This is a genomic window from Stappia sp. TSB10GB4, from assembly GCF_900185745.1.
In the GTDB taxonomy this organism is placed as follows: domain Bacteria; phylum Pseudomonadota; class Alphaproteobacteria; order Rhizobiales; family Stappiaceae; genus Stappia.
On sequence record NZ_FYAV01000075.1, the window covers coordinates 1 to 50,089 of the forward strand.

The window sequence follows — 50,089 nt, forward strand, 5'->3', positions numbered from 1 at the left end:
CCTCACCAAAAAAAATCAAACCAAACCAAAAAACCAATCCAAACCACCAAACCAACTTGGGGAAAACATACCCAACAAACACACAAACCAAAACAATATCAATTACATAACAATATGCACAGGAGAGAGGGCACGCCAACACCGGCCGCCTGGCGCCGCGCTCGAGCCCACCGCAAGGCGCCGATTTGCGGGAAATCGGCCTGGATCCGTCATCCCCCCGTCGCAGTCCGCGGCCAGTCTTGCAGGTCTTGCCCTCGCTGTTGCGGGCCTCTCCCGTCTCACCGCCCTTGTCGCCCGCCGATCTCCCCTCGTAAGGCGGGGACGCTGCGCGGCATCTGATCGCCGCCTCGCTGGCGCCTCGGGAGCCGCTCGCGGCCAGCGCCGCGCGGGTCGCTTGAATAGGGATTTCCTTGAACAGGGGGGCGTGCGTTCCCACATCAAACTCGTTCTCGAACACGAGAGGAGTGTAGATGAGCTACGGAACCGCAACCCATGCCAGTGGCCCGGCCAGTGGTCCGGCCGGCGGCCCCGCGGGGGCTACCTGCCGTCCGGCGATCCGTCCCGGCTGGTCGCCGGTGACGATCGGCCTGATGGTGCTCGGCTTCGTCGTCTTCTGGCCGCTCGGCCTGGCGATGCTGGCCTATATCCTGTGGGGCGACCGGCTTCCGGGTCTTGCGCGCGATGCGCGTGAGCAGTGGAACGCCAGCCCCCTCGCCCAGGGCCTGTCGTCCGGGCGCGGCTTTTCCGGCGTGCATCCGACCGGCAACGCCGCCTTCGACGACTACCGTGCCCGCGAATTGAAGCGGCTCGAGGAAGAGCGCGCCCGCATCGACGAGATGCGCGCCGAGTTCGACGCGTTCCTGCGGGAGCTGCGCCGAGCCCGCGACCAAGAAGAGTTCGACCGCTTCATGGCCGATCGCGGCCGCGGCCGCGGCCCGGCATCGCCGGAGGCCGGGACAGGGACACCGGAGGCGTAACGCCAGTCGGCCGACACCGCCGAACACGAAAAAAGCCCCGGAGCATCAAGCTCCGGGGCTTTTTCGTATCCCTGCCGCAAGAGGCGCGCTGGCGCGTCAGTTCGGCTTCTGCGCCGCCTGGGCCTGCGCCTGGGCGGCGTTCTGGCGATAGAGGGCGGCGAAATCGATCGGGTCGAGCATCAGGGGCGGGAAACCGCCATTGCGCGAGGCCTCCGCCAGGATGTTGCGGGCGAAGGGGAACAGCATGCGCGGGCACTCGATCAGCACGAAGGGGTGCAGGTGCTCCTCCGGCACGCCGACGATGCGGAACAGGCCGCCATAGACCAGCTCGATGGCGAAGACGGTCATCGCCGAGGTCCGGGCCGTGGCGGTCAGCGTCAGCACCACCTCGAACTGGTTCTCGCCCATCGGCTGGGCGCCGACATTGACGTTGATGTCGAGCTTGGGCTGCTCCTGCGGCTGCAGCGATCCCGGCGCGTTGGGGTTCTCGAAGGAGAGATCCTTGATGTACTGGGCGAGAATGCTCATGCCCGGTACAGCGCCGGCCTCGTTGCCCTGGCCAGCGGCCGCGTCGTTCGTGTCGCTCATGCGTCAGCTATCCTGTCTCGATGACATCCCATGCCGGCAAGGTCCGGCACATTCCGGCGCGGCCGTCCCCCGTCGCTGCAAAGGCCCGGCGCGCAAACTCGCAGCATCGGCTAGCATGGCAGGGCCGCGCTGCCAAGGGCTGATTGGCCGCCGCCGCGATCGGAGCGCCGCGGCCCGCACGCCAGCGGGAAGCAGCAGCGGGAGCGGGGTCTCCCGTATTTGACGCGGCACCGGCGGCGCGCCACAACAGGCATCCAGACCTTGCCCCGTCCCGGAGCGATCGCTCCAAGGATCACGCCAGAAGGATCATATGGACGATACCGACAGACCCGAACTCGGCTCCCCGCACCGGCGGCTGAAGCTGGATACGCTGGTGCGCCTGCGCTGGCTCGCCATCGGCGGGCAGACCGCCGCCCTCGTCGTCGTGCATTTCTATCTGGCCTATCCGCTGCCCCTGTCGCTGTGCGCGGCGCTGGTCGCCGCCTCGGCCTGGCTCAACATCTTCCTCAAGGTCCGCTCGCCGCAGTCGCAGCGCCTGTCGGAACGCTCCGCCGCCCTGCAACTGGCCTATGACCTGATGCAACTCGGCGGCCTGCTCTATCTCACCGGCGGCCTCGGCAATCCCTTCGCCTTCCTGCTGCTGGCCCCGGTGATGGTCTCGGCCGCCGGCCTGTCGGCCCGCAACACCATCTATCTCGGCCTGCTGGCCGCCGCCATCGCCACGCTGATCGCCGCCGTCCACCTGCCGCTGCCCTGGCCGGAAGGGCAGACGTTCCGCCTGCCGCCCGTCTATGCGATCGGCGTGTGGATCGCCCTGGTCTGTTCGCTGACTTTCATGAGCATCTATGCCTTCCGCGTCGCGGAGGAGGCCCGGCAATTGTCCGATGCGCTGATGGCCAGCGAGCTGGTGCTGGCGCGCGAGCAGCACCTGCATGCGCTCGACGGGCTGGCCGCTGCCGCCGCCCATGAACTCGGCACGCCGCTCGCCACGGTCTATCTGTCGGCCAAGGAACTGGCGCGCGATCTGGCCAATGAAAGGGATTTTCCCTCGCCCGAGATGCTCCGGGAGGAGATGGCGCTGATCCTGTCCCAGGCCGAGCGCTGCCGCGAGATCCTGTCGAAACTGTCCTCGCTGTCCGACGACCGCGACCAGCACTTCCGCGGAGAAAAGCTGTCGCATGTGCTCGACCAGGTGGCCGAGCCGGCCCGCGCGGCCGGCGCGCGGATCCGCATCGACGTGCAGGGCGAGGGCGGGGAGCCCGTCGCCCATCGCAATCCGGCGATCCATTACGGGCTCGGCAACCTGCTGGAAAACGCCGTCGACTTCGCCGACAGCACGGTGACGGTCACCGCCCGCTGGAGCGACAGCCAGGTCCTGCTGGAAATCGCCGACGACGGTCACGGCTTCACGCCCGATGTGATGTCGCGGCTCGGCGAGCCTTATGTGACCGCGCGCGGGGCGCGGGACGGCCGGCCGGGGCAGGGCCAGACCGGCGGCGGGCTCGGCCTCGGCTTCTTCATCGCCAAGACGCTGCTGGAGCGCACCGGCGCGGAGCTGCGCCTGCGCAACCGGCCGCCGCCGGAGCACGGGGCGGTGGTGCGCATCGCCTGGCCGCGCGACGGCCGCTCGCCCTGGCGGGCCGAGGCCGGGGCGGAGCCGGCGAGGCAGGCCGATTTGCCCTGAGCGGAAACGCACTTATAAAGGACAAAACAGGTCCGTCGGCGAGATTCGGGGCGGCAGAATGAACGGGACGATGGGATGAGTGAACAGTCAGGGGCGGACACTGTCGCACGGGGCAATCTGCTTATCGTCGACGACGACCGCCCGTTCCAGCAGCGGCTGGCGCGGGCGATGGAAAAGCGCGGCTTCACCACCGTGACCGCCGACAGCGTGCGCGAGGCGCTGGAAGCGCTGCAGAGCCTGGCGCCGGACTATGCGGTGGTCGACATGCGGCTGGAGGACGGCAGCGGCCTCGACGTGGTCGAGGCGATCCGCGCCCGCAAGCCGGAGGCGCGGGTGGTGATCCTCACCGGCTACGGCAATATCGCGACGGCGGTGACCGCGGTGAAGCTCGGCGCCGTCGATTATCTGGCGAAGCCCGCGGATGCGGACGACGTGCTCGCCGCCCTGCTGTCGGAGGGCGAGGAGAAGGCGCCGCCGCCGGAGAACCCGATGTCCGCCGACCGGGTGCGCTGGGAGCATATCCAGCGGGTCTACGAATTGTGCGACCGCAACGTGTCGGAAACCGCGCGCCGGCTCAACATGCATCGCCGCACGCTGCAGCGGATCCTCGCCAAGCGCGCGCCGCGCTGACCCCCGCGCCGGACTTCCCAAGCAGACCGGCAAAGCAGACCGGGCCTCAGATCAGGTCATAGCCGGTCGCGGCCCGGGCGTCGGGATCGTGCAGGTCGTGCAGCCGCAGGGCGGCGGACTGCGCGAAGCGCAGAAGCACCGCCTTGCGGGTCGCCGCCGGCAGACGGTGTTCGGGCGCCGGGCGCAGGATCTCGGCGGCAAAGCCGTCGGACAGGATGAGGCCGGCGTCTTGCGGAAAGACGTCCGCCGGCACCTCCGCATGGGTGGCGAAGAACAGCCGGTCACAATGCAGGCGGTAGTCCGGCCACTTGCTGTCGGCGCGCAGATCCGCCAGCGACGACTTCACCTCGACGATCCAGATCTCGCCCTTCGGGCCGACGGCGGCGATGTCGGCGCGCCGGCCCGATGCCAGCGTCAACTCGCCGATGCAGGCGAAGCGCAACTGCCGCAACAGGCGCGCCGCGCCGCGCCAGACCCGCAAGGCCGTTTCCGACTGCCGGCCGTCGACCAGCGGCTGGTCGAGCTGGATGCGCTGTCCGCTCATCTGCTCCAATCCCGTTCCTCTTTTGTTCGACCCGAACACTAGCCCCAGACAGCCGGGAAAGACAAGCCCGTTGCCGGCGCTCCGGCGACGGGGCGGTCGATGGACGCAAAAAGGGCCGCGGACAGTGCCCGCGGCCCCCGAGGATATATGGAGACGAGATCCAGCCGCTGCCGGCTCAGCGCCCTTCCAGGAAGCCCATGATGCGGCGGGCATCGCGCAGCACCGGGCCGGCGATCTCCGAGGCCCGGCCGGCGCCGTCGCGCAGCACCGCGTCGATATGGCCGGGATCGGCGAGCAGCCGGTTCATCTCGCCGGTCATCGGCGCCAGCTTGTCGACCGCCAGATCGGCCAGCGCCGGCTTGAACACCGAGAAGGGCTGGCCGGCGAAGTCCGACAGCACCGCGTCCTTGGACTTGGCCGAAAGCGCCGCATAGATGCCGACCAGGTTGGCCGCCTCGGGGCGCTCGGCAAGGCCGTCCATCTCGCTCGGCAGCGGCTCCGGATCGGTCTTGGCCTTGCGGATCTTCTTGGCGATCTCGTCGGCCGAATCGCGCAGGTTGATGCGCGACAGGTCGGACGGGTCCGACTTCGACATCTTCTTGGTGCCGTCGCGCAGGCTCATGATGCGGGTCGCGGGACCTGCGATCATCGGCTCGGTCAGCGGGAAGAACAGCTCGTCCGGCAGTTCCGGGCTCGGCGTCGGGTTGGCGATGCCGAGACCCAGTTCCTTGATCCGGTCGGCGAAGTCGTTGTTGAACTTCTGGGCGATGTCGCGGGTCAGCTCCAGATGCTGCTTCTGGTCGTCGCCCACCGGCACATGCGTCGCCCGATAGGCGAGGATGTCGGCGGCCATCAGCGTCGGATAGGCAAAGAGGCCGACCGAGGCGTTCTCCCGGTTCTTGCCGGCCTTCTCCTTGAACTGGGTCATGCGGCTCAGCCAGCCGATGCGCGCGATGCAGTTGAACAGCCAAGCAAGCTCCGCATGCTCGCGGACCTGGCTCTGGTTGAAGATGATTGCCTTCTTCGGGTCGATGCCTGCGGCGAGATAAGCGGCGGTCACCTCGCGCGTCGTTCCGGCGAGCAGCGCCGGATCGTGCTTGACGGTGATCGCGTGCAGGTCGACGACGCAATAGATCGCCGGCATCTCGTCCTGCAGCGGCACGAAACGGGCGATGGCGCCAAGATAATTGCCAAGATGCAGGTTGCCGGTCGGCTGGACGCCGGAAAACACGCGCGGCTGGAACTCACTCAACTGATTGTCCCCCAGTTTGGGCCTCGGAGTTTGGACCTCCGGTTGATCGGGATGCGGGCGCGGCCGGTGCCGGCGCGCGCCTGCGGGTTATGGCGAAGGCGGGGGCGCGGTGCAAGCGGCAAGGCGAGGGGCCGGCGCGCTTTCCCGGTGCCCTTTGGCGGACGCGCAACGCCGCGCCCCCGGCGCTGCCTGCGTCGAAACGCCCATTCGGCATATTCCCAATTCACGCAGGCGGATCGATCGGCTATAGACTGGAATAAGACTAATTTGCGAGCATTTGAAACCTCGTATGAATCGACGGATGCTGTCCGTCAGCACCAATACAAGGGTCCGGAGGCCGGAATGGATTACGAGAGCTTCTTTCGACACAAGATCGAAGGGCTGCACAAGGAAGGCCGTTACCGGGTTTTCGCGGATCTCGAGCGCCAGACCGGGAATTTTCCCCGGGCGACCCGCTACACGCGGGACGGCTCCCACGAGGTCGCCGTCTGGTGTTCCAACGACTATCTCGGCATGGGCCTGCATCCGGTCGTGACCGATGCGATGCACGAGGCGATCGAGCGCTGTGGCGCCGGTGCCGGCGGCACCCGCAACATCTCCGGCACCAACCACTATCACGTGCTGCTGGAGCGCGAGCTGGCCGACCTGCATGGCAAGGAGTCGGCCCTGCTGTTCACCTCCGGCTATGTGTCCAACTGGGCTGCGCTCGGCACGCTCGCCGCGCATCTGCCGGGCTGCGTGGTGCTGTCGGACGCGCTGAACCACGCCTCGATGATCGAGGGCATCCGCCATTCGCGCGCCGAAAAGCGGATCTGGAAGCACAATGACGTTGCCGACCTGGAGCGTCAGCTTGCCGAGATCGAGCCGGGCCGGCCGAAGCTCGTCGCCTTCGAATCCGTCTACTCGATGGATGGCGACATCGCGCCGATCAAGGAGATCTGCGACGTCGCCGAGAAATACGGCGCGATGACCTATCTCGACGAGGTGCATGCGGTCGGCCTGTATGGTCCGCGCGGCGGCGGCATCGCCGAGCGCGAGGGCCTGATGGACCGGCTGACGGTGATCGAGGGCACGCTCGGCAAGGCGTTCGGCGTGATGGGCGGCTATATCGCCGCCTCCGAGGCGCTGTGCGACTTCGTCCGCTCCTTCGCCTCCGGCTTCATCTTCACCACCGCGCTGCCGCCGGCGCTGGCGGCCGGCGCCCGCGCCTCGATCCAGTATCTCAAGTCGGCTGAGGGCGAGGTGCTGCGCACCCGCCACCGCAACCGGGTGGCGACGCTGCGGCGCAAGCTTGATGCCGCCGGCATCCCGCACATGCACAATCCCAGCCACATCGTTCCGGTGATGGTGAAGGACCCGGTCAAGTGCAAGATGATCTCGGACATCCTGCTCGACAATTACGGGATCTACATCCAGCCGATCAACTATCCGACGGTGCCGAAGGGGCTGGAGCGGCTGCGCATCACCCCCTCGCCGCTGCACAGCGACGGCGACATCGACCATCTGGTGCGCTCGATCGAGTCGCTGTGGTCGCAGTGTGCGCTGGCCCGGGCGGTCGCCTGACCCTACAGGCCATCCCATCCGGTCTTTCGCCCGATCTTCCGCAACAGCTTCGCAACGCGCCGGCCCCGCCGGCGCGTTTTGCGTTGATGCACGACGCCGGCGCGTCTCAGCGGGCCGAATAGCGGGGCATGTGGGCGCAGGCCGGCCAGGCCTCGGCAAAGGCGTCATAGACCAGCATCGGGCCGCTGGCGGCGAGCCTGTCGGGATGCCGCTGCGCATGCTCCACGAGGATGCGCCGCAAGCCGTTGGCATCGACCCCCGGCGGCACGCAGTTGGCGCGCCCGAGCAGGAAGGCATCGAGCGTGCCCTGCAGATAGCCAAGGCAGAAGGTCACGGCGACCGGGCTGGTTTCGGGGTCGGCCTTGCAGATGGTGGCGATCTGGCTCGCGCTCTGCCAGCCCTCCGCCGACCCCGGCGCGGCGGTGGCCAAGGCCCCCGCGAGGGCGCAAAGACAGGCGCCGGCAACGGCTGCCGCCCTGGCGCGCAGCGCCGACATGGCGGAACCGCCTCCCCCTGACGGGCGGATGCGGGCCGTCCCTGCCGCTGCGATCAGGCCGCCTTCCATTCTCGCTCGCGCTTTGCCGGTTGCCATTGGGCAATCATCCGGCGAGTCGGATCGAAGGACAAGAGGCGCGGCGAGGACCGCTGGTCACACCCAGCGGAACACCGCCACCGCATAGGCCACGGCGATCGCCAGCGGCACCCACAGGTCGGGGCCGACCAGTCCGAGCCAGGCCAGGAAGATGAAGGCGCTGCCGAGCAGCGAGATGAACAGCCGGTCGCCGCGCGTCGTGTCCAGTCCGAGAACGCCGTGCCGCGGCCCGCCGCCGGGCGAGACATATTCCCAGACGGACATGGCGACGAAGCACAGGCCGATGAAGATGAAGAAGGCGGCGGTCGGCCCGGTCCAGGCCATCCAGCTCAATCCCATGACGTGTCTCCCCTTGGCCTGCCGCTACACCCGGCCGAGCGCGAAGCCCTTGGCGATGTAGTTGCGGACGAAATAGATGACGAAGGCCCCCGGAATGATGGTCAGCGTTCCCGCCGCCGCCAGCAGGCCGAGTTCGTAGCCCGATGTGCTCGCCGTTCGGGTCATGGTCGCGGCGATCGGCTTGGCGGCGACCGAGGTCAGCGTCTTGGCCAGCAGCAGTTCCACCCAGGAGAACATGAAGCAGAAGAAGGCGGCGACGCCGATGCCGGCGGCGATGGTCGGCACGAAGATCTTCAGGAAGAACGACCAGAAGGAGTGGCCGTCGACATAGGCGGTCTCGTCCAGCTCCTTCGGCACGCCCGACATGAAGCCCTCCAGAATCCAGACCGCCAGCGGGATGTTGAACAGCGTATGCGCCAGCGCCACCGCGATCGGCGTGTCGAACAGGCCGATCGCCGAATAGAGCTGGAAGAACGGCAGCGCGAAGACCGCCGGCGGCGCCATGCGGTTGGTCAGCAGCCAGAAGAACAGGTGCTTGTCGCCGAGGAAGCGGTAGCGCGAGAAGGCATAGGCGGCCGGCAGGGCGACCGTCACCGAGATCGCCGTGTTGATCAGCACATAGATCAGCGAGTTGACATAGCCCATGTACCAGGTCGGATCGGTGAGGATCTTGACGTAGTTCTCGACGGTGAAATCATTGGGAAACAGCGTGAAGCTGCCCAGGATCTCGTTCGTCGTCTTGAACGACATGTTGACGAGCCAGTAGATCGGCAGCATCAGGAAGATGATGTAGAGGATCGGGACGAGAGCCTTGGTCTTGTTCATCGGTGAGCCTCCTCACTGCTGCTCGTTGCGCATCATCAGGGTGTAGAACACCCAGCTCAGCAACAGGATGATCAGGAAGTAGATCAGCGACATCGCCGCCGCCGGGCCGAGGTCGAACTGGCCGAGGGCGATCTTGACGAGGTCGATCGACAGCAGCGTCGTCGCGTTGCCGGGTCCCCCGCCGGTCAGCACCGACAGTTCCGTGTAGATCATGAAACTGTCCATGAAGCGCAGCAGCACGGCGATGGTCAGCACCCGCTTCATCTTCGGCAACTGGATGTAGCGGAAGATGGCAAACGAGCTCGCCCCGTCGATCCTTGCGGCCTGGTAATAGGCGTCGGGGATCGAGACGAGACCGGCATAGGCGAGCAGCACCACCAGCGACGTCCAGTGCCAGACATCCATCAGGATCAGCGTGAACCAGGCATCGCCCGGCTGGCGGGTGAAATTGTAGTTGAAGCCGAGCGCGTTGAGGCTGCGGCCGAGCAGGCCGATATCGGGCAGGGCGAAGATGTTCCACATGGCGCCGACCACATTCCACGGAATGAGCAGCGGCAGCGCCATCAGCACCAGGCAGACCGGCACCCACGGTCCCTTGCGCGGCATGGCGAGCGCGATGGCAACGCCGAGCGGGATCTCGATGGCGAGGATGGTGAAGGTGAAGATCAACTGCCGGCCGAGCGCGTTGTGAAACCGCTCCGACTGCAGCACCTGCTCGAACCAGGTGACGCCGGCCCAGAAGAACACGTTGTCGCCGAACGTTTCCTGGACGGAATAGTTGACGACGGTCATCAGCGGAATGATGGCGTTGAAGGCAACCAGCGCCACCACCGGAAGGACGAAGAACCACGCCCTGTTGTCATGCGTCTTGTTCATCTAGAGCCCTTTCGGCCAATTCGAAGTCAATTCTGCTTCTCGATTGGAGCGGCGATCCGGCGTCGAAACGGTCGCCGCGCGATGCCGTCGCATCGGGCAAGACCGGTTCGGCGTTGGGCGCCCGCCAATCGGAAGCCCTGCGGAACGGGCGATTTTGCGCCAACTCCGGCGCAAAGCCCCTTGTCCGTATCCAGATACGGCCTGCGTGTCTTTGCTTGACCTTGTCACAAAATCGCTCCGTCAGAATGGCTCCGAATTGGCCGAAAGGGCTCTGGAACCCTCCCGCCCCCTCAGTTCACGATCCAGCCGTCGCGATAGACCGCGGTGCGCTCCGGATCGAAGCGCAGCAGGGCGCTTTCGCCCGGGATCGCGACCCCTTCCGGCACCAGCAGCTTGACCCTGTGCCCCTGCGCCTGCGCCTCGACGATGCTGAAGCGGCCGGCATCGCTGACCTTGACGACGCGGGCCGGCAGTCCCTCGCCGCCGCCCTCCGGCGCGAAGCGGACGAATTCCGGCCGCACGCCCACCTCCAGCCGGCCGCTGCCGGTCGCGGCGGCCGGCGGGCAGTCGGCAACGGGCGTGCCGGCGACCACGGCCTTGCCGCCGGCGACCTCGCAGGGCAGCACGTTCATGCCCGGCGAGCCGATGAAGTGACCGACAAACGTGTGCTGCGGCCGCTCGAACAGCTCGACCGGCGTGCCGATCTGCACCACCTCGCCCTGGTTCATCACCACCACCTTGTCGGCGAAGGTCAGCGCCTCGGTCTGGTCGTGGGTGACGTAGATCATCGTCGTGCGCACCCGCTGGTGCAGTTCCTTGAGCTTGGAGCGGAGCTGCCATTTCAGATGCGGATCGATCACCGTCAGCGGCTCGTCGAACATGATCGCGTTGACATCCGAGCGCACCAGGCCGCGGCCGAGCGAGATCTTCTGCTTGCCGTCGGCGGTCAGCCCGGCGGCGCGCCGGCCGAGCATGTGGGTGAGGTCGATCATGCCGGCGATCTCGCGCACCCTGGCATCGACCTCGGGCTCGGCGACGCCGCGGTTGCGCAGCGGGAAGGCGAGATTGTCGTAGACGGTCATCGTGTCGTAGACGACCGGAAACTGGAACACCTGGGCGATGTGCCGGCGGTCCGGCGGCAGGGCGGTGACGTCCTCGCCGTCGAACAGCACCCGCCCTTCCGTCGGCCGCAGCAGGCCGGAAATGATCGACAGCAGCGTGGTCTTGCCGCAGCCCGACGGGCCGAGCAGCGCATAGGCGCCGCCATCCTCCCATTCCAGGTCGAGGCGCTTCAGCGCCCAGTCGCCGTCGGAGGCCGGTGCCGGACCGTAGGCATGTCGCAGGGCGTCGAGTACGATTCGTGCCATGTCGCTGTTCTCCTAGAGCCGGCGGCCGGCGCCGTCGAAGACCAGCGCCTTCGACATGTCGGCATAGAGCCGCTGCCGCGTGCCGACCTCGAAGGGATGGATGCCATGCGCCTGCGACACCCAGGTCCGCTCGTGGAAGGTGAAATGGATGATGCTCTCCGAGCCGGAGAGTTCGGTCACCAGCACGTCGCCCTCGATGGCCACCGGCTGGGCGCCCTCCGGGGCGGGGCTGACGTGATGCGGGCGCACGCCCAGCGTATAGGCCCCGTCGGCGAGGCCGGCATGGCCGGCCGGCACCGGAAAGCTGCCGCCGTCGGCCAGGCGGAAGTCGCCGCCCGCCTTGGTCACCGATGCCGTGTTGATCGGCGGGTCGGAGAAGACCTGGGCGCTGGTGAGGTCGAGCGGGCTGCGATAGACCTCGCCCGTCGGGCCGAACTGCACCACCCGGCCCTCGAACAGGCAGGCGGTATGCCCGCCGAACAGCAGCGCCTCGACCGGCTCGGTCGTCGCATAGACGACGATGCAGTCGCGATTGGCGAAGAGGCGGGGCAGTTCGTCGCGCAGCTCCTCGCGCAGCTTGAAGTCGAGATTGGCGAGCGGCTCGTCGAGCAGCACCAGATCGGCGTCCTTGACCAGCGCCCGCGCCATCGCCGTGCGCTGCTGCTGGCCGCCGGAAAGTTCGGACGGCCGCCGGCCGAGCATCGGCGTCAGCCGCAGCAGCTCGGCGAAGGTGCCGACCCGGCGCTTGATCTCGTCGTCCGGCAACCGCGCCACCTTGAGCGGCGAGGCGATGTTCTCGTAGACGGTCATGTTCGGATAGTTGATGAACTGCTGGTAGACCATCGAGACGTTGCGGTTGCGCACCGACACGCCGGTGACGTCGCGGCCGGCGAAATGAACCTCGCCGGAGGTCGGCCGCTCAAGGCCCGCCATCAGCTTCATCAAGGTGGTCTTGCCGGCCAGCGTCGTGCCGAGCAGGACGTTGAAACTGCCGGGCTCGCAGACGAGATCGGTCGGGTGAATATGTGTCTCGGCACCGACGCGCAGGCTCACGCGCCTCAATTCAAGGGACATCTCGGTCGCCTTCATGCAAGGGTCGATGGGCAGTCTCTCGGGGCCGGGCCGGATCCAGGCCGGGTCCAGGCCGGATCCAGGCCGGATCCAGGAATGCCGGCGTTCCGCCAGCCCGCAGCGTTCGGCCGCCGCACGGCCTGTCCCGACAGGACGTGGCCGCGGCCCGCGACCATGCCGGGAGGCCCGGCCTTCCCGCATCCGCGACCGGTGCCGGGCAGGCGGCCCGGGACCTGTCCCGGACCGCCGCTCGCGTGAGCCGAAAGGCTCAGTTCTCTGCCCAGCGCTTGACCAGTTCGTCGTAGTTGACGGTCTCGCCCTGCGGCTTCTCGTTGTCGAGCTTGGCCTTGGCGCCGCCCTTGCCGATCCACTCGGACGGGTCCTTCGGCTCGTTGATGCGCGGGCCGCAACCGCCATAGGTGTTGTTGGCCTCGTCGGCACGCTGCATGCGGATCATGATCGTGTCCATCTCGTCGGCGAGACGGTCCATGGCCTCCTGCGGCGTGAACGCACCCGAGTTCACGTCACCGATCTGCTGCCACCACAACTGGGCGAGCTTGGGATAGTCCGGCACGTTGATGCCGGTCGGCGTCCACTTGTCCCGCTCGGGCGAGCGATAGAACTCGACCACGCCGCCGAGCTTCGACGCACGCTCGGAGAAGGACTCATGCCGGATCGAGCTGTCGCGGATGAAGGTGAGACCGACATGGCTCTTCTTCAGGTCGACGGTCTTGGAGACGACGAACTGGGCATAGAGCCAGGCCGCCTTGGCGCGGTCGGTCGGCGTCGACTTGAGGATCGTCCAGGAACCGACGTCCTGATAGCCGACCTTCATGCCCTCTTCCCAATAGGGACCGTGCGGGCTCGGAGCGGCGCGCCACAGCGGCATGCCCTCGTCGTCGACCGTGTTGTTGCCCTCGGCCTTGGACTTGACCATCTCGGCCAGGAAGGCCGTGTACCAGAAGATCTGCTGGGCGACATTGCCCTGGCTGAGCGCCGGCAGCGACTGGTAGAAGTCGTAGTCGGCCGCGCCCGGAGGCGCGTATTTGCGCAGCCACTCGTCCCATTTGGCGATGGCGTAGACGGCGGCCGGGCCGTTGGTCGCGCCGCCGCGGGCGACCGACGCACCCGACGGGTTGCACGAGCCTTCCTCCATGCGGATGCCCCATTCGTCGATGGGACGGCCGTTGGGCAGGCCGGGCGAGCCGGCACCGGCCATCGACAGCCAGGCGTCGGTCATGCGCCAGCCGAGATCGGGGGCGCGCTTGCCGTAGTCCATGTGGCCGTAGATCCGGACGCCGTCGATCTCCTTGACGTCCTCGGAGAAGAACTCGGCGATGTCCTCATAGGCCGACCAGTTGATCGGCACGCCGAGATCGTAGCCGTATTTCTCCTTGAACCGGGCCTGCAGGTCCTCGCGGTCGAACCAGTCCTTGCGGAACCAGTAGAGATTGGCGAACTGCTGGTCCGGGAGCTGGTAGAGATCGCCGTCCGGGCCGGTGGTGAAGGCAAGACCCATGAAGTCGCCGAGATCGAGCGTCGGCAGGGTGACGTCCTTGGCCTCGCCGGCCATCCATTCGGTCAGGTTCACGGCCTGCTGCAGGCGCGAATGCGTGCCGATCAGGTCGGAATCGTTGACATAGGCATCGTAGAGATTGCGATTGGTCTGCATCTGGGTCTGCACCGCCTGGACGACCTCGCCCTCGCCCAGGATCTGGTGGTTGACCTTGATGCCGGTGATTTCCTCGAAGGCTTTCGCAAGAACCCTCGATTCATACTCGTGTGTCGGAATACCTTCCGACAGCACGTTGATCTCCATCCCGCGGAACGGTTCGGCCGCCTGGATGAACCAGTTCATTTCCTCGATCTGCTGGTCCTTGGTCAGGGCGGAGGGCTGGAACTCGGTCTCGATCCAGCGCAACGCCTCTTCGGGACCGGCAAAAGCCGAACCCGCGCCAGCCATCAGCGCGACGGCCGCAACAGCCGTCAGCATCTTGTATCTCATGTGCAGTCCTCCCTTGCACGTCTGCAATATGACTATCAAACGAAAAAAAATGAACGTCAACTCGAAAATCGACTTGCCATTCCTTGCTCTCAAGAGGCAAAATTTGTCTGCTTCCGACAGAATGTTGCAGGTGCGAACGAGACCCGCCTAAGACCCGCGCCATATCGAAAAAAAACGAAAGATCACCCATGGAGCCCGTAACCCCCCGGCAGAGCGAGATTCTCGACCGCGCGCGACGCGTCGGACGGGTCGATGTGGATGGGCTTGCGGCGGACTTCGACGTCACGCCGCAGACCATTCGCAAGGACCTTAACGACCTGTGCGAGCGCGGCATGTTGCAGCGCGTGCATGGCGGCGCCGTGCTGCCCTCGGGCATCGCCAACTATGCCTATGACGCAAGGCGCCAGCTCGCGGCCGAGGAGAAGCGGCGGATCGGCCTGCGCGCCGCCAGCCTCATTCCCGACAATGCCTCGATCATGCTGAACATCGGCACCACCACCGAACAGGTGGCCCGCGCCCTGCGCCAGCATGACGGCATCATGGCGATCACCAACAACATCAATGTCGCCAACATCTTGCGGGCGGCCCCCGCCGTCGAGGTGATCATCGCCGGCGGCCAGGTGCGCGCCTCGGACGGCGGCATCGTCGGCGAGGCGGCGGCCGACTTCATCCGCCAGTTCAAGGTCGACTATGCGTTGATCGGCGCCTCGGCGATCGACCCGGACGGGACGATCTTCGACTACGACTTCCGCGAGGTGCGTGTCGCCCGCGAGATCATCACCCATGCGCGGCAGACGATCCTCGTCGCCGACAACATGAAATTCGAGCGCAGCGCTCCGGTGCGCATCGCCCACATGTCGCAGATCGACATCTTCGTCACCGACAAGGCCCCGCCCGAGCCGGTGATGGAGATCTGCCGCGAGCATGGCGTGCGCGTCGAGATCGCCGGAGACGGGGACCCCGACGCCGGCGGCGCGGAGCCCGAGGACGGCCGGGGAGGCCACAGGAAATGACTGCAGCGACGCAAGCGGCGGAGTTCGATATCCTGGTCATCGGCGGCGGCATCAACGGCTGCGGCATCGCCCGCGACGCGGTCGGGCGGGGCTATTCCGTCTGCCTTGCCGAGATGAACGATCTCGCCAGCGGCACCTCGTCCTGGTCGACCAAGCTGATCCATGGCGGGTTGCGCTACCTGGAGCATTACGAGTTCCGCCTGGTGCGCGAGGCGCTCAGCGAACGCGAGCTCCTGTGGGCCAACGCACCGCACATCATCCGCCCCTTGCGCTTCGTGCTGCCGCACCAGAAGGGCCTGCGGCCGCGCTGGATGCTGCGCCTCGGCCTGTTCCTCTACGACCACCTGGGGGGCCGCAAGCTGCTGCCGGCAACCCGGACGCTGAACCTTGCGAACGACCCGGCCGGCAGGCCGCTGAAGGACGGGTTCGGCACCGGCTTCGAATATTCCGACTGCTGGGTGGACGATGCAAGGCTGGTGGTGCTCAACGCCCGCGACGCCGCCGACCGGGGGGCTCAGGTCCACACGCGTACCGAGGTGGTGGCGCTGGAGCGCGAGGGCGACATCTGGCGCGCCACCCTCAAGGACCGGGAGAGCGGCGCGACCCGCTCGGTCACCGCCCGGCTTGCCGTCAACGCCGCCGGGCCCTGGGTCGACCGGGTGCTGAAGGGCGCGTTGAAGCGCAACGACACCCACAATGTCCGGCTGGTGCAGGGCAGCCATATCGTGGTGCGCAAGCTGTTCGACCACGACCGCGCCTATATCTTCCAGAACGGCGACGGGCGCATCGTCTTCGCCATTCCCTACGAGCAGGATTTCACCCTGATCGGCACCACCGACCGCGACTACGAGGGCGATCCGGCCGACGTCGCCGCGACGGAGGAGGAGATCGTCTACCTGACCGAGGCGGCGAGCGAGTATTTCCGCAAGCCGATCACCCGCGGCGACGTGGTGTGGACCTATTCGGGCGTGCGGCCGCTGTTCGACGACGGCGCCTCCAAGGCGCAGGAGGCGACCCGCGACTATGTCCTGAAGCTCGACGAGGGCGGGCGCCGCGACGGCGCGGCATTGATCAACATTTTCGGCGGCAAGATCACCACCTATCGGCGCCTGGCTCTCTCCGTGCTGGAGATGATCGAGAAGGCGCTCGGCGCCAAGGGACCGGACTGGACGGCGACGGCCTTGCTGCCGGGCGGCGACTTCCCGACCACCGGGCTTGCCGACCTCGAAGCCGCTCTTGCACGCGACTTCGCCTTCCTGCCGCGGCCACTGGTTGCCCGCCTCGCCCGCAGCTACGGCACCAGGGCGCGCGACCTGCTGGCCGGCGCGACCTCGATCGACGACCTCGGACCGCATTTCGGCGCCGATCTTTACGGCCGCGAGGTCGCCTATCTGATGCAGCACGAATGGGCGCGGCGCGCCGAGGACGTGCTGTGGCGGCGCAGCAAGCTGGGCCTGCGGGTCTCTGCAGAACAGGCGCAGGCGCTGGAGGCCTGGATGGCCGGGCGCCTCGACACCGCCGCCCCGGCCGAACGCAACCAGGGCGCCTGAAGCCAGAGCACCCGAAGCCGGGGCTTGCACCGAAACGCAAACCGCCGGACGGAGAGCCCGTCCGGCGGTCTTTTCTTGCGAGGAAAGCGCCTGCCCCGAAAAACAGGACCGAGGAGCGGAGCTGATGAATCAGAGCTGGTCGGTCACCACGGTGGTGGTCGCGCCGACCGGCTCCTTGGTGATCACCGGGTCGGAGCCGCCGCTCAGCAGCGTGTTGACCGTGCGCTGGTAGTCTTCCATGTCCAGCCGGCCGTCGGAGCCTTCCGTCAGCTTGTTGATCTCGCGGACCATGCGCTTCTGGTGGTTCTCGGTCTGGGCGCCGGTGGCGTCGTTCTCCAGCACGATCTCCGCCGCCTCGTCCGGGTTCTCGCGGGCATAGTCCCAGCCCTTCATGGTGGCGCGGACGAAGCGGGCCATCTTGTCGACGAAGGCCGGGTCGGAGAGCTTGTCCTCCATCACATAGAGCCCGTCCTCCAGCGTCGCGACGCCCTGCTCCTCATACTTGAAGACCACGAGATCGCTTTCGGCGATGCCGGCGTCGATCACCTGCCAGTATTCGTTGTAGGTCATGGTCGAGATGCAGTCGGCCTGCTTCTGCAGCAGCGGATCGACGTTGAAGCCCTGCTTCAGCACGGTGACGCCGTTCGGCCCGCCATCGGTCGGGATGCCGAGCTTGCTCATCCAGGACAGGAACGGATACTCGTTGCCGAAGAACCAGACGCCGAGCGTGCGGCCGCGGAAGTCCTCCGGCTTGGTGATGCCGGTCTCCTTCAGGCAGGTCAGCATCATGCCCGACGCCTTGAACGGCTGGGCGATGTTGACCAGCGGCACGCCGCGCTCGCGGCTGGCGAGCGCCGCCGGCATCCAGTCGATGATCACGTCGGCGCCGCCGCCGGCGATCACCTGCGGCGGGGCGATGTCCGGCCCGCCGGGCTTGATCGTGACGTTGAGCCCCTCTTCCTCGTAGAAGCCCTTGTCCTTGGCGACGTAATAGCCGGCGAACTGGCCCTGCGTGACCCATTTGAGCTGCAGCGTGACGTCGTCGGCCGCCTGCGCGGGACCGAATGCCAAGGCAAACGCGGCGGCGGCTAGCAAAGTCTTCCTCATTTCCTGCTCCCTCTGGTGATGCAGCCGTCGTCCGTTATCGCCGGACTGACGGATGCCAAAACGTGACCGCCCGCTCCGCGAGGGTCACCAAGCCGTAGAACAGCGACCCCGCAAGCGCGGCGACGGCGATCGAAGCCCAGACCATGTCGATGTTCATCCGCCCCACCTCGGTGGAGATGCGGAAGCCCATGCCGACGATCGGCGTGCCGAAGAATTCGGCAACAATGGCCCCGATCAGCGCCAGCGTCGAGTTGATTTTCAGGGCATTGAAAACGAAGGGCATGGCCATCGGCAGCCGCATCTTGAGCAGCGTCTGCGGATAGTTTGCCGCGTAAGTGTGCATCAGGTCGAGCTGCATGCGGTCGGCGGCGGCAAGCCCCGTCACCGTGTTCACCAACATCGGGAAGAAGGTCATGATGACGACGACCGCCGCCTTGGACGGCCAGTCGAAGCCGAACCACATGACCATGATCGGGGCGACGCCGATGATCGGCAGGGCCGAGACGAGATTGCCGATCGGCAGCAGGCCGCGCCGCAGGAACGGCACCCGGTCGACCAGGATGGCGACCAGGAAGCCGGCGCCGCAGCCCAGGGCATAGCCGATGAGAACCCCCTTCAGGAAGGTCTGGCGGAAGTCGGCCCACAGCACCTCGGGCGAGGCGAGGAGCCGCACCCAGATGTCGGAGGGCGGCGGCAGCAGCACCTTGGGCACGGCAAAGCCGACCACCAGCACCTGCCACAGGATCAGCAGCCAGGCGCCGAAGGTCAGCGGGATGGCGAGCGCGATGGCGCGGCCCCACAGCGGCTGCCGGGGCTTCAGCCCGGCCATTTCCTCCACCGACAGCCAGGCGATGGCCCAGGCGACGACGACGAGGGCCCAGAAGCCGGATCCCGCCTGGCCCGGATGGCCGGCGATCAGCGAGATCAGCGCGAAGGCCATGGCATAGGAGACGGCCGCGAGCAGGCCGGCGGCCCGCGGCCCGCGCAGCAGGCACAGGCGATAGGGCGCCAGCACGACCACCGCGGCAAGCGTCGCCGCCGCCAGCAGCGGAAAGGCAAGCAGCCCGAGTTGCAGCGTGTCGGAGGCGATCACCGGCATCATCGTCGCGACCAGGGCGAGGGCGAGCGCCAGCGACGACAGCACGGTTCTCACCGCGCCGAGCCGGCGCGGCCGCGGCGCCGGTGCGGGGGGCGTCCCCTCCCGCGCGCTCATGGCCGCATCCCCATGCGCTTCAGCGCCAGCCGCTCGGCGACGCCGATCAGCGCCACGAGCGTTGCCGCCAGCACGGCGGCGGCGATCAGCGCCGACCAGATCTGCACCGTCTGGCCGTAATAGGAGCCCGACAGCAGGCGGGCGCCGAGGCCGGCGACCGCACCGGTCGGCAGCTCGCCGACGATGGCGCCGACAAGGCTTGCGGCAACGCCGACCTTCATCGAGGCGAAGAGATAGGGCATCGCCGAGGGCAGGCGCAGCTTCCACAGCGCCTGGGCGGGCGAGGCCGAATAGGTCTTCATCAGGTCCATCTGGATCGCCTCGGGCGAGCGCAGGCCCTTCACCATGCCGACCGTCACCGGGAAGAACGAGAGATAGGTCGAGATCATCGCCTTCGGCAGCAGGCCGGAAATGCCGATGGCGTTCAGCACCACGATGATCATCGGCGCGATGGCGAGGATCGGGATCGTCTGCGACGAGATCACCCAGGGCATCAGGCTCTTGTCGAGAACCCGGCTGTGCACGACCAGGATCGCAAGGCCGATGCCGAGGGCGGTGCCGAGCACGAAGCCGAGCAGGGTCGAGGACAGGGTGATGCCGCCGTGATAGACGAGGCTGCGCTTGGAGGTCACCGCCTTGTTGGCGGTGGTGTCCCACAGCTCCACCGCCACCTGGTGCGGGGCGGGCAGCACGGGCCGGTCCTGCGACAGCGTGTCGGTGACGAGCTGCGCCAGCGGTGCATCCTCCACTCCGCCGCGCTTGTACATGTCGCGCTGGAACGGCGCGTTGAGCATCACCGCCGCCAGGTACCAGACGGCGAGGATCGCCGCGACGACCACCAACACCGGCCCGGCGGTGCCCTGCATCAGGCCGGCGAAGGGCGAGCGGGCGGGCGGCGCCGTTAAGGCCTCAGTCGTCATAGCTGTGCCCCGCCCGCAGCCCCTCGCGCACCCGGTGGGCGATTTTCAGGAATTCCGGCGTCTCGCGGATGTCGAGCGTGCGCTCGCGCGGCAGGTCGCTCTCGATCACGTCGTAGATGCGGCCCGGACGCGGGCACAGCACCACGATCTTGGTCGACAGGAACACCGCTTCGGGGATCGAGTGGGTGACGAAGACCACCGTCTTGCGGGTCTTCGCCCACAGTTTCAGCAATTGCTCGTTGAGGTGGTCGCGGACGATCTCGTCGAGCGCGCCAAAGGGCTCGTCCATCAAGAGCAGGTCGGGATCGAAGGACAGCGCGCGGGCGATGGAGGCGCGCTGCTGCATGCCGCCCGACAGTTGCCAGGGATATTTGCGCTCGAAGCCGGAGAGATTCACCAGCTCCATGTTGCGGCGGATGCGCTCCTCGCGCTCTCCCTTCGCGAAACCCATGATCTCCAGCGGCAGGGCGATGTTGTCGGCGATGGTCCGCCAGGGATAGAGCGCGGCGGCCTGGAAGACATAGCCATAGGCGCGCTTCAACCGCGCCTCCTCCGGGCTCATGCCGTTGACGCTGATCGTGCCGCCGGTCGGCGCCTCCAGATCGGCGATCACCCGCAGCAACGTGGTCTTGCCGCAGCCGGACGGGCCGATCAGCGAGACAAAATCGCCCTCGCCGATCGAAAGATCGATGTCCGACAGGGCATGCACCGGACCGTCATTGGTCTCGAAGGTCAGCGACAGGTTCTCGATGTCGATCACGCTGCGCTCCGGCCCGGTCATCCTTGCGTCCCCTGTCGCCCTCACGGCGTCCTTGCTTGCATCTGTCGCGATCATGACCGGACTTGCGGCTCCCTGCATCCATCTCGATCCGCGAACACGGCGCCCGCCGCGTCCGTGCCCATCGCCCCGCACCCGCCCGCCCGGCTCATGGCGCGCAGCGCATCAACGGTCCCCATGTCATCCCGTCGGGAAAGGCGACGAGATAGCCCTCGCCCTCCCGCCGCAGGGTGAGGGTGAAGGGCGTCACCTCCTCCTCGCCTTCCTCGTGGCACTGCGCGAGGATCTCCAGGCCGTTCGCCCGCATCCGCCGCTCCGGCGAAAAGGCGCAGTAGGAGACGGCGGTGGAAATGCCCTCGTCGTCCATCAGGAAGAAGAAGTCGGCGCCCGTCACCGCTCCCCCCTCCGCCCCCTCGGCCGCCCCCTCGGCCGTCAAAGCGCAGCCCTCCGCATCGCCGTAGCGCCCCTCGATCGCCGTCGTGTCGGCGGCGGCCGGCGCTACGGCAAGCAGCAGAGCCAGAAAGGGCAGCAACCGGATGGCCATCTCGCCCCTCACACGCCGCTTGCCGGAATGCCGGAGCGCTCCACCTTGCGCGGCGAGGTCAGCTCCTTCCAGGTCGACAGCGCCGCGTTGACCGCCTGGAACGGCGGGCGGGCGACGAACTTGCCGTGACCCTCGCGCGTCTTGATCGCGCCGTCCTCGATGGCGACTTCGCCGCGGGTCAGGGTGAAGCGCGGCAGGCCCTTCACCTTTTTGCCCTCGAACACGTTGTAGTCGATGGCCGACTGCTGGGTCGCGGCGGAAATCGTCTTTTCCTTCTGCGGATCCCAGACCACCAGATCGGCATCGGCGCCGACCAGGATCGCGCCCTTCTTCGGGTACATGTTGAGGATCTTGGCGATGTTGGTCGAGGTCACGGCGACGAATTCGTTCATGGTCAGCCGGCCGGTGGCGACGCCATGGGTCCACAGCATCGGCAAGCGGTCCTCGAGCCCGCCGGTGCCGTTGGGGATCTTGGTGAAGTCGCCGAGCCCGGTGCGCTTCTGCTGTGTGGTGAAGGCGCAGTGGTCGGTCGCCACCACCTGCAGCGTGCCCGCCTGCAGGCCGGCCCACAGGCTGTCCTGGTGCTTCTTGTCGCGGAAGGGCGGCGACATCACGCGGCGCGCCGCATGGTCCCAGTCGGGATGGCGATACTCGCTCTCGTCGAGCGTCAGGTGCTGGATCAGCGGCTCGCCATAGCAGCGGATGCCGTTCTGCTTGGCCCGGCGGATCGCCTCATGCGCCTGTTCGCAGGACGTGTGCACCACGTAGAGCGGCACGCCGGCCATGTCGGCGATCATGATGGCGCGGTTGGTCGCCTCGCCCTCCACCTCCGCCGGGCGCGAATAGGCATGGGCCTCCGGCCCGTCATTGCCCTCGGCCATCAGCTTCGCCTGCAACTGGGCGACCACATCGCCGTTTTCCGCATGCACCATCGGCAGGGCGCCGAGCTCGGCGCAGCGCTGGAACGAGGCGAACATCTCGTCGTCGTCCACCATCAGCGCGCCCTTGTAGGCCATGAAATGCTTGAAGCTGTTGATGCCCTTGTCGCGCACCACCGCTTCCATGTCGTTGAACACCTGCTCGCCCCACCAGGTGATCGCCATGTGGAAGGAGTAGTCGCAATTGGCCCTGGTCGACTTGTTGTCCCACATGGTCAGCGCTTCCAGCAGCGACTGGCCGGGCGAGGGCAGGCAGAAATCCACCACCATGGTGGTGCCGCCGGCAAGGGCGGCGCGCGTGCCGCTCTCGAAATTGTCGGCCGAATAGGTGCCCATGAAGGGCATTTCCAGGTGCACATGCGGGTCGATGCCGCCCGGCATCACGTAGCAGCCGGTCGCGTCGAGCACCTCGTCGCCGGAAAGATCCGGCCCGATCTCGACGATCCTGCCGCCGTCGATTTTCACATCCGCGCGGTAGGTGAGATCGGCCGTGACGACCGTTCCGCCCTTGATCACTTTGCTCGCCATCGCTGTTCCCCAATCTCGTCTGTCGTTTCCTGGCAACTCACCCGCGTGCTGCTCGCGCCTCTCCGGCGTCATCCCGGGCAAGGCGAAGCCGCGACCCGGGACCGGAGAGCCACAAACTATCGGTTCATCGTCTCATACAGGTCGGCCCATTCCGGGTTCATCGTCTCGATCAGCTCGAACTTCCACTTTCGGTGCCATCGCTTGATCTGCTTCTCTCTGCGAATGGCCTCTTCGATGTCGTCGTACCCTTCGTACCAGACCAGCGCCTTCACTCCGTAGCGCGACGTAAAGCCGGGAACGAGGTCGGTGCGATGCTCGTGGACCCGTCTCGCAAGATCCGTCGTCACGCCCGTGTAGAGGGTCTCGTACGGCCTTGAGGCCATGATGTAGACCCATGACGCCACCCATCACCCTCCCCGGCTCTCCGATCCCGGATCTCGCTAACGCTCGTCCGGGAAGACGCGGAAAGGCGGTGCCCAACTCTCACGCCCCGCCCGCCGCTCCATCCTCTCCCTCGCCGTCACGGGCAAGCGCCCACCCTTCACACAGTCCCCTCCAGCGTCATCCCGGGCAAGGCGAAGCCGCGACCCGGGATCGGAGAGCCACAAACCTGTCCGACGCGCGCGCCATCACCACGCGCGCCAGCGCTCACTCCACGACTTCCGCCGCTTCCAGCACCGCATGCAGCAGCACGTCGGCGCCGGCCCGCGCCCAGTCCTTGGTGATCTCCTCGGCCTCGTTGTGCGACAGCCCGTCGACGCAGGGGCACATGATCATCGCCGTCGGCGCGACCTTGTTGACCCAGCAGGCATCGTGACCGGCGCCGGAGATGATGTCCATGTGGCTGTAGCCGAGCTTTTCGGCGGCGTTGCGCACGGCCTTGACGCAGGTCTCGTCGAAGGTGACGGGATCGAAATGGCCGACCGCCTCGATCGTCGCCATCAAGCCCAGATCCTCGGCGATCTTCGGCGCCCGCGCCTCGAATTCCGCCTTCATCGCGTCCAGCGTCTGCCGGTCGGGCGAGCGGAAGTCGACGGTGAACACCACCTTGCCGGGAATGACGTTGCGCGAGTTGGGATAGACGTCGCAATGGCCGATGGCGCCGACCGCGCGCGGCTGATGCTTCATCGCGATCTCGTGCACCAGTTCGGTCATCCGCGCCATGCCGAGGCCGGCATTGCGGCGCATCGGCATCGGCGTCGAGCCGGTATGGCTGTCCTTGCCGGTCACCGTCACTTCCAGCCACCACAGGCCCTGGCCGTGGGTGACGACGCCGATATCCTTGCCCTCGGCCTCCAGGATCGGCCCCTGTTCGATATGCAGCTCGAACATCGCGTGCATCCTGCGCGCGCCGACCGCTTCCTCGCCGACCCAGCCGATGCGCTTCAGCTCCTCGCCGACGGTCTTGCCGTCCGCGTCCTTGCGCGCATAGGCCCAGTCGAGATCGTGCACCCCGGCAAAGACGCCGGAGGCGAGCATGGCCGGGGCAAAGCGCGTGCCCTCCTCGTTGGTCCAGTTGGCGACGACGATCGGCCGCTTCGTACGGATGTTGAGGTCGTTGAGGGTGCGCACCAGTTCCAGGCCGCCGAGCACGCCGAGCACGCCGTCGTATTTGCCGCCCGTCGGCTGGGTGTCGAGATGCGAACCGACATAGACGGGCAGGGCATCGGGATCGGTGCCGGCGCGCGTCATGAACATGTTGCCCATGGTGTCGACGCCCATGCTCATCCCGGCCGCCTCGCACCAGGCCTGGAACAGCTTGCGCCCCTCGTTGTCGGCATCGGTCAGCGTCTGGCGGTTGTTGCCGCCGGCAACGCCCGGACCGATCTTCGCCATCTCCATCAGGGCGTCCCACAGGCGGTCGGCGTCGATGCGCAGGTTCTTGCCCGGTGCGGTCATTCGGTTCACTCCCTCGGTCGATCCTCAGCCGGCGGCGCCGGCCTCACTCCATGTTGGGAAAGGTATAGACGGCGCCGTCCTTGATGCCGGCCGGCCAGCGCGTCGTCACCGTCTTGAGGCGGGTGTTGAAGCGCACGCCTTCCATGCCGTAGATCGAATGGTCGCCGAACAGCGAGCGCTTCCAGCCGCCGAAGGAGAAATAGGCGACCGGCACCGGGATCGGCACGTTGATGCCGACCATGCCCACCTCGATGCGGTCGGCGAAGGCGCGCGCGGCATCGCCGTCGCGGGTGAAGATCGCGGTGCCGTTGCCGTATTCGTGCTCGTTGATCAGCGACAGCGCTTCCTCGTAGCCCTTGGCGCGCACCACCGACAGGACGGGGCCGAAGATCTCCTCGCGGTAGATCATCATGTCGCGGGTCACCCGGTCGAACAGGGTGCCGCCGACGAAATAGCCGTTCTCGTAGCCCTGCAGCGAGAAGCCGCGCCCGTCGACCAGCAGCTCCGCACCTTCCTTGACGCCCTGGTCGATGTAGCCGAGCACCTTGCGCATATGCGCCTCTGTCACCAGCGGGCCCATCTCCGCCTCACGGTCGGTGGCCGGGCCGATCTTCAGCGCCTGCACGCGGGGGACGAGCTTTTCCACCAGCCGGTCGGCGGTCTCCTCGCCGATGGGAACGGCGACGGAGATCGCCATGCAGCGCTCGCCGGCCGAGCCGTAGCCGGCGCCCATCAGCGCGTCGGCGGCCTGGTCCATGTCGGCATCCGGCATGACGATCATGTGGTTCTTGGCGCCGCCCAGCGCCTGCACCCGCTTTCCATGGGCGGTGCCGGTCGAATAGACGTATTCGGCAATCGGCGTGGAGCCGACGAAGGACACCGCCTTGACGTCGGGATGGGTCAGCAGCACGTCGACCGCCTCCTTGTCGCCATGCACGACGTTGAGCACCCCGTCCGGGAAGCCGGCCTGGTGGAACAGGTCATAGACCGCCATCACGGCGGAGGGGTCGCGCTCCGACGGCTTCAGCACGAAGGTGTTGCCGCAGGCAACCGCGATCGGATACATCCACAGCGGCACCATGGCCGGGAAGTTGAACGGGGTGATGCCGGCGACGACGCCGAGCGGCTGGCGGTCGGAATGGCTGTCGATGGCCGGGCCGACATTGCGGGCGAACTCGCCCTTCAAGAGATGCGGGATGCCGCAGGCGAATTCCACCACCTCGATGCCGCGCGCCACCTCGCCCAAGGCATCGTCATGGGTCTTGCCGTGCTCGGCCGAGATCGCCCTCGCGATGTCGTCGGCATGGGCGGAGAGCAGCTCCTTGAAGCGGAACATCATCCGCGCGCGCTTCAAGGGCGGCGTGTCGCGCCAGGCCGGGAAGGCGGCCTTGGCCGCGGCGATCGCCTCGCCGACCTCGGCCGCGCTCGACAGCGGCAGGACCGCGGTCTGTTCGCCCGTCGCCGGGTTGAACACCGCTTGCGTCCTCGTCGAGCGGGAGACGACACGCGCCCCGCCGATGGCGTTCTCGATGCTGGGGGTCTCGATATTGGCAAAGCCGGACTTCGGCATGGTCCCTCCGCTCGCCCGGCGCGACATGCGGATCCGGGCGCCCTCGTGCGTCTGCGATCGCGGCCGGGATCGGCGGGAAGCCGCGCACGCGCGCCGGCCTCTCCTGTCCTCTCCCTCGATGCCTCTCCGGCATCGGGCAGCGCTGGTCGCGCCGCCGGCCATTCCCCGTTCCGGATGGTTCGTCCATCCGGGCAGCCTTCGCGTCCTCGCGCTCCGGCCGAAGTTCTGAAAGGTGCGCGGCCCCGGTCTGTTGTGCCCGCCGGGTTGCCAGTCGCTTGGTTCGTCGCGCAGTTCGTCGCGTCTTTGCCATTGCGCCAGGCGAAAAAACCTGACCAAATGGTCAAATCGAGCGTAGGAAGGCTTGACCATCCGGTCAAGATCATTTTTTCGGCTCGCCTGCCGAATTGGCACTCACCGCAGCGGACGGCCCGGAGAGATGAGCGGCACGGACAGGTTGAAGGGCGGGGCGCAGTCCCGAACACAGGACAGGACGCAGGGCGGAACGCAGAAGAGCGCGATCCGGGCGGAGAACGAGCGCGTCATCCTCAAGGCGGCCGAGGAGGTCTTCGCGCAGAGCGGCTTTCGTGGCGCCACCACCGGCATGATCGCCGATCGGGCCGGCATCCCCAAGGCCAACCTGCACTATTATTTCCCGACCAAGGAAGTGCTCTACCGGCGGGTGGTCGAGCATATCTTCAACATCTGGCTGGAGGCGGCGAACTCCTTCGACGAGAGCGACGATCCGGTCGAGGCGCTGACCAGCTATATCGCCAAGAAGATGGACATCTCGCGCGCCCATCCGATGGGCTCCAAGGTCTGGGCCAACGAGATCCTGCACAAGGCGCCGGTGATCCAGGACTATCTGGAGACCACCTTGCGCGAGTGGACCGCCTCCCGCGTCGCGGTGATCGAGCGCTGGATCGCCAGCGGCCGGATCGCGCCGATCGACCCGCAATACCTGCTGTATATGATCTGGGCAACGACCCAGCACTATGCCGACTTCAACCACCAGATCGACACGCTGAACGGCGGCCGGCCGCTCTCCGACGCCCAGTTCGAGGAGGCCAAGCGCACGGTGACCGGCATCATCCTCGCCGGCATCGGCGCGGTTCCGCCGGCCGGCCTTGCCGCCGCCGGGCCGCCGCGCGATGCTGCCGCCCGCAACGGCGCGGCCCGATGACCGCCGCAATGGCGCCCGACAGCGAAGGACAGCAGCAGATGGAGGCAGGCCGGATACCGGACGCAGGCACCGAGCCCGAAAGCGACGGCGCCCCGCGCACCCGCATCCAGGAGAAGAACCGCGCCCGCATCCTCGAGGCGGCGCTCGGCACCTTCTCGCGCTTCGGCTATCGCGGCGCCCGCGTCGACCAGATCGCCGAGGACGCGGGCATGTCGAAGTCGAACCTGCTCTATTATTTCGGCTCCAAGTCGGAGATCTACAAGGCGGTGCTCGCCGACCTGCTCGACCGCTGGCTGGCGCCCTTGCGCACGCTCGATCCCGAAGGCGACCCGCGCACGGAACTCACCGCCTATATCGAGCAGAAGCTGCAATTTTCCGCCGACTATCCGCAGGCCTCGCGCCTCTTCGCCAACGAGATGCTGCAGGGCGCGCCGGTGATCCGCGACGTGCTGGCAGGACCGCTGAAGGCGCTGGTCGACGAGAAGTCGCAGGTGCTGCGCCACTGGGCGGAGCGCGGCCGCATCCGGCCGGTCGACCCCACCCACCTCATCTTCCTGATCTGGGCGACGACCCAGACCTATGCCGACTTCGCGCCGCAGATCGAGGCGATCACCGGCACCGGCATCCATGACGAGGCATTCCGCCGCCAGGCGCTGCAGGCGTTGACCGACCTGATCTTCGGCGGGCTGCTGCCGCGGCCCGGTTCGCCTTGATCTTGCCCTTGCCGCCTGTATCCTGCTTTTTTGCAAGGGACGTGCGTCGCCGTCCCCGATCGACCCTGCGACCCGACCGGGAGACCGCATGCGCAAGGCCCTCGTTTTCGCCGCCCTTCTGCTCTTTGCCCCGCTGACGCTGGTCGGCCCGGCGCTCGCCGCCAAATGCGGCAACAACGCCGCCGGCTTTCCGGCCTGGCTCGCCAGCTTCAAGCGCGAGGCGGTGGCCGCCGGCATTTCGAGCCGCACGGTGGAGGCCGCGCTCGGCGGCATGACCTATAACAGCCGGGTGATCCGGCTCGACCGCAACCAGAAATCCTTCAAACTGTCCTTCGAGGAATTCCTCGCCCGCCGCGCGCCGCCCTCGACCATCGCCATGGGCAAGCGGCGGCTGCAGCAGCACGCCGTGCTGCTCGACCGGGTGGAGCGCAAATACGGCGTGCCGAAGGAAGTTATCGTCTCGATCTGGGGGCTGGAATCGGGCTTCGGCGGCTTCATGGGCGACATCCCGATCTTCTCCTCGCTCTCGGCGCTCGCCTATGACTGCCGCCGCTCCGCGTTCTTCACCAAGGAGCTGATGAGCGCGCTCAGGATCGCCGACCGCGGCTTCATGCGGATTTCCGAGATGAAGGGCGCCTGGGCCGGCGAGATCGGCCAGACCCAGTTCCTCGCCTCCAGCTACGAGCGCTTTGCAGTCGACTTCGACGGCGACGGCCGGCCGAACCTGATCCACAGCCATGCGGACGTCTTTGCCTCGACCGCCAATTTCCTGCGCCAGCACGGCTGGAAGCCCGACGGCGACTGGGCGCCGGGCAGCCACAATTACGGGGTGCTGCGCGACTGGAACCGGGCGGAGGTCTATCGCCGCACCATCGCCCATATGGCGAGCGAGTTGCGCCGCTAGAGCCCCTTCGGCGGCCGCTCAAGCCGCCCGCTGGCTTGGTTTTTTGCGGGCGGTCAAGCCGCCCGCTAGCTTGGTTTTTCTGCGGGCGGTCAAGCCGCCCGCACGTGACCGAGAAAACTCTCGATCTGCCGCAACAGCGCCGCCGACTGGTCGGACAGTTGCGAGGCCGCCGCCAGCACCTCGCTTGCCGCCTCGCTGGCGTCGGAGGCCGCGGCGGTGACCCCGGAGATGTTGCGCGAGACGTCGGCCGTGCCTGTGGAGGCCTCGGCGACATTGCGCGCGATCTCCACCGTCGCCTGGCCCTGGCTGCCGACCGAGTCGAAGATCTCGGACGAGATGTCGCTCATCCGGCGGATCGTCTCGCCGATCGCCTTGATCGCCTCGGCCGCGCCGAGCGAGGCCGCCTGCATGTCGGCGATCTGCCTGCTGATGTCGGAGGTCGCCCTGGCGGTCTGGTCGGCCAGTTGCTTGACCTCGCCGGCGACGACGGCGAAGCCCTTGCCGGCTTCGCCCGCCCGCGCCGCCTCGATGGTGGCGTTGAGCGCCAGAAGGTTGGTCTTGGCCGCGACGTCCTCGATCATGATGACGATCGAGCCGACGCGCTCGGCGGCGGCGGCGAGCCCGGCCACCTGCTTGTTGGTCTCTTCCACCTCGGCCACCGCCGTCTCGGCGATCTCGCTCGAGCGGCCGGCCTGGCTGCGGATTTCCGTCACCGAGGACGACAGTTCCTCGGTCGCGCCGGCGACGGAGGCGACATTGGCGGAGGCCTGTTCGGAGGCCGCCGCAACGGCGATCGCCTGCCCCGAGGTGCGTTCGGCGACGCTCGACAGGCCCGACGCGGTGCTCTTCAGCCGCTCGGCCGCCTGGGTCAGCGCGCTCACCGACGAGCCGACCGCCTCGTCGAAACTGTCGGCCAGGCGCATCATGTCGGCCCGCCGCGTCTCGGCGGCATCGCGCTCCTTCTCCGCCTCGCGCTGGCGCAGCCGCTCGGTTTCCAGCGCGTTCTCGCGGAACAGGGCGAGCGCCCGGCCAAGCGCGCCGATCTCGTCCTGCCGGTCGACGAAGGGCGCCTGCGTGTCGAGCTGGCCGTCCGCCAAAAGCCGCATGCGCTCGGTCACCACGCCGAGCGGGCTGGTCACCCGGCGGCCGACCAGGAACAGCAGCAGCGCTGCCAGCACCAGGCCGATGCCGAGAAAGCCGAGCTGCCGATAGACATGCGCCTCGGCGGCAGCGGCGGTCTGCGCCGCCGCGACCTCGGCCTGGGCCAGCGCCTCGATGGCGATGGAGGCGATGGCGTCGAGCGTGGGCAGCGTCGCGGCCATCCACTCGGCCAGGGCGAGCGGCGGGGTGGTGCCGGCCTGCAGGGCCAGGAACTGGCGCTCGCTCAGCTCGCGGAAGCCGGCATTGTAGATCGCATCCGTATCGGTGAAGGCCTTGGCGAGCCCTGGCGACAGCGGCAGGTCGCCGAGCAGCGACCGGGCCATCTTCAGCGACGCCAGCGCCGAGGCCGTGGACCCGTAGAACCTGCGCGTGGCATCGTCCGGCAGCGCGACGCCGGAGGTCGCGTTGGAGACCAGAAGCGAGGCCTCGCCCGCCGTGCTGCGCGCATCCAGGGCGGCGGACTGGGCCGCAAGCAGCGCGTCGACGACCGGGTCCTTGTACTGGACGCGGGTGCCGAGCTCGCCGGCAAAGGCGAAATTGGCGTTGATCTGGCTGGTCAGCTCATCGCGCCAGCGCTCGGCCACCGCGCTGCGCCGGGCCGCATCCGTCTGCTCCAGCGCGGCGTCGACCTCCTGCATCAGCGCGAAAAGCCGGTCGCGCGCGCCGGTGAATTCCGCCAGCCGGGCATCGCGGTCGCTGATCGAGGACTGTTCGATGGCGCTCACCACCCGCTCGGCCGCCGAGCGGCCGGCAAGGCGCAGCTCGCGCGTGCGCTCCGTCAGGCCGATCACATCCGCCTTCAGGTCGCGGAAGCTGTTGCCGCGGTCGAGGCGCAGATACAGCAGGGAATCGAGCAGCGGCGCCGAGATCCGCGCAATGTCCTGAACCTGACGGGCGGTCTGGAACTCCGTCCAGGCCGACCGGGCCGACAGGGCAAGCAACACCCCGATCGCCAGCGTGAACCCCAGGAAGGAGGCGCGCAAAATGGTGGATACGCTGATCTTGGTCATAAGTTCGCCGGACCTCCAGGCGTGGTCTCCCGTCCCCCCGAGCGATTGATCGCCGCAAACTGCCAAGATCGGGTTAACGCAGGGGAACCTGCGGACCAGCGTCGCGCCGGAAACGACGAGGCCGGGCCCGTCGCGCGGACGGACCCGGCCTCGCAGTCGGTGCCCGTTGGCGGCGACCGTTACCGCGCCGCCGACGGGCTCCCTTCGATCACTCGGCCGCTTCCGCCACCCGGTTCGGGTTGTTGGGATGGGTCGTCCAGTTGGCGTAGTTCGGGTTGATCGGCTTGCCGGTGCGCGGGTCGCTGCCCTCGGTGATCTGCTCCAGGGTGATGCAGTCCTCGACCGGACAGACCGAGACGCACAGGTTGCAGCCGACGCATTCCTCGTCGATCACCTCGAAATGGCGCAAGCCGTCCTTCATCGCGGTGATCGCCTGGTGCGAGGTGTCCTCGCAGGCGATGTGGCAGCGGCCGCACTTGATGCAGGCGTCCTGGTCGATGCGCGCCTTGACCACATAGTTGAGGTTGAGCCGCTGCCAGTCGGTGACCTTGGGCACCGCCCGCCCGACCACCTGGTCGACCGAGGTATAGCCCTTCTCGTCCATCCAGTCGGACAGGCCGTCGATCAGGTCCTCGACGATGCGGAAGCCATAGGTCATCGCCGCCGTGCAGACCTGCACCGTGCCGGCGCCGAGCGCCATGAACTCGGCCGCGTCCCGCCACGTCGTCACGCCGCCGATGCCGGAGATCGGCAGGCCGTGCGTCTGCGGGTCGCGGGCGATCTCGGCGACCATGTTGAGGGCGATCGGCTTCACCGCCGGGCCGCAATAGCCGCCATGGGCGCCCTGTCCGTCGATGGTCGGATAGGGGGCCATCTCATCGAGATCGACCGAGACGATGGAGTTGATCGTGTTGATCAGCGACACGGCATCCGCCCCGCCCGCATGGGCGGCGCGGGCCGGGTTGCGGATGTCGGTGATGTTGGGCGTCAGCTTGACGATCACCGGCATGCGCGTGTGCTGCTTGCACCAGCGCGTCACCATCTCGATATATTCGGGCACCTGGCCGACGGCCGAGCCCATGCCGCGCTCGGACATGCCGTGCGGACAGCCGAAGTTCAGCTCGACGCCGTCGGCCTCCGTCTCCTCGACGCGCTTCAGGATGTCGATCCAGTTCCGCTCCTCGCAGGGCACCATCAGCGACACGACCAGCGCCCGGTCCGGCCAGTCGCGCTTGACCTGCTTGATCTCGCGCAAGTTCACCTCCAGCGGGCGGTCGGTGATCAGCTCGATATTGTTGAACCCGATGAGCGAGCGGTCCGGCCCGTGGATCGCGCCGTAGCGCGGGCCGTTGACATTGACCACCGCCGGGTCCTCGCCCAGCGTCTTCCAGACGACGCCGCCCCAGCCGGCCTTGAAGGCGCGGACGACGTTGTATTCCTTGTCGGTCGGCGGCGCGGAGGCCAGCCAGAACGGGTTCGGCGACGTGATGCCGAGAAAATTGCTGCGAAGATCGGCCATCTGAGAATCCTCCCCACGGATGTTCGGGAGTGAAAGCTAAGGGTTCGGGAGACCTGCCGCGCTCAGGCGGTCAGCGCCGCATGGATCGAGGCCGCGGCGATCTTGCCGTCCTCGACCGAGGCGACCGTCAGGTCCTCGCCGCCGGCGACGCAATCGCCGCCGGCCCAGACACCGGCAAGCGAGGTGCGGCGGTCGGCATCGACGCCGATCCGGCCGCCGTCGAGCTCCAGCGCCTCGCTGCCGCCCAGCGCGTCCGGCACGAAGGTCTGGCCGATCGCCTTGAACACCTGGTCCGCTTCGAGCGTGACGCTCTCGCCGGTTCCCGTCAGCCGGCCGGCGCTGTCGGGCAGCATCCGCTCCAGCTCGATGGCCCGCACATGGCCGCCCTCGCCGATCAGCCGGCGCGGCGCCAGACACTCGCGGATCACCACCCCGTTGGTCAGCGCGATCTCCTGCTCATAGGCGCTGGCCTTCATCGCCTCGCGGTCGCGGCGATAGGCGATGGTCACCTCTTCCGCGCCGAGGCGCTTGATCTGCACGGCGATGTCGATGGCGGTCATGCCGCCGCCGATCACCACGACCTTGCGGCCGACCGGCAGGGCGGAGAGGTCCTGCGCCTGGCGCAGCTCGGCGATATAGGCGACCGCGTCGATGACGCCGGCCAGATCCTCGCCCTCGGTCTTCAGCGCATTGACGCCGCCGAGCCCCATGCCGAGGAACACCGCGTCGAAGTCGCGGCGCAGGCCCTCCAGCGTGATGTCGCGGCCGAGCGCCTTGTTACACTCCACGGTGATGCCGCCGATGGAAAGGACGAAGTCGACCTCCGCCTGGGCGAAGTCGTGCGTCGTCTTATAGGCGGCGATGCCGTATTCGTTGAGGCCGCCGAGCTTGGCCCTCGCCTCGAAGATCGTCACGTCATGGCCCTGGCGCGCCAGGGCGTGGGCACAGGAAAGCCCGGCCGGGCCGCCGCCGACGACGGCAACGCGCTTGCCCGTGGGAGCTGCGCGCTCGTAAGGATGCGCTGCCCCGCGCGCGAGAAACGTATCCGTCGCATGGCGCTGCAACAGGCCGATGGACACGGGGCGGTCCTCGGCGAGGTTGCGCACGCAGGCCTCCTCGCACAGGGTCTCGGTCGGACAGACGCGGGCGCACATGCCGCCGAGGATGTTCTGCTCGAAGATCGTCTTGGCCGAGCCGAGCGGGTTGCCGGTGGCGATCTGGCGGATGAATTTCGGAATGTCGATCGAGGTCGGACAGGCGATCGTGCAGGGCGCGTCGTAGCAGAAATAGCAGCGATCCGCCTCGACCCGCGCCTCATGGACGCCGAGCGGCGGATGCAGGTCCTCGAAATTCTCCAGGTAGTCGTCGGCCGTCAGGCGCCCCGCGCGAATGTCGGGGGTCACGAGTGCATCAGCCATGGCTGCACCTCCGATAGCGCCGGGCCGCTGCCGCGGGTCCGGCGTCGATGTTCTCCTCTGGAGCGCAGGCGATCCGTTTCGTCGTCGGACCGGGACCGGAAGGGGGTCCCGCTGTCGGCCTGCGCCGGCTCTGGCGATTTGCTTGGCAGATCTCCTCGGCAGATCTGCCTAGAAGATCTCAATGGCGCGCGCCTCGTTGGTTGGGAGCGCGTCCGGGGTCATTGGGCCGAATTTTGACCAAATAGTCAAATTTTTTGTGAGGCGTCCGAATCCGGCCGATCCCGGCAGCACTTGGCCGGCGGCGACGGCCATGCGATATGCGGGGGAACAGGCCGCATGACGGCAGAGAAACCTTCAAGGGAGAGAGATCGGTGACGCAGCCCGTCCTTCACGACTACTGGCGTTCGTCCGCAAGCTACCGCGTGCGCATCGCGCTCAACCTGCTCGGCATCGCCTATCGGGCGGCGCCGGTGAACCTGCTCACCGGCGCCCACCGGGCGGCGGAGAACCTTGCCCGCAATCCGCAGGGCCTCGTGCCGACGCTGGAGATCGACGGAAAGGTGCTGACCCAGTCGCTCGCGATCATCGAATATCTGCACGAGACCCGCCAGCCGGCCTCGACCCTGATGCCGGGCGATGCCGCCGGCCGCCACCGGGTCCGCGCCCTGTCGCATGTCATCGCCATGGAGATCCATCCGGTCTGCAACCTGTCGGTCGCCAGTCACGTTGCCGAGATCACCGGCGGCGGCGACGAGGCCAAGGCCGCCTGGATGCGCACCTTCATCGGCAAGGGGCTCTCGGCGCTGGAGCGCATGCTCGACGATCCCCGCACCGGGCGCTTCTGCCACGGCGACACGCCGACCCTGGCGGACCTGTGCCTGGTGCCACAGATCTACAATGCCCGCCGCTGGGGCGTCGACCTTGCCGCCCTGCCGAGGCTGGTGGCGATCGACGCGGCCTGCAACGCGCTGGAGCCCTTCGCCGCCGCCCATCCCGACCGCATCGGCGCCCCCGCCTGAGGCGGGGCGTGTTGGGGGCGCAGACGCCCGACCCCGCAAGGCCGTCCATCCGCGCACCCCACGCGCCCACCCCTCCTTAGCGTCCTCCCGGACGGCGCGCAGCGCCGAGCCGGGATCGGCGAGCCGAGGGCGGTTGCGGCAACGCTCCGGAACGACACCGCAAGGCCGTGCCTCCCCGGTCCCGGATCTTCGGCCTTCGGCCTCGTCCGGGAAGACGAAGAGAGAGGCCTCAATAAAAATCACCGGCGGCGAGGCTGCGCGCGGCGAGCCGCCGTCGGGGAACGCCCGTCAGAGGCGGTGACCCTTACTCCAGCCCCTCGAACAGCGCCGTCGACAGGTAGCGCTCGGCGAAGGAGGGGATGATCACGACGATGCGCTTGCCCTTCATCTCCGGCCGCGCGCCGACCTTCAGCGCCGCCGCGATGGCGGCGCCGGAGGAAATGCCGACCGGCAGGCCCTCGACCCGCGCCGCCTTGCGCGCCATCTCGAAGGCCTCGTCATTGCTCACGGTGACGACCTCGTCATAGGCCGAGGTGTCGAGGATGCCGGGCACGAAGCCGGCGCCGATGCCCTGGATCTTGTGCGGGCCGGGCGTGCCGCCGGACAGGATCGGGCTGTCGGCCGGCTCGACCGCGACCACATGCAGGCCGGGCTTGCGCGCCTTCAGCACGGAAGCGACGCCGGTGATCGTGCCGCCGGTGCCGATGCCGGAGACGAAGACGTCGACCGTGCCCTCCGTGTCGTTCCAGATCTCCTCGGCGGTGGTGCGGCGGTGGATCGCCGGGTTGGCCGGGTTCTCGAACTGCTGCGGCATCACCGCGCCGTCGATCTCCTTGACCATCTCCTCGGCGCGGGCCACGGCGCCCTTCATGCCCTTGGGTCCTTCGGTCAGCTCCAGCTCGGCGCCGAGCAGTTTCAGCATCTTGCGCCGCTCGATCGACATGGTCTCCGGCATCACCAGGATCAGCCGGTAGCCCTTGGCGGCGGCGACGAAGGCGAGCGCGATGCCGGTGTTGCCGGAGGTCGGCTCGACAAGGGTGGTCTTGCCGGGGGTGATCCTGCCCTCGGCCTCCAGCGCCTCGATCATCGACACGCCGATGCGGTCCTTGACGCTGGAAATCGGGTTGAAGAATTCGAGCTTGCCGAGGATCTCCGCCTCGACGCCGGCCTCGCGCGCCAGCCGGTCGAGCCGCACGAGCGGCGTGTCGCCGATGGTTTCGGTGATGGAGGCATAGATGCGGCCGCGGCCGGGCTTCTTGTCGCTCATGCTGAACTCCCTTGGTCTCGCCGGATCGCGCAAGGCCCGGCGCGTCATTCTCTCCCAATCTAGGCAGGCATCGCCGCCCTGACGAGCCCCTGCCGTCGCCGGAAACCGCGCAAGCCTGGAACTTCAATCCGAAATCGGCGGATCTTTTGGAAAAGAATACCCCAATGCGGGATCAATGATGCCCGGTCGAACCGAAGCCGCCTTCGCCGCGCCGGGTCTCGTCCAGCTCGTTGACCTCGATCAGCTCGGCCCGCGCCACCGGCGCCACCACCATCTGGGCGATGCGGCTGCCGCGCTCCACCGTGAAGGGCTCCTCGCCGAGATTGATCAGGATCACCTTCACCTCGCCGCGATAGTCCGGATCGATGGTGCCGGGCGTGTTGAGCACGGTGACGCCGTGGCGGGCGGCAAGGCCGGAGCGCGGGCGCACCTGCGCCTCCGTATGCGGCGGCAGGGCGATGGCGATGCCGGTCGGCACCAGCGCGCGGGCGCCCGGCGCGATCACCAGCGGCGCCTCGACGGCGGCGAGAAGATCCATGCCGGCCGCCTCCTCGCTCTGGTAGGAGGGCAGCGGCAGGTCGAGGCCATGGGCAAGGCGGCGCACGCGCAGGGGAAGGGTCATGGGCTGGGATCCGTGTGTGGAAGCGGGAAACGTTGGCGAATGGGGCTGAAGGCGGGCTTGCGGGAGGGCGGCTGCCTCACGCCGGGCCGCTTCACGCCGGGCCGCCTCACGCCGGGCCGAGAGTGGCGGCGAGCCGGCGGGCGATCTCGGCGACCAGCCGCCGCGCCACCTCGTTCTTGCTCAGCGTCGGCCAGTCGGTGACGCCGTCATGGCCGACCAGCCGCACGGTGTTGGCATCGCCCCCCATGACGCCGGTTTCCGGCGACACGTCGTTGGCGACGATCAGGTCCGCGCCCTTGCGCTGCAGCTTGCCGCGGGCATTGTCGATGACGTCGTTGGTCTCGGCGGCAAAGCCGACGACGAGGCGCGGGCGCGCGGTCGGGTGACGGCCGATGGTGGCGAGAATGTCCGGGTTTTCAGTCAGCGCCAGCACCGGCACCTTGCCGCTGCCGTCCTTCTTGATCTTGCGCCCGCTCTCGCCGTCGGTGCGCCAGTCGGCGACGGCCGCCGCCATCACCGCGACATCGGCCGGCAGCGCCGCCTCGACGGCGGCCAGCATCTGCCGCGCGGTCTCCACCTTCACCACCGTCACGCCCGGCGGATCGGCCAGCGTCACCGGCCCGCTGACCAGCGTCACGCGGGCGCCGTGCCGCGCCATCCAGCCGGCGATGGCATGGCCCTGCTTGCCGGAGGAGCGGTTGGCGATGTAGCGCACCGGGTCGATCGGCTCATGCGTCGGCCCGGAGGTGATCAGCACATGCCGGCCGGCAAGGTCCTGCGGCACTGGATCGAGCATGGCTTCGAGCGCGGCGACGATCTCCAGCGGCTCGGCCATCCGGCCGAGGCCCGCCTCGCCGCTCTCGGCCATTTCGCCGGCATTCGGCCCGACGAAGGACAGCCCGTCGCGGGCAAGCTGCGCCACATTGCGGCGGGTGGCGGGATTGGCCCACATCGCCGGGTTCATCGCCGGGGCGAGCAGAACGGGCTTGTTCGAGGCGAGCAGCACGGCGCTGGCAAGATCGCCGGCAAGCCCGGCCGCCATCTTCGCCATCAGGTCGGCGGTCGCCGGCGCGACGACGATGGCATCGACCTCGCGCGACAGGCGGATATGGCCGACATCGTGCTCGTCGTCGCGGTCGAAGAGATCGGTGAACACCTTGTCGCCGGCAAGCGCGCCGGCCGCCATCGGCGTGACGAAGCGGCAGGCGCCCTCGGTCATCACCACCCGCACGCTCGCCCCGCGCTCGCGCAACCGGCGGATCAGGTCGAGGCTCTTGTAGGCGGCGATGCCGCCGCCGATGATGAGAAGGATGCGCGTGTCAGTGAGGCTCAACGGTCCCTCCCGCGGGCTGGATGACGGGTGGCGGCGGGCTGTCGCCGTCAGCTTCCCGAGCCGAAGGCGCGCGGTGCCGGCGAGATCACCCGCGAGCCGCTGCCCGTGACCTCGTAGACCGCAAGGCCGCGCTCGTTGCGCCCGTCGCGGTCGAAGCGGAAGACGCCGTCGATGCCGAGGAAGCCGTCGCGATTGGTCAGCACCCGCTCGGAAAACCGCGCCGGGCCGGCGGAGCGGACGAGACCGGCGGCGAGGATCGTCGCGTCATAGGCGAGCGAGGCGTTGCGCGGCGGCTGGCTGCCATAGCGCGCCTGGTAGCGCGAGGCGAAGGCCTGGAAGCCGGACCCGTCCGGGCCCGGATACCAGGCGCCGGTCAGCGGCGCCGCGTTCAGCACCTGCGGCGTTTCCCACTGGCCGCTGCCGAGCAGCCGGGTCTGGCCGAGATTGACGCCCCCGGTCGACAGGGTCTGCGCCACGAAGGGCGCGACATTGCCGGCCGGCACGAAGATCGCGTCGATCTGCGCCGCGTTGGCGGCGATCCGCCCGGCCTTGGCGGCGATGTCGGTGGTGTCGTTGCCGCTCAGGCTGTAGCGCTCGATGGAGACGATGCGCCCGCCGGCCCGGCCGACCTCCTGGCGGAAGGCGGCCTCGACCACCGCGCCATAGGTGTCGTCGGGCAGGAGCGCGGCGAAGGAGCGCTTGCCCTGGCGCGAGGCGTGGGAGACGATCCGGGCCACGTCGCTGCGCGGCAGGAAGCTCAGCAGATAGACCCCGCGCGAGGCGACGGATTCGTCGCTGGAAAAGGCGACGACGGGAATGCCGGAGGAGCGCGCGGTCGCGCCGGCGCCGCCGACAGCCGGCGCGAAGACCGGCCCGAGAATCAGTTCCGCCCCTTCCGCGATCGCCGCCTGGGCGGCGGCCTGCGCGCCCTGCGCCGTGCCGCCGCTGTCCTTGATCAGGATCTGCACGTCGGCGCCCTGGAAGTCGGACAGCGCCAGTTCGGCGGTGTTGCGGAACACGCTGGCGATGGAGGAGGCATTGCCGCCGCCGCTCATCGGCAGCAGCATGGCGACGCGCACCGATCCCTGGCCGAGCGTCTCGCCGCTCGGGGCGGGCGGACCCGACGGCGTCGAGGGGTAGCCCGGATATTCGCCCATGGTCGAGCCGCTGCAACCGGCAAGCGCCAGGGCAGCTCCGAGCGAGAGCGCAAGGACGGATCGCCGCGCATGCATCATCTTGTCCAGACCTCCAAGCACTGTCCCCGATCTCCCGTTTGCCCGGCCCCGTCTGCCCAAGGCATCCGCCGGAAATGCTTATCAGCCCCGCCCGCCGGCTGCAAATCCTCGCTCGCCGCCTTGGCCTTGCCGGCGTTTCCTGCCAAAACGGGCGAAAGCCCGCCCCGTGGGCTCCCGTTCGCATGAAAGCCGACCGCATGTCCTCCACCGAGCCGGACCAGACCGAAGCGCCGAAGCCGGCCTCCCGCGACTTCTTCATCGGCGCCCATCGCATGACGGCGCCCTCGCTCGCCTGCGGCCTTTATATCGTCGCAACGCCGATCGGCAATCTCGGCGACATGACGGTGCGCGGGCTGGAGGTGCTGGCGGCGGCCGATCTCGTCGCCTGCGAGGACACCCGCGTCACCGCGGTCCTGATGCAGCGCTTCGGGCTGAAGACGCCGCTCACCGCCTATCACGAGCACAATGCCCAGAAGGTCCGCCCGCGGCTGATGGCGGCGCTGGAGGCCGGAAAGGCCATCGCGCTGGTCTCCGATGCCGGCACGCCGCTCGTTTCCGATCCCGGCTACCGGCTGGTGCGCGAGGTGGTCGAGGCCGGCCACAAGGTCTTCCCGGTGCCCGGCGCCAGCGCGCCGCTTGCCGCCCTCGTCGCCTCCGGCCTGCCGTCGGACACGTTCTGCTTCGCCGGCTTCCTGCCGCAGAAGGGCGGGCCGCGCCTTGCCCGGCTGGAGGAGCTTTCGCGCATTCCCGCGACGCTGATCTTCTTCGAAAGCCCGCACCGTATCGCCGCCTCGCTCGCCGACATGGCGCAAGTGTTCGGCGGCACGCGGGAGGCGGCGGTCGCCCGCGAGATCACCAAGCGGTTCGAGACCTTCGAGCGCGGCACGCTGGAGGATCTCGCCCGCCATTTCGCGGAAGGCCCGGCGCGCGGCGAGTTCGTCGTGGTGATCGCCCCCCCGCTGGATCGGCCTGAAGCCGAGGCGGGCGATGCCGACGCGCTGCTGGCCGAGGCGCTCAAGACCATGAAGGCGGCGGGCGCGGCCAAGCATGTGGCGCAGCTCACCGGCCTCGACCGCAAGGAGCTTTACGCCCGCGCCCTGGAGATCAAGGCGAAGTGACGCCGCGCGCCGCTCCTTTGCCCTGCCGTGCCGCCCGTGCTACTCGGGCGGTTGAGCCTCGTCACCCCGACCCTGCGGAGCGCCGCGCATGACCAAGATCATCATGGTGTTCTTCGCCGCCGTCGCCGCGATCCAGGTGATCAAGCCGCTCGGCTGGCCGGGGCTGAAGCACCGCCGCGATGCCTGGAAGCTCGCCGTCGGCGGCTTTCTCGTCACCGTGCTGGCGGTGATCCTCGCCGCCATGTTCCAGCCCTCCGCATGAGTGCGGGCGGCGCGCAAGGTCCGGGCGGCACCCGCCGCCGCCGGCGCGGCGCCTATCGGCTGGGGCTGAGGGCCGAAACGCTCGCCGCGCTCTATCTGCGGGCGAAGGGCTGGCGGATCCTCGCCCGGCGCTTTCGCGCCGGCAGCGGCGAGATCGACATCATCGCCCGGCGCGGCGACACCATCGCCTTCATCGAGGTCAAGGCGCGCGCCGACCGGGACGCGGCGCTTGCCGCGATCACCCCGGCGACCCGGCGCCGGATCGCCGCCGCTGCCCGGACCTGGTGCGCCGGGCGCGAGGATCTCAGCCTCATGACGCTGCGCTTCGACGCGGTGCTGGTCTGCCCCTGGGCGCTGCCGGTGCATGTCGCCGACGCCTTCACCGTCGCGGAAGCGTGAGCGGCCGGGCCGCTCTGGACAAAGCCCGGCGCGGGCCGCATATCCTGTCCCCAACCGCGGGGCGCCCGCCCCGCCTTTCCATCCGTCGTTCAGCGCGCCGATCCGGCGCCGGAGACCTTCCCCGGAGACCTTCCGATGACATCTTCCAGCACGCCGACATCCGCACGGCTCAAGGTCGCGGTCCAGATGGACCACATCTCCTCGATCAACATCGCCGGCGACAGCGCCTTCGCGATGATGCTGGAGGCGCAGGCGCGCGGCCACGCGCTCTTCCACTACACGCCCGACCGGCTGGCGATGACCGGCGACACGGTCACCGCCGCGCTGGAGCCGGTCACCGTGCGCGACGAGACGGGCAACCACTTCACCCTCGGCGAGCGGAAACTGACCGACCTTGCCGAGATGGACGTGATCCTGATGCGGCAGGACCCGCCCTTCGACATGGCCTATGTCGCGGCGACCCACATGCTGGAGAAGATCCACCCGAGGACGCTGGTGGTGAACGATCCGGCCTCGGTGCGCAACGCGCCGGAAAAGCTCTTCGTCACCGAGTTCCCCGACCTGATGCCGGAAACCCTGATCACCCGCGACCGCGCCGCCATCGACGCCTTCCGCGCCGCGCATGGCGACATCGTCATGAAGCCGCTGTTCGGCCATGGCGGGGCGGCGGTGTTCCGCATCACGGCGGACGATCTCAACTACGGCTCGCTCTACGACTTCTTCGCCGTCACCTTCCGCGAGCCCTGGGTGGTCCAGCGCTTCCTGCCCGAGGTCTCCAAGGGCGACAAGCGCATCCTGCTGGTCGACGGCGAGTTCGCCGGCGCGGTCAACCGGGTGCCGCAGGAGGGGGACCTGCGCTCCAACATGGTGCGCGGCGGCGCCGCGCGCGAGGCCGACCTCACCCCGCGCGAGCGCGAGATCTGCGCCCGTCTCGGCCCGGCGCTGCGCGACAAGGGCCTGATCCTCGTCGGCATCGACGTCATCGGCGGCTACCTGACGGAGATCAACGTCACCGCCCCGACCGGCATCCGCGCCGTCGCGCGTCTCGGCGGACCCGACATCGCCGCCAAGCTCTGGGACACGGTCGAGGCCAAGCGGGCCCGCGCGTAAGCGCCCCGCCCCTCTCCCTCCCCGTCCTTACGGTTGTGACCGACCAGCGGTTGCGCTAGGTTGCAGTCCATTGCGGTTGCAGCGGTTTCGCACAAGCCATTGGGGCGGGGCGAGGGGGGCGGTCAATCAATGGTCTCGCGGGTCACCACGGTCGCGTTCCAGGGCATCGAGGCGAAACCTGTCGACGTGCAGGTGCAGATCGGCCCCGGCCAGGTCGCCTTCACCATCGTCGGCCTGCCGGACAAGGCGGTGGGCGAGAGCCGCGAGCGGGTGCGCTCGGCGCTGATCGCCTCCGGCCTGTCGCTGCCGGCCAAGCGTGTCACCGTCAATCTCGCGCCCGCCGACCTGCCCAAGGAGGGCTCGCATTTCGACCTGCCCATCGCGCTGGCGCTGATGGCGGCGATGGGGGCGCTGCCGGCGGCCGAGCTGGAGCGCTACGTGGTGCTCGGCGAGCTGGCGCTGGACGGCACGATCTCGCCCGTCGCCGGGGTGCTGCCGGCGGCGATCGGCGCCAACACGCTCGCCCGCGGGCTGATCTGCCCCGCGGCTTGCGGCGCGGAAGCGGCCTGGGCCGATCCCGAGATGGAGATCCTCGCCCCCGTCTCGCTGATCCAGCTCGCCAACCATTTCAAGGGCACGCAGATCCTGTCGCGGCCGCAGCCGAAGCTCAGCGCCAACCCGTTGGTCCTCCCCGACCTTGCCGAGGTGCGCGGCCAGGAAAGCGCCAAGCGGGCGCTGGAGATCGCCGCCGCCGGCGGCCACAACCTGTTGATGATCGGCCCGCCGGGCGCCGGCAAGTCGATGCTGGCGATGCGCCTGCCGTCGATCTTGCCGCCGCTCAGCCCGCGCGAGCTGCTGGAAGTCTCGATGATCGCCTCGATCGCCGGCGAGCTTGCCGACGGCAAGCTCAGCGAGCGGCGGCCGTTCCGCGCGCCGCATCACTCGGCCTCGATGGCAGCGCTGGTCGGCGGCGGCATCCGCGCCCGGCCGGGCGAAGTGTCGCTCGCCCATAACGGCGTGCTGTTCCTTGATGAACTGCCCGAGTTCCAGCCGCAGGTGCTCGACGGACTGCGCCAGCCGCTGGAAAGCGGCGAGACGGTGATCGTGCGCGCCAACCACCGCACCAGCTACCCCTCGCGCGTCCAGCTCATCGCGGCGATGAACCCCTGCCGCTGCGGCCATGCCGGCGAGCCCGGCCATGTCTGCCGGCGCGGCGAGCGCTGCGCCTCCGAATACCAGTCGCGCCTGTCCGGCCCGCTGCTCGACCGGCTCGACCTTCGGATCGAGGTGCCGGCGGTTGCCGCCTCCGATCTTCTGCGCCCGGCGCAGGGCGAAAGCTCCGCCACGGTCGCCGAGCGGGTGGCACGCGCCCGCCGGCGCCAGAGCGAACGCTTCGCCGCGCTCGGCGTTGCCGCCCGCACCAATGCGGCGGCCGGCGCGCGGCTGATCGAACAGGTGGCGGCGCCCGATGCCGCCGGCCTCGACCTGCTGCAATCGGCGGCCGACGCGCTGCATCTCTCCGCGCGCGGCTATCACCGGGTGCTGAAGGTGGCGCGAACGCTGGCCGATCTCGACGGCGCGGAGGCCGTCTCGCGGCTGCATCTCGCCGAGGCGCTGAGCTACCGGGGCGCCGCGCTGGAGCGGCGCGCCGCCTGAGCAAGCGTTCCACCCTTGGCTGCCGGGCTCCCGCGACCTAGGGTCAGGACCAATTAATATGGCGGCAATGGTCGTCCTGACTTGTGCGGATACGCGAAGCAAGGCCGCAGGAAGACCTCACGTCTTTCAAGGCCTTGCGACAAAGTAGCCCGTGCAAGTCAGGGCGATCCGTAGGACGTCCGATAGACCGTCGACCCGCCGCGTCGAAGCCCTTGACCGGGGGCGGCCCCGCTACTGCGGGCTTCTCCTCGCAGCTCTTGGTCTATCGAACGCCATTGTCGTCGTATTAATTGGTCCTGACCCTAGATGAGGCTCCAACGGAGATCCTCATGAAACATTATTCCCTTCTCGATCTGGCCCCCGTGCCGGAAGGCAGGACGGCGGCCGATGCGCTTGCCAACACCATCGACCTCGCCCGCAAGGCGGAAGCTGTGGGCTATCACCGCTACTGGCTTGCCGAGCATCACAACATGCCGGGCATCGCCAGCGCGGCGACCGCCGTCGTCATCGGCCAGGTGGCGGCGGCGACGAAGACCATCCGCGTCGGGGCGGGCGGCATCATGCTGCCCAACCATTCGCCGCTGGTCATCGCCGAGCAGTTCGGCACGCTGGCAACGCTGTTTCCCGGCCGCATCGATCTTGGCCTCGGCCGCGCGCCCGGCACCGACATGGCAACGGCCCGCGCCCTGCGCCGGCACATGGCGGGCGAGGACAATTTCCCGCAGGACGTCGTCGACCTCATCGCCTATCTCGGCGACCCGTCGGAGGGCGGGCCGGTGCGCGCCATTCCCGGCGAGGGCACCCATGTGCCGGTCTGGATCCTCGGATCGAGCCTTTACGGCGCCCAGCTTGCGGCCGCCTTCGGCCTGCCTTACGCCTTCGCCTCGCATTTCGCCCCCGCCATGCTGGAGGAGGCGCTCGCCGTCTATCGCAGCACCTTCCGCCCCTCCGACCAGCTCGCCGAACCCCGCGTGATGGTCGCCGCCGGCGTCTTCGTCGCCGACACGGATACGGAAGCCCGCTATCTGCGCTCCTCGCAGGTGCTCTCCTTCGCAAGGCTGCGCAGCGGGCGTCCGGGCAAGCTGCCCGCCCCGGTCGAGGATGTGACCGCCGAGATCCCGCCCCATCTGCTGGCGCAGGTCGACCAGGCGCTCAGCGTCTCGGCCACCGGATCGCCCGACACCGTCCGGCGGGGGCTTGGCGCGATCCTCGAGCGCTACCGGCCCGACGAGCTGATCGTCACCGGGATGATCCACGACCATGCCGCCCGGGTCCGGTCCTTCGAGCTGGCGGCCGGCATCCTCGACGATCTGAGGGAGGCTGCCTAGGGTCAGGACCCGCTGGCGCAAAGCCTTTTGCCGCAACGGTTTCTCAATCTCTCCGGCCGAACATGGGCCGGTTCGTGCGCCCTGCGCGAGCCAGCCGAGTGACGAGGAGAGCAGGTGGCCGCCCCGAAACGCCAGGACGGAACGGAGCAACGCGACGCCGCACCGATCGCCCCCGCGCGCGCCCAGGCCCACGCGGGCGAGACGTCTCTGCGCCCCGACACCCGCCCCGACACCCATGCGGCGACCGCCCCCGCGTCGTCCGGCGCCTCGCTGCTGACGCTTAGCGTCGCCGCCGCCAGCTTCCTGGCCGGCGCCGCCTTTGCCGTCTGGCTGGTTCCCGAGCATCTGCGCCTTGTCGCCGCCGGCAGCGCGCTGGCGGTCGCCGGCCTTGCCATCGGCCTTGCCGGCGTGCTGCAGGGCGAGCGCGGCGCCCATCGCCGCGCCATGGCGCAGGCAAACGCCCGCCTTGCCGCGCTCGACGCCGAGCGCGGCCTGCTCACGGCCGAGACCGAACGGCTGCGCGACGAGATCTGGCGGCTGAAGGAGAGCGACGGCCGGCTGCGCGATGTGCTCGACACGCTCGGCGACGTGGTCACCCGCTGGCGCGCCGGCGGCGAGATCGTCTATGCCAACGACGCGGCCGAACGGCTGCTTCCCGCCGGATGGGCGCCGACCCTGCCGGCAGAGGCGCAGGCGGAGCAGGGCGGCGAAGCCGAGGCCAGCCGCGACATCGAGGTCGAGACCGCGGCCGGTCCGCGCTGGTTCGCCCGCCGCGACGTGCCGGTGCGCGACGGGCGCAGCGGCGAACCGCTGATCCAGACGATCCTGCGCGATGTCACCGACCGGCGCCGGATCGAGGACGCCTTGCTTGCCGCCTGCACCCAGGCGGAGACCGCCAACGCCTCCAAGAGCCGCTTCCTTGCCACCGTCAGCCACGAGATCCGCACGCCGCTGAACGGCATTCTCGGCATGACCGGCCTGCTCGCCGACACAAGGCTCACCGCCGAGCAGGCGAGCTATGTCGAGGCGGTGCGCGCCTCCGGCGAGATCCTGCTGCTGTTGATCAACGAGGTGCTCGACCTCTCGCGCATCGAGGCCGGCCGGCTGGACCTCGCGCCGGAGGAGATCGCGCTTGCCCCGCTCGCCGAAAGCGTCGTCGAACTCCTGTCGCCGCGCGCCCAGTCGAAGGGGCTGGAGATCGGCTGCTACATTTCGCCGGAGATGCCGGCCCGGCTCGTCGCCGATCCGACGCGACTGCGCCAGATCCTGTTCAACCTGGCCGGCAACGGGCTGAAATTCACCGAGCAAGGCGGCGTCGAAGTGTCGATCGAGCCGGTGGCGGAGCAAGCCGGCGCCGCGCCGCGGCGCTTTGCGATCACCGTGCGCGACACCGGCATCGGCTTCGCGCCGCAGGAGGCCGAGCGGCTGTTCGAGGAGTTCGAGCAGGTCGACCACGGCCCGGCCCGCCGCTTCGACGGCGCCGGCCTCGGCCTTGCCATCTCGCGCCGGCTGGCGCGGCTGATGGGCGGCGATGTCACCGCCCGCTCGGCGCCGGGCGAGGGCGCGACCTTCCGCGTCGAACTGCCGCTGGAGATCGCCGCCTCCGCGCAGCAGGCGGTGCCCACCCCGGAAACGGAGGCCCCGCGCGCGCTCGCCGGCGCCCGCATCGCGCTGGTCTCGACCAGCCGCATCGAGATGCCGCTGATTGCCCGCGCGCTCGCCGCGCAGGGCGCCGCGGCCGTGCTGCTCGCCCCCGGCAACGAGGCGGGCGACGACGCGCTGCTGGCCGCCGACCTCGTGCTGCTCGACCCGCTCGCCGTGACTGACGCCGGTGCCTGGCTCGCCAGTGCCCGCGCCGCCGGGCTTGCCGCCCCCGCCGGCGTGCTGCTGACGCCGAGCGAGCGCGACCGGCTGCCGCGCCTGCGCGAGGCCGGCTTCGGCGGCTACCTGATCCGCCCGGTGCGCGCCGCATCGCTGCGCGAGTTGTGCGCGACGCTGCTCGGCCGCGACAGCGGCCTGAATTCCGGCCTGAGTTCCCGCCTGTCGCCCTGGGACCGGCCGGAGCCGCGCGCCCTGTCCGAGGCCGAGGCAGCGGAGCGGGACGGCCCCCACAGCGCCCGGCCGTTGCGGGTCCTCGTTGCCGACGACAACGACATCAACCGCATGCTCAGCGAGGCCTTGCTGCGCAAGCTCGGCCACGAGCCGGTGGTGGTCGCCGACGGCGCCGCCGCCCTTGCCGCCGCCGCCGACGGGTCCTGCGACATGCTGTTGATGGACCTGCACATGCCGGGCATCGACGGGATCGCGGCGATCCGCCGCTTCCGCCAGATGGAGCAGGCCGGCGGCTGGCCGCGCGCGCCGGTCTATGTGGTCACCGCCGACGTCACTCCGGACGCCGAACAGGCGGCCCTTGCCGCCGGTGCCGATGCGGTCCTGTCGAAGCCGCTCGACCCGGATCTGCTTCGCCGGCGCATTGTCCGCCGCCTCCCCGAGACCCCGCTTCCGGGCGCCGACTGAAAACTTCGCCGATTGTCACGCAAGTGTTGGGAAAGTATGGTCTACGGCACGGTCAACGCAAACGACCGTCCGCCATGCGCGGCCGACTCGCACCAGGCTGATGCCGGCATGCTTTGCCGGCTGTCTCCCTGCCGTATGCGCGACGGCCGGCACCAACGACAAGACCCTGACCGGACCAGGCATTCGGACCGGCAGAGATATCTGGCGGCGTCTGCGGGAGGCAAGCAGGGAAGGCTTCGGGGCCATGACGAGAAACGTTGTTCTTTCGCCGCTGTCGCCGCGCGGCCTGATGCGCAAGTTCGTGCCGGCGATGGCCTCGTCCGGCTGGCTGCCCGGCATCAAGGCCGCACCGGCAAGCCGCGACGTTCCCAGCCTCGGCCGGATCGGCTCGCTGGAGGTGCGCCTGGCGCGCAGCGCCAAGGAGATCCGCAAGGCCCAGCAGCTTCGCTATCACGTCTTCTACGAGGAAATGTCGGCGATCGCCGATGCCGCGACGCAGGCGAACAAGCGCGACGTCGATGCCTATGACGACATCTGCGACCACCTCCTGGTGCTCGACCACGAGGCGTTCGAGCGTAACAAGCTCGGCCGCAAGGTGCCGCGCATCGTCGGCACCTACCGGCTGCTGCGCCAGGACGTTGCCGAGCGCCATGGCGGCTTCTACACCTCGGCCGAGTTCGACATCCAGTCGCTGGTCGACGCCCATCCGCGCCTGCAGTTCCTGGAGCTCGGCCGCTCCTGCGTGCTCAAGCCCTATCGCACCAAGCGCACGGTGGAGCTGCTGTGGCACGGCATCTGGGCCTATGTGCTGATGCACCGCATCGACGTGATGGTCGGCTGCGCCTCGATCGAGGGCACCGACCCGGAGCGGATCGCCTCGCAGCTCGCCTTCCTGCACCACAATGCGCGGGCGCCGGAGCCCTGGCGGGTGCGCGCCCTCGACGCGCGCTATGTCGAGATGAACCGCATGCCGAAGGCCGAGGTCAACGAGCGCCAGGCGCTGCGCGAGCTGCCGCCCCTGATCAAGGGCTATCTGCGGCTCGGCGCCTATATCGGCGAGGGCGCCGTGGTCGACCACCAGTTCGGCACCACCGACGTGCTCATCGTCATGCCGGTGGAGGCGCTGAACAGCCGCTATGTCAACCATTACGGGGCGGATGCCGGCCGCTACGCCGGCCAGTAGCCGCTCCGCCCCCCGTTCCGCCCCTCAGCTCCGGCCACCCGCTCCGGCCCCTCCGTTCCGGGGGCCGGCGGTTACGGCTGCGGGCCGTCATAGCCCTCGATGATCACCAGGTCCGACACCGCATGGGCGGCGCGCAGCGACTTGGCATAGGCATAGCCGGCGCTCTCGTAGCAGGCGAGCGCCTGTTCGTAGCTGTCGAACTCGATCACCACGTTGCGCTGGCGCGCCGTGCCTTCCTTGCACTCGAAGCGGCCGCCGCGCACGATGAAGCGGCCGCCATAGGCGCGGAACGCCTCGGCATTCGCCTCGATATATTTCCTGTAGGCGTCCGGATCGCTCACATCGACCCGTGCCACCCAGTATCCCTTTGCCATGCTTGCACCTTTCGCGGAGTTGCGGCGGCGCGGCGCCGCCTGCCTCGTCGTCCCGAGCCGGTCAAGGCGTAGCGCGCGGCGGGCCGGGCTGTAAAGCCGCGCGGTGCATCCGGCGCCGCCGGCGACCAGGCTTAACACCCCCTTAAATCGCCGCATTTAGGCTCCAAGGCGAAGCTTGGACGCGCGCGCATCTGACCCGCGCGGGTCTGGCCCGCACGGCGAGATCCGCGCGCACTGGAGGGAACAGGCCGAATCGATGGCTCGGGGATCGTCAACCGGAGGCCGGCGCACCACCCGCGTCGAGCCGAAGATGGAGCGTGGCGGCGCGACGCTCGACATGCGCCTGACCGGAGCCGACCGGCCGGCCGCCGGCGGCCGCGCGCCCGCCT

45 protein-coding genes are annotated in these 50,089 nt (G+C 68.6%); 18 read left to right on the forward strand and 27 right to left on the reverse strand.

The window, feature by feature from the left end; translation table 11 throughout:
* Nucleotides 1–590 precede the first annotated feature (590 nt).
* The gene (locus tag TSB10GB4_RS21455; RefSeq protein ID WP_244570998.1) at nucleotides 591–977 is read left to right on the forward strand and encodes a DUF2852 domain-containing protein; all 387 of its coding nucleotides are present in this window, start codon (nucleotides 591–593) and stop codon (nucleotides 975–977) included.
* A gap of 96 nt (nucleotides 978–1,073) precedes the next feature.
* Here the strand turns inward: TSB10GB4_RS21455 and secB are convergent, their stop codons facing one another.
* Nucleotides 1,074–1,565 carry a protein-export chaperone SecB gene (secB, locus tag TSB10GB4_RS21460; protein WP_186390222.1) on the reverse strand — a complete coding sequence of 164 codons (492 nt, stop codon included), beginning with the start codon at nucleotides 1,563–1,565 and terminating at the stop codon, nucleotides 1,074–1,076.
* A 310-nt stretch (nucleotides 1,566–1,875) separates the two neighbouring features.
* Here secB and TSB10GB4_RS21465 point away from each other — a divergent pair, with 310 nt between their 5' ends.
* Nucleotides 1,876–3,249, forward strand: coding sequence for an ActS/PrrB/RegB family redox-sensitive histidine kinase (locus tag TSB10GB4_RS21465; protein WP_186397402.1), 1,374 nt, complete (start codon nucleotides 1,876–1,878; stop codon nucleotides 3,247–3,249).
* Nucleotides 3,250–3,324: 75 nt separating this feature from the next.
* Entirely contained in the window at nucleotides 3,325–3,879 is a 555-nt protein-coding gene (locus tag TSB10GB4_RS21470; RefSeq protein WP_186390220.1) for an ActR/PrrA/RegA family redox response regulator transcription factor, read from the forward strand.
* A gap of 46 nt (nucleotides 3,880–3,925) precedes the next feature.
* Here TSB10GB4_RS21470 and TSB10GB4_RS21475 read toward each other — a convergent pair whose 3' ends face one another.
* Together TSB10GB4_RS21475 and trpS are read right to left on the reverse strand one after the other, a co-directional pair.
* The gene (locus TSB10GB4_RS21475) at nucleotides 3,926–4,423 is read right to left on the reverse strand and encodes an MmcB family DNA repair protein (protein ID WP_186390219.1); all 498 of its coding nucleotides are present in this window, start codon (nucleotides 4,421–4,423) and stop codon (nucleotides 3,926–3,928) included.
* Between the two features lie 175 nt (nucleotides 4,424–4,598).
* The gene (gene trpS, locus TSB10GB4_RS21480; protein WP_186397403.1) at nucleotides 4,599–5,675 is read right to left on the reverse strand and encodes a tryptophan--tRNA ligase; all 1,077 of its coding nucleotides are present in this window, start codon (nucleotides 5,673–5,675) and stop codon (nucleotides 4,599–4,601) included.
* Between the two features lie 342 nt (nucleotides 5,676–6,017).
* On the opposite strand from trpS, the gene hemA reads away from it, so the two are divergent.
* Nucleotides 6,018–7,238 (forward strand): 5-aminolevulinate synthase, encoded by a 1,221-nt coding sequence (hemA, locus tag TSB10GB4_RS21485; RefSeq protein WP_186397404.1) that lies wholly within the window; start codon nucleotides 6,018–6,020, stop codon nucleotides 7,236–7,238.
* 106 nt (nucleotides 7,239–7,344) lie between these two features.
* Here the strand turns inward: hemA and TSB10GB4_RS21490 are convergent, their stop codons facing one another.
* The 7 genes from TSB10GB4_RS21490 to TSB10GB4_RS21520 form a co-directional block, all read right to left on the reverse strand.
* Nucleotides 7,345–7,734 carry a Rap1a/Tai family immunity protein gene (locus TSB10GB4_RS21490; RefSeq protein WP_186397405.1) on the reverse strand — a complete coding sequence of 130 codons (390 nt, stop codon included), beginning with the start codon at nucleotides 7,732–7,734 and terminating at the stop codon, nucleotides 7,345–7,347.
* Between the two features lie 153 nt (nucleotides 7,735–7,887).
* A complete protein-coding gene (locus tag TSB10GB4_RS21495) occupies nucleotides 7,888–8,169 on the reverse strand; it encodes a DUF2160 domain-containing protein (RefSeq protein WP_186390215.1) in 282 nt (93 codons plus the stop codon).
* Between the two features lie 24 nt (nucleotides 8,170–8,193).
* Nucleotides 8,194–8,994 (reverse strand): carbohydrate ABC transporter permease, encoded by an 801-nt coding sequence (locus tag TSB10GB4_RS21500; protein WP_186397406.1) that lies wholly within the window; start codon nucleotides 8,992–8,994, stop codon nucleotides 8,194–8,196.
* A 12-nt stretch (nucleotides 8,995–9,006) separates the two neighbouring features.
* Entirely contained in the window at nucleotides 9,007–9,870 is an 864-nt protein-coding gene (locus tag TSB10GB4_RS21505; protein ID WP_186397407.1) for a carbohydrate ABC transporter permease, read from the reverse strand.
* 290 nt (nucleotides 9,871–10,160) lie between these two features.
* Nucleotides 10,161–11,237, reverse strand: coding sequence for an ABC transporter ATP-binding protein (locus TSB10GB4_RS21510; RefSeq protein WP_186397408.1), 1,077 nt, complete (start codon nucleotides 11,235–11,237; stop codon nucleotides 10,161–10,163).
* A gap of 12 nt (nucleotides 11,238–11,249) precedes the next feature.
* Nucleotides 11,250–12,311, reverse strand: coding sequence for an ABC transporter ATP-binding protein (locus TSB10GB4_RS21515; RefSeq protein WP_186397409.1), 1,062 nt, complete (start codon nucleotides 12,309–12,311; stop codon nucleotides 11,250–11,252).
* Between the two features lie 265 nt (nucleotides 12,312–12,576).
* Nucleotides 12,577–14,313 carry an ABC transporter substrate-binding protein gene (locus tag TSB10GB4_RS21520; RefSeq protein ID WP_186397410.1) on the reverse strand — a complete coding sequence of 579 codons (1,737 nt, stop codon included), beginning with the start codon at nucleotides 14,311–14,313 and terminating at the stop codon, nucleotides 12,577–12,579.
* Nucleotides 14,314–14,501: 188 nt separating this feature from the next.
* On the opposite strand from TSB10GB4_RS21520, the gene TSB10GB4_RS21525 reads away from it, so the two are divergent.
* Together TSB10GB4_RS21525 and glpD are read left to right on the forward strand one after the other, a co-directional pair.
* Nucleotides 14,502–15,326 (forward strand): DeoR/GlpR family DNA-binding transcription regulator, encoded by an 825-nt coding sequence (locus tag TSB10GB4_RS21525; protein ID WP_186397411.1) that lies wholly within the window; start codon nucleotides 14,502–14,504, stop codon nucleotides 15,324–15,326.
* Entirely contained in the window at nucleotides 15,323–16,876 is a 1,554-nt protein-coding gene (glpD, locus tag TSB10GB4_RS21530) for a glycerol-3-phosphate dehydrogenase (RefSeq protein WP_186397412.1), read from the forward strand. The genes TSB10GB4_RS21525 and glpD overlap by 4 nt, the downstream gene beginning before the upstream one ends.
* 129 nt (nucleotides 16,877–17,005) lie before the next feature.
* Here glpD and TSB10GB4_RS21535 read toward each other — a convergent pair whose 3' ends face one another.
* The 9 genes from TSB10GB4_RS21535 to TSB10GB4_RS21575 all read right to left on the reverse strand — a co-directional run bounded on the left by TSB10GB4_RS21535 (nucleotide 17,006) and on the right by TSB10GB4_RS21575 (nucleotide 26,373).
* Nucleotides 17,006–17,983 (reverse strand): ABC transporter substrate-binding protein, encoded by a 978-nt coding sequence (locus TSB10GB4_RS21535; RefSeq protein WP_186397413.1) that lies wholly within the window; start codon nucleotides 17,981–17,983, stop codon nucleotides 17,006–17,008.
* A 34-nt stretch (nucleotides 17,984–18,017) separates the two neighbouring features.
* Nucleotides 18,018–19,085, reverse strand: coding sequence for an ABC transporter permease (locus TSB10GB4_RS21540; protein ID WP_186397437.1), 1,068 nt, complete (start codon nucleotides 19,083–19,085; stop codon nucleotides 18,018–18,020).
* A gap of 107 nt (nucleotides 19,086–19,192) precedes the next feature.
* A complete protein-coding gene (locus tag TSB10GB4_RS21545; RefSeq protein WP_244570999.1) occupies nucleotides 19,193–20,062 on the reverse strand; it encodes an ABC transporter permease in 870 nt (289 codons plus the stop codon).
* A 43-nt stretch (nucleotides 20,063–20,105) separates the two neighbouring features.
* Nucleotides 20,106–20,897: an ABC transporter ATP-binding protein gene (locus TSB10GB4_RS21550; RefSeq protein ID WP_186397415.1), complete on the reverse strand. Its 792-nt coding sequence runs from the start codon at nucleotides 20,895–20,897 to the stop codon at nucleotides 20,106–20,108.
* A gap of 145 nt (nucleotides 20,898–21,042) precedes the next feature.
* A complete protein-coding gene (locus TSB10GB4_RS21555) occupies nucleotides 21,043–21,438 on the reverse strand; it encodes a hypothetical protein (protein WP_186397416.1) in 396 nt (131 codons plus the stop codon).
* A gap of 8 nt (nucleotides 21,439–21,446) precedes the next feature.
* Entirely contained in the window at nucleotides 21,447–22,904 is a 1,458-nt protein-coding gene (hydA, locus tag TSB10GB4_RS21560) for a dihydropyrimidinase (protein WP_186397417.1), read from the reverse strand.
* Between the two features lie 116 nt (nucleotides 22,905–23,020).
* Nucleotides 23,021–23,308 (reverse strand): GIY-YIG nuclease family protein, encoded by a 288-nt coding sequence (locus TSB10GB4_RS21565; protein WP_186397418.1) that lies wholly within the window; start codon nucleotides 23,306–23,308, stop codon nucleotides 23,021–23,023.
* Between the two features lie 244 nt (nucleotides 23,309–23,552).
* The gene (locus TSB10GB4_RS21570) at nucleotides 23,553–24,803 is read right to left on the reverse strand and encodes a Zn-dependent hydrolase (protein ID WP_186397419.1); all 1,251 of its coding nucleotides are present in this window, start codon (nucleotides 24,801–24,803) and stop codon (nucleotides 23,553–23,555) included.
* A gap of 43 nt (nucleotides 24,804–24,846) precedes the next feature.
* Nucleotides 24,847–26,373: a CoA-acylating methylmalonate-semialdehyde dehydrogenase gene (locus TSB10GB4_RS21575; protein ID WP_186397420.1), complete on the reverse strand. Its 1,527-nt coding sequence runs from the start codon at nucleotides 26,371–26,373 to the stop codon at nucleotides 24,847–24,849.
* Nucleotides 26,374–26,809: 436 nt separating this feature from the next.
* Here TSB10GB4_RS21575 and TSB10GB4_RS21580 point away from each other — a divergent pair, with 436 nt between their 5' ends.
* The 3 genes from TSB10GB4_RS21580 to TSB10GB4_RS21590 all read left to right on the forward strand — a co-directional run bounded on the left by TSB10GB4_RS21580 (nucleotide 26,810) and on the right by TSB10GB4_RS21590 (nucleotide 29,170).
* Nucleotides 26,810–27,553 (forward strand): TetR/AcrR family transcriptional regulator, encoded by a 744-nt coding sequence (locus tag TSB10GB4_RS21580; protein ID WP_186397421.1) that lies wholly within the window; start codon nucleotides 26,810–26,812, stop codon nucleotides 27,551–27,553.
* Nucleotides 27,550–28,266, forward strand: a complete 717-nt coding sequence (gene rutR, locus TSB10GB4_RS21585; protein ID WP_244570996.1) for an HTH-type transcriptional regulator RutR — start codon at nucleotides 27,550–27,552, stop codon at nucleotides 28,264–28,266. Before TSB10GB4_RS21580 ends, rutR begins: the two co-directional genes overlap by 4 nt.
* Nucleotides 28,267–28,354: 88 nt before the next feature.
* Nucleotides 28,355–29,170 (forward strand): lytic transglycosylase domain-containing protein, encoded by an 816-nt coding sequence (locus tag TSB10GB4_RS21590; RefSeq protein ID WP_186397422.1) that lies wholly within the window; start codon nucleotides 28,355–28,357, stop codon nucleotides 29,168–29,170.
* An 89-nt stretch (nucleotides 29,171–29,259) separates the two neighbouring features.
* On the opposite strand, the gene TSB10GB4_RS21595 is transcribed toward TSB10GB4_RS21590, so the two are convergent.
* From TSB10GB4_RS21595 to TSB10GB4_RS21605, 3 genes are all read right to left on the reverse strand, one after another.
* On the reverse strand, nucleotides 29,260–31,341 hold the full coding sequence (locus TSB10GB4_RS21595) for a methyl-accepting chemotaxis protein (RefSeq protein ID WP_186397423.1): 2,082 nt from the start codon (nucleotides 31,339–31,341) through the stop codon (nucleotides 29,260–29,262).
* A 208-nt stretch (nucleotides 31,342–31,549) separates the two neighbouring features.
* Nucleotides 31,550–32,860 carry an NAD-dependent dihydropyrimidine dehydrogenase subunit PreA gene (gene preA, locus TSB10GB4_RS21600; protein ID WP_186397424.1) on the reverse strand — a complete coding sequence of 437 codons (1,311 nt, stop codon included), beginning with the start codon at nucleotides 32,858–32,860 and terminating at the stop codon, nucleotides 31,550–31,552.
* Between the two features lie 62 nt (nucleotides 32,861–32,922).
* Entirely contained in the window at nucleotides 32,923–34,278 is a 1,356-nt protein-coding gene (locus TSB10GB4_RS21605; RefSeq protein ID WP_186397425.1) for an NAD(P)-dependent oxidoreductase, read from the reverse strand.
* Nucleotides 34,279–34,649: 371 nt separating this feature from the next.
* Here TSB10GB4_RS21605 and maiA point away from each other — a divergent pair, with 371 nt between their 5' ends.
* Nucleotides 34,650–35,297: a maleylacetoacetate isomerase gene (gene maiA / locus TSB10GB4_RS21610; RefSeq protein WP_244570997.1), complete on the forward strand. Its 648-nt coding sequence runs from the start codon at nucleotides 34,650–34,652 to the stop codon at nucleotides 35,295–35,297.
* A 304-nt stretch (nucleotides 35,298–35,601) separates the two neighbouring features.
* Here the strand turns inward: maiA and cysK are convergent, their stop codons facing one another.
* The 4 genes from cysK to TSB10GB4_RS21630 all read right to left on the reverse strand — a co-directional run bounded on the left by cysK (nucleotide 35,602) and on the right by TSB10GB4_RS21630 (nucleotide 39,775).
* Entirely contained in the window at nucleotides 35,602–36,564 is a 963-nt protein-coding gene (gene cysK / locus TSB10GB4_RS21615) for a cysteine synthase A (protein WP_186397427.1), read from the reverse strand.
* A gap of 172 nt (nucleotides 36,565–36,736) precedes the next feature.
* The gene (dut, locus tag TSB10GB4_RS21620; RefSeq protein WP_186397428.1) at nucleotides 36,737–37,186 is read right to left on the reverse strand and encodes a dUTP diphosphatase; all 450 of its coding nucleotides are present in this window, start codon (nucleotides 37,184–37,186) and stop codon (nucleotides 36,737–36,739) included.
* A gap of 106 nt (nucleotides 37,187–37,292) precedes the next feature.
* Nucleotides 37,293–38,519 carry a bifunctional phosphopantothenoylcysteine decarboxylase/phosphopantothenate--cysteine ligase CoaBC gene (gene coaBC, locus TSB10GB4_RS21625; protein ID WP_186397429.1) on the reverse strand — a complete coding sequence of 409 codons (1,227 nt, stop codon included), beginning with the start codon at nucleotides 38,517–38,519 and terminating at the stop codon, nucleotides 37,293–37,295.
* A 47-nt stretch (nucleotides 38,520–38,566) separates the two neighbouring features.
* The gene (locus tag TSB10GB4_RS21630) at nucleotides 38,567–39,775 is read right to left on the reverse strand and encodes a penicillin-binding protein activator (RefSeq protein ID WP_244301539.1); all 1,209 of its coding nucleotides are present in this window, start codon (nucleotides 39,773–39,775) and stop codon (nucleotides 38,567–38,569) included.
* A gap of 176 nt (nucleotides 39,776–39,951) precedes the next feature.
* Between TSB10GB4_RS21630 and rsmI the strand changes: the two genes are divergently transcribed.
* The 8 genes from rsmI (at nucleotide 39,952) to TSB10GB4_RS21670 (ending at nucleotide 49,326) form a co-directional block, all read left to right on the forward strand.
* Nucleotides 39,952–40,872 carry a 16S rRNA (cytidine(1402)-2'-O)-methyltransferase gene (gene rsmI / locus TSB10GB4_RS21635; RefSeq protein WP_186397430.1) on the forward strand — a complete coding sequence of 307 codons (921 nt, stop codon included), beginning with the start codon at nucleotides 39,952–39,954 and terminating at the stop codon, nucleotides 40,870–40,872.
* Nucleotides 40,873–40,960: 88 nt separating this feature from the next.
* Entirely contained in the window at nucleotides 40,961–41,134 is a 174-nt protein-coding gene (locus tag TSB10GB4_RS21640) for a hypothetical protein (protein ID WP_186390190.1), read from the forward strand.
* Nucleotides 41,131–41,532: a YraN family protein gene (locus tag TSB10GB4_RS21645; protein ID WP_186390189.1), complete on the forward strand. Its 402-nt coding sequence runs from the start codon at nucleotides 41,131–41,133 to the stop codon at nucleotides 41,530–41,532. The genes TSB10GB4_RS21640 and TSB10GB4_RS21645 overlap by 4 nt, the downstream gene beginning before the upstream one ends.
* Before the next feature lie 135 nt (nucleotides 41,533–41,667).
* Nucleotides 41,668–42,642, forward strand: a complete 975-nt coding sequence (gene gshB / locus TSB10GB4_RS21650) for a glutathione synthase (protein WP_186397431.1) — start codon at nucleotides 41,668–41,670, stop codon at nucleotides 42,640–42,642.
* Between the two features lie 129 nt (nucleotides 42,643–42,771).
* On the forward strand, nucleotides 42,772–44,298 hold the full coding sequence (locus TSB10GB4_RS21655) for a YifB family Mg chelatase-like AAA ATPase (protein ID WP_186397432.1): 1,527 nt from the start codon (nucleotides 42,772–42,774) through the stop codon (nucleotides 44,296–44,298).
* 329 nt (nucleotides 44,299–44,627) lie between these two features.
* Nucleotides 44,628–45,626 carry an LLM class flavin-dependent oxidoreductase gene (locus tag TSB10GB4_RS21660; protein ID WP_186397433.1) on the forward strand — a complete coding sequence of 333 codons (999 nt, stop codon included), beginning with the start codon at nucleotides 44,628–44,630 and terminating at the stop codon, nucleotides 45,624–45,626.
* A gap of 114 nt (nucleotides 45,627–45,740) precedes the next feature.
* Nucleotides 45,741–48,143, forward strand: a complete 2,403-nt coding sequence (locus TSB10GB4_RS21665) for a hybrid sensor histidine kinase/response regulator (protein ID WP_186397434.1) — start codon at nucleotides 45,741–45,743, stop codon at nucleotides 48,141–48,143.
* 310 nt (nucleotides 48,144–48,453) lie between these two features.
* The gene (locus tag TSB10GB4_RS21670; protein ID WP_244571001.1) at nucleotides 48,454–49,326 is read left to right on the forward strand and encodes a GNAT family N-acetyltransferase; all 873 of its coding nucleotides are present in this window, start codon (nucleotides 48,454–48,456) and stop codon (nucleotides 49,324–49,326) included.
* 71 nt (nucleotides 49,327–49,397) lie between these two features.
* Here the strand turns inward: TSB10GB4_RS21670 and TSB10GB4_RS21675 are convergent, their stop codons facing one another.
* The gene (locus tag TSB10GB4_RS21675) at nucleotides 49,398–49,700 is read right to left on the reverse strand and encodes a DUF1330 domain-containing protein (RefSeq protein WP_186397436.1); all 303 of its coding nucleotides are present in this window, start codon (nucleotides 49,698–49,700) and stop codon (nucleotides 49,398–49,400) included.
* Nucleotides 49,701–50,089: the final 389 nt, after the last annotated feature.

Excerpts from the sequence above, each read along its gene's own strand:
- TSB10GB4_RS21455 (WP_244570998.1), top strand. The coding sequence starts at position 591 with ATGGTGCTCGGCTTCGTCGTCTTCTGGCCGCTCGGCCTGGCGATGCTG.
- secB (WP_186390222.1), bottom strand. The coding sequence starts at position 1,565 with ATGAGCGACACGAACGACGCGGCCGCTGGCCAGGGCAACGAGGCCGGC.
- TSB10GB4_RS21465 (WP_186397402.1), top strand. The coding sequence starts at position 1,876 with ATGGACGATACCGACAGACCCGAACTCGGCTCCCCGCACCGGCGGCTG.
- TSB10GB4_RS21470 (WP_186390220.1), top strand. The coding sequence starts at position 3,325 with ATGAGTGAACAGTCAGGGGCGGACACTGTCGCACGGGGCAATCTGCTT.
- TSB10GB4_RS21475 (WP_186390219.1), bottom strand. The coding sequence starts at position 4,423 with ATGAGCGGACAGCGCATCCAGCTCGACCAGCCGCTGGTCGACGGCCGG.
- hemA (WP_186397404.1), top strand. The coding sequence starts at position 6,018 with ATGGATTACGAGAGCTTCTTTCGACACAAGATCGAAGGGCTGCACAAG.
- TSB10GB4_RS21490 (WP_186397405.1), bottom strand. The coding sequence starts at position 7,734 with ATGTCGGCGCTGCGCGCCAGGGCGGCAGCCGTTGCCGGCGCCTGTCTT.
- TSB10GB4_RS21495 (WP_186390215.1), bottom strand. The coding sequence starts at position 8,169 with ATGGGATTGAGCTGGATGGCCTGGACCGGGCCGACCGCCGCCTTCTTC.
- TSB10GB4_RS21500 (WP_186397406.1), bottom strand. The coding sequence starts at position 8,994 with ATGAACAAGACCAAGGCTCTCGTCCCGATCCTCTACATCATCTTCCTG.
- TSB10GB4_RS21505 (WP_186397407.1), bottom strand. The coding sequence starts at position 9,870 with ATGAACAAGACGCATGACAACAGGGCGTGGTTCTTCGTCCTTCCGGTG.
- TSB10GB4_RS21510 (WP_186397408.1), bottom strand. The coding sequence starts at position 11,237 with ATGGCACGAATCGTACTCGACGCCCTGCGACATGCCTACGGTCCGGCA.
- TSB10GB4_RS21515 (WP_186397409.1), bottom strand. The coding sequence starts at position 12,311 with ATGTCCCTTGAATTGAGGCGCGTGAGCCTGCGCGTCGGTGCCGAGACA.
- TSB10GB4_RS21520 (WP_186397410.1), bottom strand. The coding sequence starts at position 14,313 with ATGAGATACAAGATGCTGACGGCTGTTGCGGCCGTCGCGCTGATGGCT.
- TSB10GB4_RS21525 (WP_186397411.1), top strand. The coding sequence starts at position 14,502 with ATGGAGCCCGTAACCCCCCGGCAGAGCGAGATTCTCGACCGCGCGCGA.
- glpD (WP_186397412.1), top strand. The coding sequence starts at position 15,323 with ATGACTGCAGCGACGCAAGCGGCGGAGTTCGATATCCTGGTCATCGGC.
- TSB10GB4_RS21535 (WP_186397413.1), bottom strand. The coding sequence starts at position 17,983 with ATGAGGAAGACTTTGCTAGCCGCCGCCGCGTTTGCCTTGGCATTCGGT.
- TSB10GB4_RS21540 (WP_186397437.1), bottom strand. The coding sequence starts at position 19,085 with ATGATGCCGGTGATCGCCTCCGACACGCTGCAACTCGGGCTGCTTGCC.
- TSB10GB4_RS21545 (WP_244570999.1), bottom strand. The coding sequence starts at position 20,062 with ATGCAGGGCACCGCCGGGCCGGTGTTGGTGGTCGTCGCGGCGATCCTC.
- TSB10GB4_RS21550 (WP_186397415.1), bottom strand. The coding sequence starts at position 20,897 with ATGACCGGGCCGGAGCGCAGCGTGATCGACATCGAGAACCTGTCGCTG.
- TSB10GB4_RS21555 (WP_186397416.1), bottom strand. The coding sequence starts at position 21,438 with ATGGCCATCCGGTTGCTGCCCTTTCTGGCTCTGCTGCTTGCCGTAGCG.
- hydA (WP_186397417.1), bottom strand. The coding sequence starts at position 22,904 with ATGGCGAGCAAAGTGATCAAGGGCGGAACGGTCGTCACGGCCGATCTC.
- TSB10GB4_RS21570 (WP_186397419.1), bottom strand. The coding sequence starts at position 24,803 with ATGACCGCACCGGGCAAGAACCTGCGCATCGACGCCGACCGCCTGTGG.
- TSB10GB4_RS21575 (WP_186397420.1), bottom strand. The coding sequence starts at position 26,373 with ATGCCGAAGTCCGGCTTTGCCAATATCGAGACCCCCAGCATCGAGAAC.
- TSB10GB4_RS21580 (WP_186397421.1), top strand. The coding sequence starts at position 26,810 with ATGAGCGGCACGGACAGGTTGAAGGGCGGGGCGCAGTCCCGAACACAG.
- rutR (WP_244570996.1), top strand. The coding sequence starts at position 27,550 with ATGACCGCCGCAATGGCGCCCGACAGCGAAGGACAGCAGCAGATGGAG.
- TSB10GB4_RS21590 (WP_186397422.1), top strand. The coding sequence starts at position 28,355 with ATGCGCAAGGCCCTCGTTTTCGCCGCCCTTCTGCTCTTTGCCCCGCTG.
- TSB10GB4_RS21595 (WP_186397423.1), bottom strand. The coding sequence starts at position 31,341 with ATGACCAAGATCAGCGTATCCACCATTTTGCGCGCCTCCTTCCTGGGG.
- preA (WP_186397424.1), bottom strand. The coding sequence starts at position 32,860 with ATGGCCGATCTTCGCAGCAATTTTCTCGGCATCACGTCGCCGAACCCG.
- TSB10GB4_RS21605 (WP_186397425.1), bottom strand. The coding sequence starts at position 34,278 with ATGGCTGATGCACTCGTGACCCCCGACATTCGCGCGGGGCGCCTGACG.
- cysK (WP_186397427.1), bottom strand. The coding sequence starts at position 36,564 with ATGAGCGACAAGAAGCCCGGCCGCGGCCGCATCTATGCCTCCATCACC.
- dut (WP_186397428.1), bottom strand. The coding sequence starts at position 37,186 with ATGACCCTTCCCCTGCGCGTGCGCCGCCTTGCCCATGGCCTCGACCTG.
- rsmI (WP_186397430.1), top strand. The coding sequence starts at position 39,952 with ATGTCCTCCACCGAGCCGGACCAGACCGAAGCGCCGAAGCCGGCCTCC.
- TSB10GB4_RS21640 (WP_186390190.1), top strand. The coding sequence starts at position 40,961 with ATGACCAAGATCATCATGGTGTTCTTCGCCGCCGTCGCCGCGATCCAG.
- TSB10GB4_RS21645 (WP_186390189.1), top strand. The coding sequence starts at position 41,131 with ATGAGTGCGGGCGGCGCGCAAGGTCCGGGCGGCACCCGCCGCCGCCGG.
- gshB (WP_186397431.1), top strand. The coding sequence starts at position 41,668 with ATGACATCTTCCAGCACGCCGACATCCGCACGGCTCAAGGTCGCGGTC.
- TSB10GB4_RS21655 (WP_186397432.1), top strand. The coding sequence starts at position 42,772 with ATGGTCTCGCGGGTCACCACGGTCGCGTTCCAGGGCATCGAGGCGAAA.
- TSB10GB4_RS21660 (WP_186397433.1), top strand. The coding sequence starts at position 44,628 with ATGAAACATTATTCCCTTCTCGATCTGGCCCCCGTGCCGGAAGGCAGG.
- TSB10GB4_RS21670 (WP_244571001.1), top strand. The coding sequence starts at position 48,454 with ATGGCCTCGTCCGGCTGGCTGCCCGGCATCAAGGCCGCACCGGCAAGC.
- TSB10GB4_RS21675 (WP_186397436.1), bottom strand. The coding sequence starts at position 49,700 with ATGGCAAAGGGATACTGGGTGGCACGGGTCGATGTGAGCGATCCGGAC.